The sequence below is a fragment of the Propionibacterium cyclohexanicum genome, assembly GCF_900111365.1.
GTDB classification, from domain to species: Bacteria; Actinomycetota; Actinomycetes; order Propionibacteriales; family Propionibacteriaceae; genus Propionibacterium; species Propionibacterium cyclohexanicum.
In genome coordinates, this window is record NZ_FOGZ01000006.1 from 1 (window position 1) to 56,151 (window position 56,151).

Sequence of the window (56,151 nt, forward strand, 5' to 3'; positions counted from 1 at the left end):
CCCTCGGCTTCCGCAACCTCACCAACTACATCGCCCGCAGCCTGCTCGAGACCGGCGGCTTCAGACCCCACCTACACCCTCATCTGTGAAGAGCCGGATTGCTGCGTGGCCTGCTGGATCGCAGGCGGGCAGGCCGCCTGCGATCGTCCTCGGCGCGGAATTGCCCGTATTTCCACAGAGCCCGCGGCAAACCCCGCCGTTGCATCGATCGTCGCCACGGCGCGGGAGAGCGTCCGGCTCAGTTCTCCGGGTGACCGGGATCCGGCGTCGCGGGCTGGATCCACAGGGCATCCCCCGAGGCATCGCGGATCGTGACGGTCCGGGGGGAATCGAGATCGATATCCACATCCAGGTGGTCGTGGCCATGCCGTGCGCTCACCCGGTAGGCGAAGACCGTGTTCGTCAGGTGCAGCGTCTCGGTGCTGGCAGTGGTGAGCCAGGGGTGGCGCCGTCGCAGGCCGATGAGGTCCTGGTGGACGCGGTGGATCTCCTCGCCCCAGGGCGCAAGCTGGTCGGGGGTCTGGGGGAAGGCGGGGCGGATCGCGTCGTCGCCGCCCAGCCGGTCCTCCTTGACGCCGGTGAAGCCCTGCTCATCGCCGGCATAGATTGAGGGGATGCCTCCCACTGTCATGAGGATGGCCAGGGCCGTGATCGCTCCGTGGGCGCCGAGCCTGCTCGCGATGCGGGTGACGTCGTGGTTGCCGATGAAGGTGTTCGGGATGAAGTGCTCGAGAAAGCCGTTGTGACGGCCAAGGGCCCACTCGAGCTCGAAGAGGTTTCGATCACCGAGACTGGACCAGATGGCCTTCCACAGCTCGTACTGGGTGACCGAGTCGGCCCCGGAGGCGGCGACGAACGCTGGGTAGTCGCCGTGAATGATCTCTCCGAGGAACCAGGCGTCCGGGTGCCTGGCGCGAACCCGGGGAAGCACGCGTGCCCAGAAAGCCGGATCGACCGAATAGGCGGCATCCAGGCGCCATCCGTCGATACCGCGGTCGAGCCAGTGGAGCATCACTTCGGTCACATAGTCCACTGTCTGAGGGGCAGCATGGTTGAGCCGTGCCAGCCCCTCGTGCCCCTCGAAGACCCGGGGGGCCGGTCCGCCATCGGCGTGCCAGTCGATATCGAACAGCGCGGCGGCGTGGCTGTCGGGGCCCTCGTGAAGGGCCCGCAGCAGCTCGGGATGGTCTGCCGAGACATGGCTGAAGACTCCGTCCAGGACTATGCGCAGTCCTCGGGCCTGGCAGGCGGCGAGGAGTTCGTCGAAGTCCTTGTCACCACCCAGACGAGGGTCGATGCGGAACTGGTCGAGGCTGTCGTATCCGTGTGTGCGAGAGGCGAAGATCGGCCCCAGCAGCAGTCCGGAGGCGCCCAGCTCTACGGCATAGTCGAGCCAGTTCAGCAGACGGCGCAGCCGGGGAGCGGAGGAGGGGTGGGGTTCGCGGATCGGGGCGCCGCAGAATCCGAGCGGATAGACGTGCCACCAGATTGCGTGCTCGGTCCAATTCATCCCTGCCTCCTACTGAAGGACGTTCACTACTACTAGTGATGCTAGTTCAGTAACGTTAGGATGGGCAATATGGCACGCATCGACCGCCAGCCACGCACCAGGCTCGATCCCGACGCACGGCGTGCCGCGATCCTGGCCGCGGCTGCCGAGGCTTTCGCTGCGCATCCCTACGCCGAGGTGACGGTCTCGTCCATCGCTCAGCGGGTTGGCACCTCGGATGCCCTGTTATATCGCTACTTCTCGGGCAAGGAGGAGCTCTACGCCGAGATCGTGCGGCTCGCCATCGACAGCCTTCTGGCCCGCCAGGGAGCTGCGCTGGCTAGCCTTGCGCCCGGAGTCCCGGCACGCGATCGACTTCTCGCAGCCACTCGCGTCTATCTCGACCACATCGCCAGCCACCCTTCGGCCTGGGCGATGCCCTTGCGCAACCCGGGCACCGAGCCCTCCGCTGTCGCCGCCATCCGTCTCGAGGCCCGTCACGACTACGTGAATCGGCTGGCAGCCATCCTCGCGCCCAGCACCCTCGCGCGGCACGACTATGCCCTGTGGGGCTACTTCGGGTTCCTCGATGCCGCCTGCCTGCACTGGGTCGAGCGCGACTGCCCCGAGGATGAACGGTCCGCACTCCTCGAGGCTGCGCTCGGGGCGCTGGAGGGTGCCCTGGGCGATTGGTCGGCCTGACCAGCTGGCGCGCCGGCGCGAGGGCCGCTGATCCGACGCCGTCGCGGTGGCGCGCTCGGCATCGCGCGATTTCAGCTGGTCCGTGGCAGCACCGCCTTCGCCAGGCTCGCGAGAGGATCGATCTCGCGGCCCAGCAGAACGTCGCCGACCATCCGCAGCAACGGCAGGTGGTCGAGCAGCCCATGGCCGATCTGATCGGCGAACAGGAGTGCGAGCCTGGTCGAGTCGATGCCCTCGACACTTTGCCCCAGCGCCGCCATCTCCTCGCGCGCCTGAGTCGTGCTTGCGCCCAGCCCGATCCGTCGCCCGAAGCCGTGGTTGCGGCCCGCCTGCCCGGTGACCTCCAGATCGCCCAGCCCCGCGAGCCCGGCTGCCGTCATCGGGTCGCCTCCGAGCTGGCGCCCGAAGACCGCCATCTCGTGCACCGCTTGCACGAACGTCGCGGCGCGCAGATTGTGCGTCGCCGCGCCGTCACGCTCGCTCAGGCCGTCGACAAGGCCCAATGCCATCGCGTAGCTGTTCTTCAGGGGCGCACAGACCTCGACGCCGACCTCGTCGCCGCTCGCCATGATCGAATAGGCCGGGGTCGAGCATTGCCGCGCATAGCGCTGCGCGACCGAAATGTCGTGGCAGGCAAACACCGGGGCAGTGGGACGCGCCGCCGCGCATTCGTCGGCCAGGACCGGCCCGGCCACGGTGACGATCGGTGGCAGCTCGACGTGCGCTTCCTGGGCAATCCTGCGGAGATTCTCCGAGAGCAGCCTCACCCGGCCGTCCTCCACCTGGCTGAAGCCCTTCGAGGTGAGCCACAGGGAATCGGCGTTGGCGAGCGGCTCGAGGATCTCGCGGGCCAGCCGGGGCACCTGGGCGGAGATCACCGCCATCACCACCACTCGGCTGTCTGCCAGCGCCTCGCCCAGCTGACCCGATCGATAGATGTGAACCGAATCGGGCAGTGGCACGCCGGTGCGGGGATGCGGGGCACCCGTGGACAGCAGGTCGAGCAGCTCATCATCGAATCGCGTGCCCCACAGCCGAACGTCCCACCCCGCATCGGCCAGTGGCCGGCACTGTGCCGCCCCCATCGCGCCTGCACCAAGAATCGTGACCGTCGCCATCGTTCCCCCTACTCATGCGAGCCGGGACGCTCGCCGTCGGTGCGTCGATGACACCACGCTACCGTCGGGTCTGCGGCTCAGCCCTGATCGAGGCCCAGCTCGCGGGCGATGACGGCCCCGACGCCACCCTCGGCATTGCTGCCGGCCACCGGGTATCCGGATTCGAGCACGCTGGCATGGGAGTTGGCCATCACATAGGGGTGCCCGACGAGCGCCAGCATCTCCAGGTCGTTGGGCATGTCCCCGAAGGCCATCGCCTCATCGGGCGTCACTGCCTGTTCGTCGAGGATCGCGCTCAGTGCGGAGGCCTTGCTCACGCCGGGCGCGCTGCATTCCACGAAGCCAGCCGAGCGGGCGAACGAGAAGGTGGGGTTGACTCGTCCATCGGACGCCTGCCGGCAGGCCCTGGCCAAGCTCTCGGTGGGCGTGCTCGGCGACAGTGCAATGAGCTTGACGACGGGACCGATGTGCACCAGTGAGCTCAGCGTGTCGACGTGATCCGGCCGCTCGGCTGTCTCGTGACCGGCGAACATCGTGTCGGCGCCCCAACCATCCAGGGCGTACTCGACTGCGAAGCACACATCGGGCACCAGCTCCGCCAGGTCGGCGGCGAAACCGAGTGCCTGGTCGGGGCCCAGGGCATGGAAGTCGAGCACCCGGCGGGCGTGCGGGTCGACGACGACCGCGCCATTGCTCGCGATGAGCGTGTAGGAGATGTCGAGCAGCGGCTCGAGCACGACCGTCCAGCGTCGCGGCCGTCCCGTGGCGAAGACCACCTGGGCACCACGCGATGCAGCCTGCCGCACCGCACTGACGCAGGCGGGGTGCAGCTGCTGATCGGGCGCTAGGAAGGTGCCGTCGAGATCGGTGGCGATGAGCCGGAAGCGCGCTGGCGTGCCCGACGTGGCGGGGGCGTCCGGGCCGGGGATACGCGCCTGGCTCACAGCACCGACTCGTCGCTCGTGGGATTCTGGGTTGCGCTGGCCGTGCCGGACCCCGACACGCCCATCGACGGAGTCCTCGTGGGGGAACCGTGGTCGCCGGGGCTGGACTGGGAACCCGATGGTGTCGGGGAGGCGGGCGTACTGGGCGATTCCGAGCCGCTTTGGCTCGGCGATGCGGACTGGCTGGGTGAGCCCGACTGGGACGCCGATTCGCTCGGGGACGGGGAGCCGGTCGGGCTCTGCGAGGGCGATCCAGACTGGGGGCTGCTCTGTGAACTCGTGGCCGAGCCGGTCACCGGGGCGCTGGGCGACTCGGGCGGCCTGTTCTGGAAGATCAGTACGGCGATGAGCAGCGCGAGTGTGGCGAGCAGGACCATGAGCAGCCAGCTGGCCAGCAAGGGAACCCAGCCGGCGCGGTCCCTGCGTCCTGGCCACGGCAGCGGCCAGGCTCGCCAGGTCCCGGGCCGGGAGTTGCCGACCCATGGCAGGGCGAACGAGGGCCCGGTTGTCCGACCAAGTTGGGGAGTGCTCGACAGGTCGACGGTGCGCAGCAGCCGGTCTGCCTCGGCGAGGGCGTCGCGCGAACCATCCCATGCTAGCGCGACCCAGGGGGCCTCTGGCGTCGGGTCCGGGGATGGGGGGCGCGTGGCATCGTCGCGGTACAGATGCCCCAGCCGCCCGTCGTCCTGCCCCTGACCGCCTCGCGCGACAACCGTGGCGGCATTCATCTTGTTGACCTCGCCGGCCAGGCGGTCGCGGGCGGCAGCGTCCTTCGCCGCGCCGTCGGACAGCATGAGGAGCATCACCTGGGGCTGCCCGTCGGCGTGCGCCAGGAAGGCGACCCCGCTGCTGCGTGCCACGAGGCGGGAATCGAGCCAGAATTCGTCGATCTTGGGAGGATCGGTGGTCAGCAGGGGGTAGGAGTCGACAAGAGGAGCCGCGGGGAGCTGTTCGTTCTCCGGCGGCGTTCCAGTGTTGTCCGGTGCTGACATCGCTCCCCATCTCATCACAACTGCCAAACGACCGAAGCCGGCGACCAGGCTGCAGCCGGTAGCTGTGCGCAGACTGTGAGTAGCTGTCAGCAACGCGTGGCAGGGTAGTTGACACATGGCCGGTCCGGCGCCGCGGGGTAAGGTTGCCTGCGACGCTGACTCCGCGCCCGCCAGGCGTCCCCGAGCTGTCCAGGAGAGTTGAGTTGAGCACACAGAACGAGCAGCCCCTGAGCACCGAGGATGCAGCAAAGCTGCTCGGGACCGCGATCTCCCAGGTGCAGCGGGTCATCGTGGGTCAAGAGCACATGGTCGAGCAGCTCATGGTCGGGCTGCTCGCCAAGGGTCACATCCTTCTCGAGGGGGTGCCTGGCACCGCCAAGACGCTCGCGGTGCGCACCTTCGCCACCGTCGTGGGGGGTTCCTTCGCGCGCATCCAGTTCACCCCCGATCTGGTGCCCTCCGATATCGTCGGGACACGCGTCTACTCGGCCAGCAAGGAGAGCTTCGATGTGGAGCTCGGCCCGGTCTTCACCAATTTCGTGCTCGCCGACGAGATCAACCGTGCCCCCGCCAAGGTGCAGTCGGCCATGCTCGAGCTGATGGCGGAGAAGCAGGTCTCCATCGCCGGTACCTCCCACCCGGTGCCCGATCCGTTCATCGTCATCGCTACCGAGAACCCCATCGAGTCCGAGGGTGTCTATCCATTGCCCGAGGCTCAGCGCGACCGCTTCCTGCTCAAGGTCGACGTGCCCTATCCGAAGGGCAACGAGGAGTTCGAGATCCTGCGGCGCATGTCGGTACGACCGCCCAGCGCCACTGCGGTTCTCGACCCGGCAACGACCAAGCGCCTGCAGGACCAGGCGGCCAATGTATTCGTCCACAACCTGGTGGCCGAGTACATCGTGCGCCTCGTGCTTGCCACTCGCGATCCGGCAGGCTTCAACATGCCCGATCTCGCCAAGGTGATCCAGATCGGCTGCTCGTCGCGCGCGACGCTGGGTCTGGTAGGGGCGGCTCGTGCGCTGGCCCTCATCCACGGACGCGACTACGTGCTTCCCACCGATGTTCAGGCGGTGGCGCCCGATGTCATGTCGCACCGCATTCTGCTGAGCTTCGATGCCATCGCCGACAACGTCAATCCTGCTCAGGTGGTGGAGCGGGTGCTGGCCATGGTGCCGGCGCCTACTCCGGTGTGGAACTCCCAGCAGCGCAGGCAGGCCCAGGGACAGCATCGCTACAGTCCCGAGAATGGCCACCCGGATACCGCAGCTGCCCGCCAGCGTCCCAGCGGGCCGTCTGCCGGTGACGGCGGGGATGGCCAGTCCACGAGCGGGTCCATCGCGTCGTGACTCCCGGCACTCCCGACTTCGAACCACCGCGGCCAGCCAAGGGCACGCGGGAACTGGGAGCCGTGCTCTCGGTGCTGCGTGAACCGGGTGGGCCAACGCTCTCGCTGCGCTCGTTGGCGCCCGAGGCGGCGTTGCGCCGCCTCGAACTGACGATCGTGCGTCGCCTGGAGGGCTTCCTCCAGGGTGATCACCTCGGTCTGCTGCCCGGCGCGGGCTCCGATCTCAACGACGCGCGCGTCTACGTGCCGGGCCAGGACGATGTGCGACGGATGGACTGGGCTGTCACGGCTCGCACCACGGTGCCCCATGTGCGCGACACCGTGGCGGACCGCGAGTTGGAGGTATGGGCCCTGCTGGATGCCACTCCGTCCATGAACTGGGGCACCGGCGGGGTGACCAAACGTGATCTCGGCATCGCCGCCGTGGCCACCTTCGGATTCATCAGCCAGAAGATGGGCGACCGCTTCGGTGGGCTTGTCATGCACTCCGACGCGGTGATGCGCATGCCGGCTCGCTCGGGGCGTACCGCGCTCTACGGGATGCTCGGCAAGATGCTCGAGGACCCCATCGAGCATGACCGGGCCGCCGGCTCCGTCGACCTGAGTCAGGGCATCGAGGCGCTCATCCGTGCCCAGCAGCGCCGTGGCCTGCGCATCGTCGTCTCCGACTTCCTCACCGCGGGCGAGGCCGAGATCAGCGCCGCCCGCCCGCCCGCCTGGGAGCGGCCCCTGCGGCGGCTTGCGGTGCGCAACCAGGTGGTGTGCGTCGAGGTTCTCGATGCCGCCGAGGTGGACTTCCCCGATGTGGGTGAGGTTCTGCTGCGCGATCCCGAGACGGATTTCGCGCGTTTCGTCAATACGAGCGATCGGCGGGCGCGCGAGGCCGTCAGCCGGGCATCTCGCGCTCAGCGGGAACGTACCGCTGCCGCGATCCGGCGCGCCGGTGCCGGTCACGTGGTCTTGCGCACCGATCGTGACTGGGTGGCCGACATCGCCCGCTTCGTGCTGACCTACCGGCGCACGGCCGCCGTGATCTCCCAGCCTCCCAAGGGGGTGAGCCGCTGATGGACTCCGTGACCCGTGTCCTGCTCTGGGAGTTCGAGCGCCCTGCACGGCTGTGGGCCCTGCTCGTCGTGCCGGCCCTCATCATCGCCTATGTGTTGATCCTGCAGCTCGCCCGACGCCGGGGAATCCGCTACACCAACACCGGCGTGGTGGGAGCCGTGCTCCCGCACCAGCGCCAGTGGCGCCGTCACGCGTCGGTGGCGATGGCGCTGTGCTCGATGATCCTCATCGGCGGTGCCTGGGCCAAACCGGTGGCCACCGTCAATGTGCCGCGCGAGCGGGCCACGATCGTGCTCATCATTGACGTGTCGCGCTCGATGGAAGCCACCGATGTCAGCCCGACAAGGCTCGATGCCGCAAAGAAGTCCGCTGCTCAGTTCGTCAACTCATTGCCGGCGCAGTACAACGTGTCACTCGTGACGCTCTCGGGCCATCCCAACATCCTCGTTCCCCCCACCGTCGATCGGGGGGTGCTCAATCAGGCCATCAGCAAGTTGCAGGTGGCGGACGGCACAGCTATCGCGCAGTCCATCACCGAGGGCCTGAGCGCGATCTCCCAGGCGCCCACAGGCGACGACGGCCGTCCGGCCCCCGGCCTCATGGTGCTCATGTCGGACGGCTCGGAGACCGCCGGCGGCGATCCGGTGGCCGCTGCCAGCCAGGCCAAGGAGAAGGGGGTGCCGATCAACACCATCGCCTTCGGCACCCAGAACGGCTATGTCGACGTGAACGACAGGCGATACAACGTGGCACCCGATACCGCAACTCTTGCAAGGATCGCCCAAGTCAGCGGCGGCAAGGCGATGACAGCCTCGAGCGCGGGCCAGCTCGACAGCGTCTACAAAGACCTGCGTTCCGATGTCGGCTACCAGAAAGAGCGCGCCGAGGTGACCGCCCAGTGGGCGCTGTATGCGATGGCCTTCGCGGTCGTGGCGAGCCTGGGCGTGGTGTCGATGGCGGCGAGGTGGCCATGATCATTCCCCTGTTGAGCTTCATGAATCCGGGCCGGCTGTGGTGGCTGCTCGTGCCCGGCGCGCTGGCAGCGTTCTATCTCGTGTTGCTGGCACGCAACCGTGCCGCCGGGCGCGGCAGCTCATTGTTGCGGGCGATTCTGCCGAAGGACGCGAACCTCAAGCGTCACCTTTCGGTGGTCGCCTCGCTGCTGTCGTTGGCGTCGCTCGTGGTGGCCTACGCCCGCCCCCAGGCCCTGGTGAATGTGCCGCGTGATCGCGCCACGATCGTCGTGGCGATCGACGTGTCGCGGTCGATGATGGCCACCGATGTCAGCCCGACCAGGCTGTCCGCGGCCAAGCAGGGCGCCAAGCAGTTCATCGCCACATTGCCGGACACCTTCAATGTCGCTCTCGTCTCCTTCGCCGCCACGGCGGAGATCAAGATGCCCCCGACGACCGATCACTCGGCCGTCGATCGGGCGATCGACGCCCTGAGCCTGCAACCCTCGACGGCGATCGGTGAGGGGATCTACACCTCCTTGCAGGCCCTCACACTTGCCCCCGAGGATCCCAAGCATCCGGATGATCCGGCCCCGGGCGCCATCGTGCTGCTCTCCGACGGGGCAACGAACATGGGCCGTGACTCCGCCGGGGCAGCTGAACAGGCCCGCAAGCAGAATGTGCCGATCTACACGATCGCCTACGGCACGCCCGGAGGCTATGTCTACGAGAACGGGGTCCGCCAGTCGGTGGCCGTCGATCACGCGGAGCTGGCGAACGTGGCCCGTCTGTCGGGCGGGAAACCGTACTCGGCTGATTCTCTGAACAAGCTCCAGTCGGTGTACCAGACGATCTCCCAGCAGATCGGCTACACGAAGCAGGGCCATGAGATCACCGACCGCTACGCAGGCATCGCTCTGGTCCTTGCACTCCTTGCCGGTGTGGGTGTCATATCTTTGGCGGCACGATGGCCATGATCGAGGACAGTGCAGCGAGCGGCGAGACGCCGGGCGGATTGCGGGCGGACGAGCCGGCGCGCACGGCGGCAGGAGCGGACGAGGTGAGGCAGCTCTGGCGCGGCGCCGTAGGCACCGACCTCCCGAGCCGGGTCAGGGACGTGTGGGACCGTGTCGGGCGGGCCTGCGCCGCGGCCGGGCGTCCGCGCAGCAGTGTGCGGCTGCTTCCGGTGAGCAAGACCCACTCCGCAGCCTCGATCCTCGCAGTCGATCGGGTCCTGGACACGCTGGCGACGCGGGAGGAGGTGCCAGCAGGCCCAGCTGGTCGGCGGCTGTTCGGTGAGAACCACGTTCAGGAGATCGTCGCGAAATCTGCGCAGCTCGCCGGGCACGACGTAGGTCTGGCGCTCATCGGGCATCTGCAGTCGAACAAGGTCAATGCGGTCGCCGGACTCGTCGAGGAATTCCAGGCTCTGGATTCCCTCAAGCTGGCGGCAAAGCTCGACCGTCGGCTCAGTGCCCTGGGCGTGTCCCTGCGCGTGCTGGTCGAGGTGAACACCTCCGGTGAGCAGGCAAAACATGGTGTGCCGATGGCCGAGGCGACAGCATTGTGCCGCCGCCTCGGCGACTTCGACTGTCTCGAGGTGGCTGGGCTCATGACAGTCGCCGTGAATTCGCCCGACCGGCACGCGGTGGCAGCCTGCTTCGACCGGCTGGCGGGCCTGCAGACCCAGCTGCGCGATGACGCGGTGCTGGATTCGAGCTGGCCGGAGCTGTCCATGGGCATGAGCGGCGATTTCGAGTTGGCCATCGCGCACGGGGCCACGACGGTTCGGGTCGGTACCGCCCTGTTCGGGCCGCGCGACTACGGACAGGGCGACTGAATCACACCCGCCCGCAGCTCATAGATTCTCTACCTCCACCTCATCCACGCCGGGAGGAACCGCCAGGCCGAACAGCTGGCCCAGGAAGCTCAGCTCGCACTCGAGTACGCGATGACGCGTCGCGGGAAGCCGGAAACCGTGGCCCTCGCCCTCGAAGGTGACCAGTGCCACCGGCAGTCCGCGGGCCCGGACCGCCTGGGCCATCTGCTCGGCCTGCTTCGGCGGCACCACGCGGTCGTCCAAGCCCTGGAAGAGCAGCATCGGCGTTGCCAACCGGTCGAGGTGATTGATGGGGGAGCGCTGCTCGAACAGGGCCCGGGCCGTGGGCCAGGGCCCCACCAGCCCGTCGTTGTAGCGTGCTTCGAACTTGTGCGTGTCGGTCTGCAGGGCCACCAGATCGCCGATGCCGTAGCGGCTGATTCCGGCGGCGAATCTGTCCGAGGAGGTGAGGCAGGCCAGCACCGTGAAGCCGCCGGCGCTGCCCCCTTCGATCGTTATCCGGTCGGGATCGGCCAGCCCCTCGGCGATGAGCGCGTCGACCACATCGATGCAATCGTTGACCTCGGCGACGCCCCACTGTCCGCGCAGCCGTTCGCGGTAAGCACGCCCGAATCCTGCCGATCCTGAGTAGTTCACCTGGACCACGGCGAATCCGCGTGAGGTCCAGAAGGCGATTTCGGGGTCATAGGAGCCGGTTGCGATACCGGTCGGGCCGCCGTGCACAGTGAGGATGACCGGCGGGAGCTCATCTTCAGGTGCACTCACCGCATCGTTGTGCGGCGCGAAGTACCAGCTGTGCACCACGCCCTGCCGTCCGGTGACGGTGAGTGGACGGGCGATCGATGTGATGGCTGGGTCGGGCGGCAAGCTGGGGCAGCGCACCACCCGGATATGCGCCTCGCCGTACCGATCAGCGTCATCCACCTCGACGATGGCCGTCGGCGCGTCGGCCCGGCCGACCAGCGCAAAGACACTGTCTTTGGCGCTCACCACGGCATCGACCGAGGCGAAGCGCTCGATGCGCTCGACGGCACCGCCGGCGAGCGGCGTCCTGGCGAGCCAGCACACTCCCTGGTCGCGCAGCTCGTGATAGACCCAGCCACCACTGACAGCCAGCGCCTGGCGACCGAGCTGCCACATCGGCTGGTCCTCCTCGCCATCCTGCTGGCTCAGCCGGTAGGGAGCCTGACCGGAGCGGGGCCACCAGCGGTACAGCGTCCACCAGCCCGAGGCGTCAGCGGTGAACACCAGCGAGCCGTCGGGTGCCCAGTGAGGGTGCTGCACCGAGACGCCCTCTCGGGGCGCTGCGATACGGCCGGCAACAGTGAGCGGGGAACTCACCCGGAGGCCGCTCCCCGCGGTGGAGTCGTCAGCTGTGGTCAGCTCGGCCACCACAAGCCGGGTGGCGTCCCACGGCATCGCCGGCTGGTCCCACTCGATCCACGCAAGGAGGTCATCGCCGTTCCACGCCGGGTCGGCGTAGAAGTCCGCGCCGCTCGCAATCACCAGCCCTGAGGTGGGCGCAGCCCCGGGGCTGGGCAGCGGCAGGGCCACGAGGGTCGTAGTGATCGCGAAGTCGCTGTGCTCCTCGCGCACCGCAATGACGATTCCGAGCTGTGGGCACAGCTCGAGAGCGCCATAGCGATACCGCTCGCTGGGTGCGCTCACAGCCGATGGCTCCTGATCGCCGGTACGGGCAAGGACCTGGCCGGTCGTGTCGTCGCACCACACGACGGTGGTGCTCCGGGCCGCCCAGGCTCCGCCGCCGTATTCATTCACTCGGCTCCGCACCGATGAGGGCGCCGGGCTCACCTCGACCGCTGCGCGGTCGCGCAAGGTCATGAGGGTGAGCCTGGCCTGCGCGTCGGGGGTGGACTCCACCCAGAACGGCTGGTGGCCGTCGCTGCCCAGTTCGCGCACGGTGACTCCGGCGCTCACCGCCTCGTCGATCGACATGGGCGAGGGCCAGCTTCCGTAGCCGACCCGGAGCCGCTCGCGTGGAGCGCCATCCTGGCCTGCCCGGGTGGGGTCCGGGTGGCCGGGTCCCTCGGTGCGTGAGTTCGCAGGGGCGCCGCGAGCGTCGGTGCTCGGGGCAGGCCCCGTCTCCGGTGATGCCATGACGATCACCCTAGCGACAGATCCCCCTGCCGCGTCGCGGCCGGTGCATCGGGTGGGACCGATTGGGGCTTCGCTCCCTATCGAATTCGCTTGGTCAATCGGGCCGATGTGGTGCAAACTCAACAGCACAACCGAATATCTGCTGGCCACTCGCGCGCAGGCTGCTGGGGAAGGCACACCTGAACAACGAGAGGAACCGGCATGGTGGAATGCACTCGCGGCATGATCTACATTCACTCGGCCGCAGCAGCGCTGTGTCCGCACGTCGAGTGGGCAATCGGCGGGGCGCTGGGGCGTACGGTGCACTGCAACTGGGCGCGTCAGGGCGCTCAGCCCGGTACGCTGCGCACCGAGCTGGGCTGGGACGGCTCCCAGGACAGCTGCGCAGCGCTGGTCTCTGCTCTGATGCGCTGCCGTGAGCTGCGCTTCGAGGTGACCTGCGATGCAGGAGCCGGGATGGGGGAGCGCTACAGCTACACGCCCCGACTCGGTGTCTTCCACGCACTCACCGATGAGAGCGGCGACATCATGGTCGGGGAGAACCGGCTGCGTGCCGCGGTGGCGCGAGAGGCCCTTGGCGGGCGCAGCCTCACCGAGGCCATCGCCGATCTGCTGGGCACACCGTGGGACGAGGAGCTGGAGATCTTCCGGCGGGCCGATGACGGCGACTCGGTGCGTTGGCTCAGCCGCGCCGTCTGAGTTCGCCGGGGTGCGCAGGTACCAGCAGGACACGACAATCGGACGAGCGAGGGAGCACAGCACCATGGCAGGCGAGGAGGTGACCTGGCGGCTGCAATGCCCGGACCGGGAATCGCTTCTCGTCAGGTCGTGGCTGCCCAGGGGGGCGCCGAAGGCGGTGCTGCTCGTGAGCCATGGGATGGCGGAGCATTCCCTGCGCTATCGGCAGCTCGGACGGGCGCTCGCCGAGGGCGGCTGGGCGGTGTACGCCCATGATCATCGCGGGCATGGCGGGACTGCCCTGCACCCCGGACGCGCCGGTCGCCTTCCCGCTGAGGACGGCTGGAATGTCCTCGTGGAGGATCAGCACCGAGTGTTCGAGGCGGTGACCCGGCGGCATCCCGGGCTTCCTTGTTTTCTGCTCGGCCATTCGATGGGTTCGCTGGTGGCCCGGGACTTCGCGATCCGCTGGTCCTCCCAGATCGATGGGCTGGTGCTCAGTGGCACCCTGGCGCCGCTCGGTATCCGGCGCCGACCCAGCGAGATCATTGCCGGTCTCGTCGTTGCTTGGGGAGGCGCTGCGCGTCCCTCGGTGCTGCTCGACGCCATGAGCGTCGGTCGTTACGCACGGGCAGTGCCCGGTGCCCGAACCGACGCCGACTGGCTCAGCCGCGACCCCGATGAGGTCGATTCCTACCGCGCCGATCCGTGGTGCGGTTTCACCTGTTCTGCGGGCCTGTTCCGTGCGGTCCTCACCGGCCAGGTACGGGTGGAGGACGACGGGCTGGTGGGTCTGGTACGTCCCGGCCTACCAGTCCTGCTCATCGCTGGCGGGGACGATCCGGCGGGCGCCGGACGGCGCGCGACAGATGCGACAGCCGTCCAGTATCGGGATGCGGGAGTGCGCAATGTGAGGGCCCGGATCTGGCCCGGCGCCCGTCACGAGCTGCTCCACGAGGTGGATCGCCAGGAGACTATCAGCTTCGTGCGCGACTGGCTGGACAAGCACCTGATGTCCTGAGTTCCCGCTCTGGCAGGAGCTCAGGACCATCGCACAGCCGCGCGCTTGGCCCGTGGCCCTCAGTCGGTGGCGTTCTCGTTGGTGATCGCGACGGCCACATTGTGGCCGCCGAACCCGAACGAGTTGTTGATCGCTGCGAGCGGTCCCTCGGCCGGAAGCGGCCGGGCCTGCTTGGCGGCAATGTCGATGCGCAGATCGTCCTCGGGATCATCCAGGTTGATGGTCGGAGGCACGAGCCGCTCGCGCAAGGCGAGCAATGTGGCTACCGACTCGAGGGCGCCGGCGGCCCCCAGCAAGTGCCCGGTCATGGACTTCGTGCTCGTGACCACCACGTGATCGGCCTCGTCACCGAGCAGTTCGCGGATGCCGTGGGCCTCGGCGAGGTCACCGGCCGGGGTGGAGGTGGCGTGGGCATTGATGTGGTTCAGATCGCTTGCACTGATCTGCGCGCTCTCCAGGGCCTTGCGCATGGCCGCCATCTGGCCATGCGGTGAGGGCTTCACCATGTCGAAGGCATCGGCGCTGATTCCCGCGCCAGCGATGGTTCCGTATATCTTCGCGCCCCGGGCCTTCGCCGATTCGAGGCTCTCGAGGACGAGGGTCACCGCGCCCTCGCCGAGCACGAAACCATCGCGCCCCTTGTCCCAGGGCCGCGAGGCGCCGGCCGGTTCGTCATTGCGCTTGGAGAGCGCCTGCATCTGGGCGAACGCCACGATAGGCAGTGGGTGGATGAGTGCCTCCGTGCCGCCAACGAGCATGATGTCGGCCCGCCCGAGCTGGATGGTGTCCACCCCGAGCGCGATCGCCTCGTTGCTCGACGCGCATGCCGAAACCGTGGTGTGGGCGCCGGCGCGTGCGCCGATCTTGAGCTCGACGTGGGCTGCCGGCGCATTGGACATGAGCATGGGCACGGTGAAGGGGCTGACGCGGCGCAGTCCCTTCGTGCGTAGGAGCTCCCACTGGCTGATGGTGGTCTGGAGACCACCGATGCCGGTGCCCAGGGCCACGCCCAGACGCTCGGGATCTGTCTCGTTGTCGGGCGCGAAGGTGAATCCGGCGTCCTCCCAGGCCTGCTGGGCGGACGCGACGGCGAGGACGCTGCACCGGTCCATGCGCCGTGCCTCGACGCGCGGGACGGCATCGCTGAGATCGGCATCCACCTGCCCGGCGAACCGCACCGACAGCTGGGTGGCCCACTCCTCATCGATTGTGCTCACTCCACTACGGCCATTGCGCAGACCATCCCAGGTCTGCGTGACATCCGCTCCGAGTGGGGTGATGGCACCCAGTCCGGTGACGACGACGGTTGTCATGCAGCTTCCTCCAAATGCGGGGTGGCGATGGGCGCCGGCCCCCGGTCGAAACTTCGATGAATGCCGACCTCGCGGCCGGTGTCGTGCAGGCGCTGGGCTCTCAGGCCTGCTTGTTCTCCTGAACCTTCTCGACATAGGCGATGGCGTCGCCCACGGTGCGCAGGCCCTTCACGTCCTCGTCGGGGATCTCGACGTTGTACGCCTCTTGCAGGGCATAGACGATCTCGACCATCGACAGCGAGTCGATGTCCAAGTCGTCCACGAAGTTCTTCTCGTCGGTGATGTCCTCCACCGGGACGCCGGCGACGTCATTGACGATTTCGGCGAGCTTGGTGCGGATCTCTTCGGTGCTGGCCATGGTGTTGCCTTTCGTGTTGTGGCTTGTCGAGCCGGATTGGCTCGCGTTGGGTTCGATGGGCGCGGACTGCGTGAGTGCTCTCAGGGCAGGACGACGACCTGGCCTGCGAAGACCAGTCCCGCTCCGAAGCCGATGATGAGCGCATTGTCCCCGCTCTTGGCCTCTCCCGATTCAAGCAGAGCGTCCATCGCAAGGGGAATCGATGCCGCCGATACGTTGCCCATGTGCCGGATGTCGCGGCTGACCGTCACGGTCTCGGGCAGGTGCAGGCGGCGCAGCAGGGCGTCGGTGATGCGGTTATTGGCCTGGTGGGGGATGAACACATCGAGTTGCTCGGGGGCCAGACCTGCCTTGTCGAGTGCCTCGACGGCCTTCTCCGCAATGAAGGTGGTTCCCCACAGGTAGACGGCGCGCCCGTTCATGTGGACGACCGGCGGGCGCCCGGTGCCCAGGGCATCGAACCAGTCCTCGGTCCAGATGGCGTCGTCCTGGGAGGGGTCGGAACCCCATACGGCGGGCCCGATGGCCGGGGTCTCGCTGGGTCCGACGACGGCTGCCCCGGCGCCGTCACCGAACAGGAAGGCGGTGCCGCGGTCGGTGAGGTCAATCTGCTTGGACAGCAGCTCCATGCCGATGATCAGGACGTGATGGGCCGAACCGGTGCGGATCAATCCGTCGGCCTGGGACAGTGCGTAACAGAATCCTGCGCAAGCGGCGCGGATGTCGTAGGCGGCCGGCGCGGGAATCCCCAGGGCTCGCGCGACCTCGCAGGCGAGCGAGGGGTATTGGCGGAAGTTGCTCACCGTGGAGACGATGACGGCATCGATATCGCTGGCGCCCAGCCCCGCTCGCTCGATGGCCTTGGTGGCTGCCTGGACGCACATGAACGCCGGTGTCTCTTCCTCGGTCGCCCAGCGGCGCTCGGCGATGCCGGTGCGCTGCTGGATCCACTCGTCAGAGGAGTCGATGTAGGTGCACATCTCGGCGTTGTCCACGACCCGGCTACCCCGATATCCCGCGACGCTCATGAGGCGGGCGTACTTGGCTCCGGTCGAGACCTTGATGGGTGCACTCATTGATCAGGCTCCTTGCGTTGCACGGTCAGACGACGTCGTGGCAGGCGACGTGGTGTCAGGTGAGGTGGTGTCAGGTGAGGTGATGCGACGGCCGGCGTGGGCGTGGCAGAAGGCCAGCGCATCGTCCAATTGGGTCGGCTCGTTGAGGTTGAACAGTTCGACGCCCTTGAGATTGCGCTTGGCGATACCGGTGAGGGTCTTGGCCGGCGGCAGTTCGAGCATGCCGGTGACACCGAGCTGGCGCATGGTGTCCATGCACAGGTCCCAGCGGACGGGCACCGTGACCTGCGCGACGAGACGCTGCAGGAAGTCCGCACCCAGGGAGACGATGGCGCCGTCGGCGTTCGACAGCAGCGCGGTGATCGGGTCGTGCGTGGTCATCGTCCGCGCCAGGTCCGCCAGGGGCGGCTGGGCAGCTGCCATGTGCTGGGTGTGGAAGGCCCCGGCCACTTTGAGCGGGACGACACGCGCCCGGGCCGGCGGAGCGGCGCGCAGCGCCTCTATCTGTTCGAGAGTGCCTGCCGCGACGATCTGTCCGCTGCCGTTGAAGTTGGCGGCGGTGAGCCCGCACTCGGCGATCCGGGCGAGCACTTCCTCGGGTTGACCGGCGATCACGGCCGCCATCCCGGTCGGCGAGGACGCCGAGGCCCGGGCCATCCCGCGGCCACGCTCACGGATGAACAGGGCAGCCTGGGCCGGCTCCAGCACGCCTGTGCCCGCCGCGGCGGTGATCTCGCCGACGCTGTGCCCCGCGACAACATCGGCCAGCGCGAAACCGCCATTGCTCGCAGCCTGATCAAGGGCCAGGCCGGCGTACAGCCCGGCTCCGAACAGGAGCGGCTGGGCGACCGCGGTGTCCTTGATCGCCGCCTCGTCGGCCTCGGTGCCGAGGTGGATCAGGTCGAGGCCGGTCACCTCGGACAGCTCGGTCAGACCCTTGCGGAAGGAGTCGATCTCGAGCCAGGGAGTGAGGAATCCTGGATTCTGGGCGCCCTGTCCGGGTGCGACAATCGCGAGCACCCTCCCATCTTGCTCCGTCGGGTGGCGCACAGCCGAACTGGAACAGACGAAAATCACTCCGATGTCTTTGTAGGAATCCCACAAAACCGGCCGATGGGGCACGGTCAGTTCGCGGTGTCTGTTGTTGGTTCCCCAATAGCTTTGTCGTCGGCGCGGGCGCCGTGAGCGCCGGCCCGGCGCTCACGGGGCGTCGGTGTGCCCAGGGCTGGCGGCTCGGCCCGGAGCGTCGCGGTCGAAGTGGTGGGCAGGCTCGTCCTCGCTGAGCCTGCCCAGGGTGATCGCCAGGTGCAGGACATAGGCCTGGCGGGGCTGGGCAGGGGAGTATCCGCTCAGCTCGGCGATCCGACGGATTCGGTAGCGCACCGTGTTGGGGTGCACGAACAAGGCTCTGGCGGTGGTCTCCACCGAACAGCCGTGGTCGAGATAGCTCACACAGGTGCGCATCAGCTCGGTTGCTCGTGACAGCGGGCGGTAGATCTCCTCCACTAGGGCGCGCCGGGCCTCGTCGTCCCCGGCGATGGCGCGTTCGGGAAGCAGGGCGCGGCTGGCGACCACGCGCGGGCTGGCAGGCCAGGCATGCGCGGTGCGGGCTGCCGAATGGGCTGCCCGCGCCGATCCGGTCGCTGCGATGAGGTCGGCGACCAGCGGGCCGACCACGATGGTGCCCGGTCCGAAGTGGTCGGCGAGCGAGGTGAGCGCCCCGACCACCGCGTTCTCCTCGGTGAGCTGCCTGCCGCTGACGATGACGACGAGACGTCCACCCTGCACCGAGGCGAGGATCCCCAGGTCCTGTGTCTCGGCGTCGTGGCGCAGGGCGTCGAGATCGGGCTGGGCCGGGGCCGGTCCGACGGCCACCGACACCTGCCCCCTGTCCAGCCAACCCAGCGCGGACGCTCGTGACAGCACCATCTCGTCCGCCTCGCCGCGCACCACCGCATCGACGATGAGAGCCTCCATTCGCTCGTCCCAGCCGCCACGCAGCTCCGCTGCGCGGGCGTAGACCTCGGCCGCTGCGAAGGCGACATCACGCGAGAAGTGCAAGATGGCGATCTCCAGGGCCTGCTGATTGCGAGGAGGAACCAGCTCGCCGACCTGCTGCGCGACGACATCGATAGTGGTGCGCACCAGGTCGACCGTCTGGTGCAGCGAGATCTTGCGGGTCAGCACGCGGGGGGCCACATTGAACAGCAGGCCGGGATCGCCCGACATGCTCGAGTTGTCGCCGAACCAGGTGATGAAGTTGTCGATTCCGGCCCGGGCCACCAGGGTGACCCAGCTGCGCTCTTCGGCGCCCAGGCGCAGGAACCAGGGATGGCTCGATTCCATCGCGGCGACGATCATGCTCGTGAGCTCGCCGGTCCGGGCCGCAAGCCGCCGCGCCAGGGCGCTGCGCTCGGCGGGATCGGGGATCAGTGCGGGTCCGGTGCCGATCAAGGGGTGCGTCACGCGCGGGAGCCGGCGTGGGCGGCCCTCACTCGCATCGGCCATCACAGCCTCCCGCCCGCCAACTGCCGGCGGGCGGGAGCAGGGAGCGTCACGCCGCGGAGCGCACAGCCGCGATCGCCGTGGCCACGTAATCGACATTGCCCGGATTGAGCGCGGCCACGCACAGCCGGCCCGCGTCGGTGCCATAGACGTGGTGCTCGGTGCGCAGCAACTCCATCTGTTCCTTGCTGAGCCCGCAGTAGCTGAACATGCCCGCCTGGGTGTTGATGAATTCCATGTCGTGGACGCCAGCCGCATTGAGGCCGTCCACCAGAGCCCTGCGCATCGACTTGATGCGTTCGCGCATCGCCGTGACCTCCTCGACCCACTGGGCGCGCAACTGCTCGTCGGAAAGGATCGTCGTGACGATCCGGGCACCGTGCAGTGGCGGGGTGGAGTAGTTCTCGCGTGCGGCAGTCTTGACCCGGCTGCGCACCCGCTCGGCCTCGTCGGCGTCTGCGCAGACGAAATGGACCGCACCGATGCGCTCGCCGTACAACGAGAAGTTCTTCGAGAATGAGCTGCCCACAACGAAGGTGAGACCATCTGCCACGAGCCGGCGAATGGTTTCGGCGTCCTCGTCGAGGCCCTCTGAGAAGCCCTGGTAGGCCATGTCGATGAAGAGCGTGAGCCTCCTGTCGCGCGCCAGCTGCGCCACCGCGTCCCACTGCTCGCGGGTGAGGTCGTAGCCGGTGGGATTGTGGCAGCACTCGTGCAGGACGATCACCGTGCCGGCCTCGGCCGCCGACAGATCGGCGAGCAGACCGTCGACGTCGACACCGTGGCGTTGCGCGTCGTAGTAGCGGTAGGTGCCGACCGTGTAGCCGGCCCGCTGGAGGATGGCGATGTGATTTGCCCAGGTGGGTGAGCTCACCAGCGCGGCATGGTTGGGGGAGGCGGCCGAGTAGACATCGGCGGCGACGGTGAGCGCACCGGTGCCCCCCAGGGACTGCGCGGTGACGATGCGCCCTGCGGCAATGGCCGGGGAATCGGCGCCGAAGACCAGCTTCTGCGCCTCGCGGTTGTAGTCGGCCAGGCCGTCCATCGGCGGGTAGGGGCGGGGCAGGCCCTGGGCGTCGAGGCCGTTCTCGACCTTGAGCACCGTCTTGAGCAGGGGGACCGCGCCATGGGCGTCCTGGTACATGCCGACCCCGAGATTCACCTTGTTCGGATCCGTGTCCTTGTTGAACCTGTCGGTGAGACCGAATATCGGATCGTTGGGAGTGGCGCGCAGACCGGCGAACAATGACATGGTGGTGAATCCCCTTTCGTCCGCTCGATGGTAGCGGTCCGCGAGGGCTCGGCGCCTGGGTAGTCTCGCGATGGAGTGGCGGGGCTGACCGGGGACCTCGGCGAGTGCCGTGATTTCGCTCTTGGCTCGCCCCGTGCATGCGACAAAAGCCCTGGCGAGGATGGAAGATGGACGTCATGGGCCAGCAATGACGGCTGGTCGCATCTCATTTGAAAGGATGACACGTGATCCCTCGTGAGCAGCCGGGTCCGATCCTCAACGGGGTACCGACCAACCTTCCCGACACCGACCAGGAGGAGACCCAGGAGTGGGTCGATTCGCTGGACCAGATGATCGATGCAGACGGTCGCAATCGGGCGCGGTACCTCATGCTGAAGCTCAACGAGCGTGCTCGGGAGCGTCAGATCGGCGTGCCTTCGTTCACTTCGACGGACTACGTCAACACGATTCCCCATGACCGCGAGTTGGCATACCCCGGCGATGAGGCCCTCGAGGAGCGGTTCCGTCATCTGCTCCGCTGGAACGCGGCAGTGACGGTGCACCGCCAGCAGCGTCCCGGGATCGGAGTGGGCGGGCACATCGCCACCTATGCCAGCGCGGTGCAGCTCTACGAGGTGGGCATGAACCACTTCTGGCACGGCAAGGACCATCCGAGCGGCGGCGACCAGATCTTCTTCCAGGGCCACGCCAGCCCGGGGATGTACGCCCGTGCCTATCTGGAGGGGCGTCTCACCGAGGCGGATCTCGACGGATTCCGCCAGGAGTACTCGAGGCCGAAGGGCGGACGGGGCCTGCCCAGCTACCCGCACCCGCGCCGGATGCCCGACTTCTGGGAGTTCCCCACCGTCTCGATGGGCATCGGGCCGCTCAACGCGATCTACCAGGCGCAGTTCAACCGCTATCTGGAGAATCGCGGGATCAAGGACACCAGCGGTCAGCACGTGTGGGCCTTCCTCGGCGATGGCGAGATGGACGAGCCGGAATCCCGCGGAGCCCTGCAATTCGCGGCGAACGAGGGCCTGAACAATCTGACGTTCGTCATCAACTGCAATCTGCAGCGCCTCGACGGCCCGGTGCGTGGCAATGGCAAGATCATCCAGGAGCTGGAGTCGTTCTTCCGGGGTGCCGGTTGGAATGTCATCAAGCTGATCTGGGGGTCGAACTGGGATCCTCTGCTGGATGCCGATCGCGATGGCGCCTTGGTCAATCTCATGAATTCCACCAGCGATGGCGATTACCAGACATTCAAGGCCAATGACGGGGCCTATGTGCGCAAGCACTTCTTCGACAAGGACCCGCGCACCTCGGCGATGGTGCGTGACTGGACCGACGACCAGATCTGGGCGTTGCGCCGTGGTGGACACGACTACCGCAAGATCTACAACGCCTATCGGGCCGCCACCGAGTTCAATGGTGGTCCGACCGTTATCTTGGCCCACACCATCAAGGGCTATTTCCTCGGCAGCCACTTCGCGGGCCGCAACGCCACCCACCAGATGAAGAAGATGGCACTGGACGACCTCAAGGGCCTGCGCGACCGTTGCGATATCCCGATCAGCGACGCCCAGCTGGAGTCCGATCCCTATCAGCCTCCCTATTACCGCGATCCGGAGAACTCCGAGGCGATGCAGTACATGTTCGAGCACCGCCGCGCCCTGGGCGGGTTCCTTCCCGAGCGGCGCACCACCGGTAAGAAGCTCGAATTGCCGGCGGATTCCGCCTATCGGGGGGCACGCAAGGGTTCGGGAAATCAGAAGATCGCCACCACTATGGCATTCGTGCGGCTCCTCAAGGACCTCATGAGGGACAAGAACTTCGGGCCCTATGTGGTGCCGATCATCCCCGATGAGGCCCGAACGTTCGGCATGGACTCGTTCTTCCCGACGATCAAGATCTACAACCCGAATGGCCAGAACTACACGCCGGTCGACCATGACCTCATGCTCAGTTACCGCGAGGCGCGCAATGGCCAGATCTTGCACATGGGCATCAACGAGACCGGATCGGTGGGAGCCTTCACTGCAGCCGGCACGAGCTATGCGACCCACGGGCGTCCCATGGTGCCGATCTACATCTTCTACTCGATGTTCGGCTTCCAACGCACCGGCGATTTCATGTGGGCGGCGGCCGATCAACTCGCCAAGGGCTTCTTCCTGGGCGCCACGGCGGGACGCACCACGCTGACGGGCGAGGGCACCCAGCACATGGACGGGCACTCGCCCATTCTGGCCAGCACCAATACCGCGGTGGTGAGCTATGACCCGGCGTACGGCTATGAGATCAGCCATATCGTCCAGGACGGGCTGAGGAGGATGTACGGCGACGAGCCCGAGGACCTCATGTACTACCTGACCGTGTACAACGAGCCGATGGTGCAGCCCCGTGAGCCCGAGAATGTCGATGTCGAGGGCATCCTCAAGGGCTTCTACCTGCTCAAGGAGGGCAGCATGGCGGGCGTCAATCCAGATGCCCGCCGGGCCCAGCTGCTGGCCTCTGGTGTCGCGGTCCCGTGGGCGTTGGAGGCCCAGCGGCTGCTCAAGGAGGATTGGGGCGTCGTGGCCGATGTGTGGAGCGTGACGAGCTGGGGGGAATTGCGCCGCGATGGCCTGGAGAGCGATGAGCAGGCCTTCCTGCATCCCGAGCGGGAGGAGCGGGTGCCGTACGTCACCGCGCGGCTCCAGGATCGTCCTGGACCGGTGCTCGCCACGAGCGACTACATGCGGGCCGTGCCCGACCAGATTCGCGAATGGGTGCCTACCGACTACGTGACACTGGGCGCCGATGGATTCGGCTTCTCCGACACCCGTCCGGCAGCTCGCAGGCATCTGCACATCGACGCGGTGTCCCTCGTCGTGCGCACCCTCCAGGTGCTGGCGCGCCGCGGCGAACTGCCCGTTGACTGGTCCCGCAAGGCCGCTGACCGCTATGGGCTGCTCGATGTCCATGCCACCGAGGTCGACACGGCTGGTGGGGAGTCCTAGTCGAGGTCGCTGGGGGGCTGGGTGCCGGATCTCCGGAGCGGGGCCCAGCCTCCCCGGACCTGCCATGTCTGCCCGTTTCTCGCTGTTGGTCCATTCAAGTGGTGCCCGGCCGAGCGAATGTGGTGAAGTAGGTGCATGGTAGGTACGACAGGCAGGTCATCTGCCTCAGTGGGGGGAGTAGAGCAACTCAAACTGGAACCGGGTGAGATCGTCCAGGAGCTCGGCTGGGATGAGGACGTCGACGAGGAACTCCGGTCCAACATCATGGACGCCATCGACGGGGACCTCGTCGAAGACGTGGTGGAGGCCGTCGATGTGGTGTTGCTGTGGCAGCGCAACGACACAGACGTTGCCGATTCACTTGTTGACGCGCTGCGGGATCTGAGCGCAGGCGGACGCATCTGGCTGCTCACGCCGAAGATCGGGCGGCCCGGGTATGTCGCCCCGGCGGATATCGCCGAGGGTGCGGAGGTCGCCGGCTTGGCCCTGACAAGCGCTGTCGAGGTTTCGGCGGACTGGCAGGCGTGTAAGGTCGTCCGCCCCCATGCCCACGGGAACCGCCGTTGAGCGCCCGAATCATGGCCCCGGGCTCCCCATCGCCCAGATGAGGCATCGCGTGTTCCAGGAGCGGTTCACGAGCTGATCCGCGACTGCGTCCACTGATCATGTGACCCCCCACCGCGAGTGTGACGCTCGCGATGGGGGGTCTTGTCCTGTCTGGGACCGGCTCGTAGAGACATCGGCACAAAGAGTTGAGTCTGCAAGACTCATGGTGGAATAATCAGAGTTGAGCCTTGGTTGCTCAGGGTGTACGCGGAGCCATCCAGGATCCGCGAGAACAACTGAACGATGACATGCGTGACCGCAAGGGCGGTCACTGAGCACGATTCGAGGAGCAGACAATGAGCACCATCATGTACAACCCCTTCCGGGATCTGGATCGACTCTTCGACCAGGTGACCAGGACGGCCACTGGTGAGACGAGGCTGATGCCGCTCGATCTGTATCGCGACGGCGACAACTTCGTCGCCAAGGTCGATCTTCCGGGAGTCGACCCGAAGAGCATCGACATCGATGTGGACGATCGCACGCTGAGTATCAGGGCGGAGCGCAAGTCCGACGAGATCCGCCGTGACGACCAGAGCCACTGGGTGAGCCGTGAGCGCAGCTATGGTGCGTACGCCCGCCAGCTGACCCTGGGACCGGGCCTCAACCTGGCCGACATCCATGCCGACTATGCCGATGGGGTCCTTACGCTGACCATTCCGGTTGCCGAGGAAGCCAAGCCGCGCAAGATCTCGGTCACGGCGAGCAACAAGCACGAGACGATCGAGCAGGGATCCGAGGGCGAGGCCGGCGGTGCACCGCAGGTTACCGAGAACCAGCCTCAGCACGTCGCGGGGTGATGTCCCCTCGCCGCTCGTAAGGACTCCCAGCGCCTGACGAGGCCGATACCCGACGCCCGCCACCAGTCACCCGGTGGCGGGCGTCGCCATGCCCGGGGCTCAAGACCGGGGTTTCACGTCCGGGGGAGCGGCGGCGCAGTCAGGCGGGGCGAGAGCCAGACCGGCAGGGGGGATGGATGTCGGAGATGACCGGGACGGCATGACTCGGCTAAACTCGATCTGCCCCGGGCGCATAGCTCAGTCGGTTAGAGCGCGTGCCTTACAAGCACGATGTCGGCGGTTCGAGCCCGTCTGCGCCCACCCACAGTTCGATGTCCACAAGCGCGACGCCTGCAGGTCTGACCTCGCGCCCCACGCGCACGCCCGCCTCGCAGGTCAGCGGTGGGATGCGACGAGGGGTTCAGCGCCGTGTCGAAGGGCTTGCGCGAGTCCGCATCCGGGATGCCCGCGCTGATGAGTTCGTCACATGGCAGGCCACGCCAGTTCGCTGGACGTCGAGGATTCGCTGAGCGCCTGCACCGCCACCGTGGGAGGCGGCGGCACAGGGTCGGCGACCCGGCTCACGAAGCCGCGAGTTCCTCGAGCCGCTCGGGATCGAGGAGGTCGATCGTGCTGCCCTGGACGCGGATCGTGGCCATATGTGCGAGATGCGCGAGCGCGCGACTCAAGGACTCAGGCGTCGTGACGAGCCAGGAAGCCACGTCCTTCTTCGCCATCGGCAGGTGAACGCGCTCCGGATGCGCGGGATCTGTCGCCGGCAGGTCCAGCAGATAGTTCGCCAGCCGGGTGGTGACATCGGTGGCTCCCAGCGTGAGGCGCCGCTGCGCGTCGACGAGCTGATCACTCACCGAGCGGAGCAGCCCCATGGCGATGCTCGGATAGTCGCCGATGAGCTGGACCAGGTCGGCATGGCGGAACACACATACCACCGTCCTCTCGGTCGTTTCGGCGATGTATTCGGGCCGCTGACCGGTGAGAAAGGCGTGCTCGCCAATGACCTCACCCGGGCCCGCCAGGTGCAGCAGCTGATGACGGCCGCTCGGCGCGATGTGGACCACCTGGATACGGCCGCTGTGGATGGCGAAGAGTTCACCCAGCGGATGTCCCATGTCGTGGAGCAGAGCGCCCCCGGGAAGTGTGGCGGGCCCGGCCAATGAGGCGACGACCTGCTGTTGTTCCACGGTGAGGCCGCGGAAGATGGGCACCTGGCTGACGCAGCTGTCGTGGTGTTCCTCACGAGGGGACGACTGACGCATGCACCCAGCCTGCCACTGGGCAGACGAAGGCGCCGGGGTCCGGGAACCACGTGGATTCCCCGACCCCGGCGGCCGTCGTGGGCTGCTCAGCACAGTGGCCCGCGAGGGCCACTGCTCAGAATGCGGCAGGTGCGGCTCGATAGCCAGCCTTCGCGACGGCGGCCACGAGGGCGTCGGTGCTCAGGCGGGGATCGTGGTCGATCTCAATGCGCGAGGATGCGAAGTGCACCTGCACGTCCTTGACACCGTCGAGGCGACGCAGCTGCTTGTCGATCTTGGAAACGCAGGACGGGCAGCTGAAGCCCTCTGCGCGCAGGATCGTGTGCTGGATGGTCGGGGCCTGCTCGGTGATGTTCTGGGTGCTCATGATCTGTGACCTTTCGGAGGATTGGTTTCCTGCTGACGAATACGAGGCTAGGGATGGCGGCTCTCCGCGTCCTTGACGCTTGTCAAGCTGCCGGGGATCAGCGGGCATGGACGACGGTGGTGCGTGCATCGGCCTGCTCGACATCGCCAGCCGCAGTCAGGCCAGCTCGGCCGGCGGGACGTGCCCGGTGCCGAGCTGAGCGGCCCAGGGGGTCGGGCGTGGGATGTGCATGGCGCAGGGCCGCTGTGTCAGTCCAGGTGTCATTGGCCTTCCGGCGCAGCAGACGCATCGCGTTGATGATGACGACAAGCACAGACGCCTCATGGACGAGCATCCCGACCGCCATCGTCACCCCGCCCACGAGCACACCGGTCAACAGGACCGCCACGGTGACCAGAGCGATGAGGATGTTCTGGTGCATCACCGAGACAGTGCGCCGAGCCAGGCGGATGGCACGGGGCAGCTTGAGCAGGTCATCGGCCATGAGGGCGATGTCGGCAGTTTCGATTGCCACGCCGGTTCCGGCAGCTCCCATGGCCACCCCGATGTTCGCTGTGGCCAGGGCAGGAGCGTCGTTGACGCCGTCGCCGACCATGGCGACCACCTCGCCCTCGCGCTGCAAGTGCACGACGGCGTTCAGCTTGTCCTCCGGGAGGAGACCGGCATGAACCTCGTCTACCCCCACCGCGGCCCCCACGGCTCGGGCCACACGCTCGTCGTCACCGGTGAGCATGACGACTTTGTGCACTCCGGCGCTGTGCAGACGGCGCACCATCTCGGCGGCGTCATCGCGCACCCGGTCGGCCACCGCCACGACCCCGAGGAGAGTCGTGTCCGCCGCAACCAGCATGGCGGTGCGGCCCTCGGCGCTGAGCCTATCGAGAGTCGCGGTGGCCTCGCCGATCTGCACGCCCTCGGCCTCCATGAGACGGCGGTTGCCGACGGCGACCCGCTGCCCATCGAGGACCGCGAGGACACCCTTCCCGGCAACAGGCTCGGTCAGGGCGGCCAGCCGGCCGGAGACGTCCATGCCGCGCTGGGCGGCCGCTTCCACCAGGGGCCGCGCCAGCGGGTGCTCGGATCCGGCCTCGGCCCGCGCGGCGAGGCCGAGCAACTCGTCGGCCGTCCAACCCCCGTGGAGCACCTCGACATCGGTGAGCTCAGGACGACCCTCGGTGAGCGTCCCGGTCTTGTCCACAGCGACGGCGCTGATGCGCGCCGAGGTCTCCAGGAACTCCCCGCCCTTGATGAGAATCCCGTCGCGGGCGCCGCGACCGATCCCGGCCACGACGGAGACCGGGATCGAGATCACCAGGGCACCGGGGCACCCGATGACGAGCAAGGTCAATGCGAGTTCAGTGTCCTTGGTGAGCAGCCCGACGGCGAGGGACAGGGCGATGATGCCCGGTGTGTACCAGGCCGAGAACCTGTCCATGAAGCGCGCCGTCTTCGCCTTGGCGTCCTGAGCATCCTCGACGCGGTGGATGATGCGCGCCAGCGTGGTGTCGGCGCCGACATCGGTGGCGCGGACCTGCAAGAATCCGCCGGTGGCGATCGTGCCGGCGAACACCTGGTCGCCCCCGAGCTTCTCGACGGGCAGGGATTCCCCGGTGATAGCGGCTTCGTCGATGGTGCCGGTGCCTTCGAGCACTGTGCCATCGACGGGGACCTTCGCGCCGTTCTTCACCAGTACGGTCTCGCCGGTGCGCACCCCAGATGCCGCCACTTCCTCCTGCCGGCCCTCACGCAGGACCACGGCGACCTCGGGTGCGACCCTCACGAGTTCCCGCAGCGCCGATCGGGTCCTGTTCAAGGTCGCGTTCTCCAGCGCCCCGCCCACCGCGAAAAGGAAGGTGACCGCTGCAGCCTCCCAGAATTCCCCGACGATGACCGCTCCGATCGAGGCCACCGAGACCAGCAGGTCGATGCCGATGACCCGGCTCCGCAACGCTTTGATGGCCGCGAGGACAATCGGTAGACCTGCCACCAGGGCGGCCGCAATCATGAGCGCGTCACCGGCGAGCGGATTGGCGGACCTATTGCCGGCGAGTCCGTGTACCGCGAACGAGGCCGCGATGAGAGCCCCCGATACGATGGGGACCGCCCAGCGGCCCCGTAGCCAGCTTCCCGCCCGAGTCCTGGTCATGTCCATTCCCCTCTCTCGTCACCGTCCGGTGATGTGTGACAGTGACGCTAGGGGGGTGCTGATTCGTGCTCCTTGACAGACGTCAAGTGCTGCGAGGCCCGCCACGAGAGACAGGAGCGGCTTGCCGCTGGACCGGGCGTTGGGTCCGGCACGACCGTGCGACCAGATATGCCGGAATGACCGCAGTGACCGGAATGACCGCAGTGACCGGAATGACCGCAGTGACCGGAATGACCGCAGTGACCGGAATGACCGCAGTCACCGGAATGAACTGGGTGCGAATCTGTTCGGCGATGCTCAGACAATTCCCAACGCAAGCATGGCATCGGCGACCTTGATGAATCCGGCGATGTTGGCGCCAGCGACATAGTCGCCAGGCTGGCCATATTCCTCGGCGGTCGTCAGGCATTCGCGGTGCAGGGCGCGCATGATCGTCGACAGGCGTTCTTCGGTGTAGTCGAAGGTCCAGGAGTCACGTGAGGCGTTCTGCTGCATCTCCAGCGCGCTGGTGGCCACTCCGCCGGCATTTGCCGCCTTACCGGGTGCGAAGAGCACACCGGCCTCGGTCAAGAGGCTGATGGCCTCCGGAGTCGTAGGCATGTTCGCGCCCTCGGCGACCACGATGCAGCCATTCTTGACCAGCGATCTGGCTCCCTCAGCACCCAATTCGTTCTGCGTGGCACAGGGAAGAGCAATTTGAGTGGGAACATCCCAGATCGAACCGTCCGACACATACGTGGCGTCGGCCCCGCGGGCCTGTGCGTACTCGCTGACGCGACCTCGGTGCCCGTTCTTGATCTCCTTGAGAAGCTCGAGATCGATGCCCGACTCGTCGACCACGTAACCGTCCGAATCGGAGCAGGCCACGACCCGCCCGCCCAGCTGGTGCACCTTGTCGATCGCGTGGATCGCCACATTGCCCGAACCCGAGACCACAACGCGTTTGCCGTCGAGCGACTGGCCCTTGTGCTTGAGCATCTCGTCAACGAAATACACGGTGCCGTAGCCGGTCGCCTCGGTACGCACCTGGGAGCCACCCCAGCCGAGGCCCTTGCCGGTCAGTACACCGGATTCGTAGCGGTTGGTGAGCCGCTTGTACTGGCCGAACAGATAACCGATCTCGCGGCCGCCCACGCCAATGTCTCCGGCCGGCACGTCCGTGTGCTCACCGATGTGGCGGTACAGCTCGGTCATGAATGACTGGCAGAACCGCATCACCTCGCGATCGGACTTTCCCTTCGGATCGAAGTCAGAACCTCCCTTGCCACCGCCGATCGGCAGGCCGGTGAGGGAGTTCTTGAAGATCTGCTCGAAGCCGAGGAACTTGATGATGCCCAGATAGACACTCGGGTGGAAGCGCAGCCCGCCCTTGTAGGGCCCCAGCGCCGAATTGAACTGCACGCGGAAGCCACGGTTGAGCTGGACGTGGCCGGAATCGTCGATCCACGGAACACGGAAGATGATCTGGCGCTCCGGTTCGCACAAGCGACGGATGACTTCGGCGTCGGCGTATTCGGGGTGCTTGTCGACCACCGGTGCCAGACTCTCGAGGACCTCCCTGACGGCCTGGTGGAACTCGGTCTCCCCGGGATTTCGCTGGATGACTTCGTTGAAGACTGGGACGAGGCTCTCCGCGAGTGCTGGCACAACTGCTCCGTTCGTTCGAACCCGCGCAGACGCGGCCCGGCGCCGCATCTCGACACCGACGTTAGGCTACCCTCCACCGTTCCGGATCCCCGGGCACCCGATCTGCGCTGGTGCCTGCGACGGCTCAGCCGGCCAGTGCCTTCTTCACCAGCGCCGCGACCTCGCGTCCCTCGGCACGTCCCTTCACCCGCTCATTCACTGCCCGAACGATCGAGCCCATCTGCTTCATCGTGGGCTTCTCGTCCTGTCCCGCGGCGGCCACCTCGGCATCCACGATCTCCTGCAGCTCGTCGGCGCTCAGCGGCGCGGGTAGATAGCGTTGCAGGATCGTGGCCTCAGACCTCTCCTTGGCCGCCAGCTCGTCGCGGCCGGCCTGGGCATAGGTCTGGGCCGATTCCTCGCGAGTGCGCACCTCACGCGTGATGATGGCAAGCTCCTCGGTGTCGCTGAGCTCGTGGGCTTCGCCCGCCACCTCGGCATTCATGATCGCCGCGATCGCCATCCGCAGGGTCGACTTCGACTGCGCATCCTGCGCCTTCATCGCCTTCACGAGATCCGACTTGAGTTGGTCCTTCAGCGTTGCCATCGATGGCTCCTTCCGTGCCGCACCAAGGACGAAGACTACCGGTCCGCTCCGGTGCCAGCAGGACGCGGCCTTGTGAGAGCTCACCCACTCGGGCACACCCGGTAGAGTTGCACAGCGTGGCACTCGATGAACTCTCCGAACGAATCGCTCAGCTCGACCAGTCCCTGACCTCGATCGAGGCGGTCATTGACGTGCCTGGCAAGCAGAAGCAGATCGCGAACCTCGAGGAAGAGGCCGCCGCACCGGATCTGTGGAGCGACCAGGAGCACGCCCAGGCTGTGACGAGCAGGCTGTCGCGTCTGCAATCCGATGTCGAGCGCGTCCAGGGCCTGCGCTCACGGCTCAGCGACGTCGCCGTGCTGCTCGAGCTCGCCGCCGAGGAGGACGACCCGGACAGCGTCAAGGAGGCCTCCAAGGAACTGGATGGCCTGGGGGAAGAGATCGACGCGCTGGAGGTGCGCACCCTCCTTTCGGGCGAGTACGACGAGCGCGACGCCCTGGTGACCATCCGATCGGAGGCCGGGGGAGTGGATGCCGCGGACTTCGCTGCCATGCTGCTGCGCATGTATGAGCGCTGGTGCGAGCGCCACGGCTACAACTACGAGGTCTACGACATCAGCTATGCCGAGGAGGCCGGCATCAAGTCCGCCACCTTCACGGTGAAGAGTCCCTACGCGTATGGCACCCTGTCTGTCGAACAGGGAACGCACCGGCTCGTGCGGATCAGCCCCTTCGACAACCAGGGGCGTCGCCAGACGAGCTTCGCGGGAGTCGAGGTCCTTCCCGTCGTGGAGGAAACTGACCACATCGACATTCCAGAACAGGACATCCGTACCGATGTCTTCCACGCCTCGGGCCCCGGCGGGCAGGGCGTCAACACCACCGACTCAGCCGTCCGCGTCACCCATCTGCCCACCGGCATCGTGGTGAGCTGCCAGAACGAGCGCTCCCAGATTCAGAACAAGGCCGCCTGTCTTCGGGTGTTGCAGGCAAAGCTGCTGGAGCGCGCCCGCCAGGAACGCGCGGCCGAGATGAACGCGCTGAAATCAGATGGGAATTCCTGGGGTAGCCAGATGCGCTCCTATGTTCTGCACCCCTACCAGATGGTCAAGGACCTGCGCACCGGCTACGAGAGTGGCAATCCCGACGCGGTCTTCGACGGCGACATCGACGCCTTCGTCGACCGGGGCATCCGCTGGCGCCGGCAGGAGGAGCAGGCTGCGGCGGTCTGAGCGAATCTGTGAATCGTCTCGTCCCGCGCGTCCAGCGGGCGCTCGAGAGGGCGTTCGCCTAGACTCACACTGTCCGGGCTGAGATTTCTCAGCAACCTTCCCCATCATCATCCCGGTCAGGACTGCTGTGATCACATTCGACGATGTCTCGAAGCTATACCCGCGTCAGCTTCGTCCCGCCCTCAGCCACGTCAGCGTCGACATCGACGAGGGCGAGTTCGTCTTCCTCGTGGGCATCTCTGGCTCCGGCAAGTCCACCTTCCTCCGGTTGATCCTGCGGGAGTACCGCCCCACGAGCGGCACCGTGACCATCGATGGCAAGAACGTGGGCACGATGCGCAACGGCCGGGTGCCCAGGCTGCGCCGTCAGATCGGCACTGTCTTCCAGGATTTTCGGCTGCTGCCGGGCAAGTCGGTATACGACAATGTCGCCTTCGCGCTCCAGGTCCTCGGACGCCCGACCCGTGAGATCCGGGAGCGGGTGCCGGCCACGCTGGACCTCGTGGGTCTGGGGACGAAGGGTCAGCGACTTCCCGAGGAACTGTCGGGCGGCGAACAGCAGCGCGTCGCCATTGCGCGCGCCGTGGTGAACGATCCGAAGATCCTCATCGCCGATGAGCCCACCGGAAACCTCGATCCGGCCACCAGCGTCGGCATCATGAAGCTTCTCGACCGGATCAACCGTCGCGACACCACAGTCATCATGGCCACCCACGATTCGACGATCGTCGACCAGATGCGCCGTCGTGTCATCGAACTGGACAAGGGGCTGGTCGTCCGCGACCAGCGCCAGGGTGCCTACGGGAACCTCTGAACAGGCGGCGGGACCATCATGAGACGAGAGGAAGTGCGCTAGTGCGTCACACGTTCCGTGAGACCTGGTCGGGCCTGAGGCGCAATGCCTCGATGACCGTAGCCGTCATTGTGACGATGTGGGTCTCGCTGGCGCTGTTCGGGGCGAGCCTTATGACGATGCAGCAGGTCGAGGCGATGAAAGGTCAGTGGTACGACAAGATCGAGGTTTCGGTCTTCCTGTGCACTGCCGACAATGCCACCGATGGCGAGGGTGGGAATTGTGAGTCCGCCCAGGGCGTGACCGATGCCCAACGCGATGCCATCCGTGCGCTGCTGGAGAATCACCCGGACGTACAGACCGTGTATTACGAGTCGAAACAGGATGCCTTCCGAGAGTTCCAGACAACCTATGCCGACAATCCGATCAAGAACTCGTTGACCGCCGACCAAATGCAGGACTCCTTCCGGGTGAAGCTGAAGGATCCACAGAACTACCAAGACGTCGTTTCCGCTGTCGAGGGTCTACCCGGAGTCCAGGCGGTGCAGGATCTGCACACCGTGCTCGACCCCTTCTTCCGGGTCCTCAACGTCCTCAAGTGGGGGACGATGGGCATCGCAGCGATGCTGCTGCTCGCAGGTGCCCTCCAGATCGGCAACTCGATCAGGATGTCGGCGTACACCCGGCGCCGCGAGATCGCCATCATGAGGCTGGTCGGTGCATCCAATCTCTACATCATGCTTCCCTTCCTGCTCGAAGCACTTTTCGCGGGGGTCGTCGGCATCCTGCTCGCCGGCGCATCGATGGCCGCGCTGCAGTACTTCGTGGTGGACCGGGTGAAGTCTCAACTCTCAATTCAGAGTCTTGGCTGGATCACAGGTTCGAGTACCGCGCTGGCCATCGGGGGGGTTGCGGTGGTGGGCGTCATTCTCTCTATCATTCCCACGGTACTGGCGACCAGAAGATATCTGAGGGTGTGACGTGAGCCCATGGGAAAGCACAGGAGGAGCCTCGTGACCCGAGCAGCATTGTCCAAGGGCACACCGGCCAATTCCGCGGCCTCGGTATTCGGGAGATGTGGGCGGGTCGTGGTCAGTGGCTTGCTGCTCGGCTCATTGGCCCTGACCTTCGCACCCGGGATCGCACGCGCGGACGACCTCGATGACCAGCAGGTCTCCCTGGCCCAGCAGGTCTCGGCATCCGATGACGAGGTCACTGCCGAGGACCAGGCCCTGGCCACCGCCCAGGATGCTCTCGCCAGCTCCCGCCAGCAGCTCGCGTCCGCTCAGACAGCACTTGCCAGCGCCCAATCCGATCGCGATGCCGCGGCGAAGAAGGATTCCGATGCGCAGGCTGGGCTCGATGCTGCCACCGCGGCGCTTGCCAAGGCCAACGATGACCTGGCTGCCGCGCAGGAAGCTGTCGCAGCCCAGAAGAAGTCGGTGGGCTCCGATGCCCGGGCCAGTGTCCAGCAGAGCACCTCGTTGGTGACCATCGGGCTGCTCATCAGCGGCGCCTCCACCTCCGATCTGTCCGATCGGGTGCAGTGGACCGACCAGGCTCTGCGTGCCCAGCAGACCAAACTCGATCAGCTGAATTCGGCGCAGCTGAGGTTCGAGCAGGCCCAGCAGCGTCAACAGGCTGCTCAGGCACAAGCCGATCGGCAGCGCGCCGCCGCCGCCCAGACACTGGCTGCCAAGCAGCAGGCCGCCGAGGCGGCCGAGAAGGCCAAGCAGCAGGTCGACGCGCTGGTCACCCAGCGCAATGATGACGAGGCCGCCGCCCAGCGGGCGCTGGCTGCGGCACAATCCAAGAACGCCCAGCTCAAGGCGCAGCAGCAAGAGCTCGTCCAGCAGATCCAGCGACGTAACGAGGAGCGCGCGGCCGAAGCGGCCCGTCAGGCCGCCGCCGCCCAGCTAGCGGCCCAGCAGGCGGCCGCCGCCCAGAAACAGCAGGCGGATGAGGCTGCGGCTGCCGCTACCGCCCAAGCCGCGGCGGCTTCCAGTGCCGCCGCCGGGAGGTCCACCCCCAGCTCGACCGCCGCGGTGCTGACCGATCCGGTGCCCGGAGCGCCCGTCACCTCTCCCTATGGATACCGCATCAACCCGGTACGTGGCACCTCTGAGCTGCACGATGGCGTCGATCTGGGCGGGGCCTGCGGAGCCCCCATCTATGCTGCCGGCGCCGGCACCGTTTCCCAGATCCTCACCCCGGACCAGTCGGGCGGCTATGGCAACCGGCTGGTCATCGACCATGGCCTCGTCAATGGCGTCTATCTGTCGACCGGATACAACCACGCCGAGAGTTATGTGGTGGGCGTGGGGGCACAGGTGTCCCAAGGCCAGCTCATCGGCTACGTCGGGACGACCGGACTGTCCACCGGCTGCCACCTGCACTTCCATGTCTACGTCAATGGCGCCCCCATCGATCCGCTCACCTGGATTACCCTGAGCTGACCCCCAGCCCATCCCGGGACGCCACCCCAATCCTGAGTCCACCGGAGGCTCCGCGAGCGGTGTCGGGCGTTGTGGCAGTCGTCCCCTGTAGGGTTGTCTCACGGCGACGAAAGAGTGTCGTCGTTCCCGGCCAGTGACCGGAGGTGCGCCATGCCACGGGAGAAGGGCGAAAAGATGATCGCCCGCAACAAGAAGGCACTGCACGACTACTCGATCGGCGACAAGATCGAGGCAGGTCTCGTGCTCGTCGGAACCGAGGTCAAGTCGTTGCGGGACGGGCGCGCTTCGCTCGTCGACGCCTTTGCCACGATCGACGACGGCGAGGTCTGGCTGCGCAACGCCAACATCCCCGAGTACTCCCACGGCACCTGGCGCAATCACACGGCGCTGCGCAAGCGCAAGCTCCTTTTGCACAAGACCGAGATCAGCCGCCTGGAGCGGGCCCTGGGGGACAGCGGACGCACTCTGGTCCCCCTGGCGCTGTACTTCCGCGACGGGAACGCCAAGGTTGAGCTGGCTGTCGGCACCGGCAAGAAGGAATGGGACAAGCGGCAAACCATCAGGGAGCGAGATATGCGGCGCGAGGCGGAACGCGATCTCGCTGATCGCTCGAGGAGGCGACGATGAGAAGACGTGTCATGGCGGCGCTTGCCGCGCTGGTGCTCGCCGTGGCGGCGTGGCTCCAGCCGGTCCGCGCCTCGGCCCAGACCAATGATCAAGTGGACTCCCTCAAGCAGGACTACACGGTCAGCGCCGATGGCACGGTGCACGTCAACGAAACCTGGGTCTACCGATTCGGTGACAACTCAGGGCGACACGGCATCACGCGCACACTGCTGACGCGCGAGCCCAATGGGAAGAACTCCGATGAGGATGTCGTGTACACCATCGACAACCTCAAGGTGTCCAGCCCCGATGCCTCCGCGAAATTCACCACACAGGAGGCCGCCACCTCGGGGGATCCCAGGGAGCGCTACCTCACGATCACCATTGGTGACCGCAATCGGACGATCACCTCCGACACGGCCACCTACCAATTGAGCTATGACATCACGGGCGCCCTGCGCAGTCCCGACGACAAGCCGGAGTTCGCCTGGGACATGCTCAATGACCTCACCCCGGACGTGCATAACATCTCGGTGACGATCAACGTCCCGGGCGGAGCGCAGGCTGCCAAGTGCGTGTCCGGCCCGGTCGGGTCCCAGGACAGCTGCACCTCGACGAGCGTTGACAACGGCGTTGCCAGCTTTACCCAGGCCCTCAAGCCAAGGGGCGAGATCATGACCGCCGCGGTCCAGATCACGCCCGGTCTGGTGAGCAACGCCACCCCCCATCTCGTACCAAAGGCGAAGAGCCCGGTCGAGCAGGGCTTGCAGACCGCCGGTGTGAGCGCAGGCGTCACAACGCTGGCCGGCGCCCTCTACCTCATCGTTCTCGGGCGCAAACGCCGTGACGAGCGATTTGCCGGCCTGCCGCCAGGCACAGTGCCGACGTCCGGACAGGCAGAGGCAGCCCCGGTGGCCGCCGCCTCGCGTCAGGACGTGATCCCCGTGCGTTTCTCGCCACCAGAGGTTCCGGTGGCCTTGGGCGGCCTGCTCATCGACGGGGCGATCGGTGCCCGGGAGACGAGCGCCACACTGGTCGATCTGGCAGTGCGCGGTGCCCTTCAGCTCAGCAGCGATCCGAGCTCGACGAAGAGCAACCCGAAGCTGACGGCCAGGCTGGTCGATCCGAGCAAGGCAACCGAGCCATTCGAGCGAACGATGCTCGTCGACGTGTTCGGCCCGGGCGAGGTGAGCAGGCCCAGCGGCGCGGAGGTCAACCTGTCCAAGCCGGGCGTTCTCACCAAGGCCAGCGACGAGCTGTCGTACCGCGTGAGCCGGATCGCGCTGGGCGAAGGGCTCATGAAGCATGTCGGTCCGGTCGGGGGCACGGCTGCCGGTGCCTCGCCTGCCAGCATCGCGAAGCTGGCCTGGATTGGCGTGGTGCTCGCGGTGCTGTTGTTGCCCACCTCGGTCGGGATTGCCTCGCTCTTCGCCTCGCCCCTTGTCGCGGTCGGGATCGGGATCGTCCTGCCCCTGCTCGGCATCCTGGTCGTGCGTCACCTCATTACCCGACGCGGCCAGCGCACCGCAGTGGGGCGGGCCCTCACCGACCAGGTCGATGGCTTCTACAAGTATCTGAACACGGCCGAGGCCGATCAGATCCGGTTCGAAGAGGGTGAGGACATCTTCAGCCGCTACCTGCCATGGGCCATCGCATTCGGCATCGCCGATCGGTGGGCCAAGGTGTGCCAGCAATTGGTCGACATGGGCCGCCTGCCAGCCACCGCGCCGACGTGGTACTACGGCGATCCCTATGCCTTCAGCTACGGTTTCTTCGCCGGCAGCGCGTTGAATTCGATGCAGACCGGTGTGATGCCGCAACCGCCTGCTGCGTCCTCCGGCAGTGGATTCGATTCCGGGTCCAGCTTCTTCAGCGGCGGCGGGGGCTTCGCCGGTGGTGGTGGCGGTGGTGGCGGCGTCGGCAGCTGGTGAGTTCAGGGGCAGAACAGGGTCGGCTCCGGTTCGCTGATGATGGTCCTTCGCGAGCCGGGGCGGCACACTTGGAGCCATGTCCGCCAGCCCCTCGTCCGATCCATTCCGATACGTCCAGCAGCACATCGGATCTGCTTGGTCGAATGATCCTCAGCTCGATCTGAGAATCACCCAGGCCCAGCGAGACCGTTCCGAGCGCTATCTGCAGGACTGTTACGCCCAAGGGAAGCTGTCGCGAGAAGAGTTCGACGCACGTATCGGAAAGGTGCTGACAGCACGAACCCGGCGTGAGCTGAATGCGGCATTCGAGGGCTTCGTCCGGGTTCCGCTTGCCGAGCAGGCGGTCGGTCTCCATCCCGTGTACCGGCCGTTGGTGAACCAGGACCGGGATGGGGAGGCTGGACGCTGGATGGGTGCCCTGGCACACTGGTCGGGGCCATTCACCTGGATCCTCGGGCCCGCGGTGATGTATGCGTTGGCTCGACGGGGCAGCTATGCACGCTCCGAGGCCGCCAAGGCCTTCAATACCCAGATCGGTGTCGCGGCGGTATGGGTGGTGCTGGCAATCATCACGCACGTGCTGGGCTTCGGCTGGCTGATCAGCGTGTGGTGGGTTGTGGCCGCGGTCATCGCGGCAGTCAGCGGTATGCGGGCTCGCGATGGCGAGCGGTGGCGCAATCCGATCCAGCGTGTCGTGCCGATCCGTCTGGTCAGCGAGGAGATGGGCAACAGGCCGCCGCTCACGGGCTGATCGCGCGCGCGATGGCGTGCGAGGCGGTGGCGCGGAATAAGTGCGCGGGGAGTAAGGTTGTGGAGAAGCTCGTTTGCTGGTGGCGGTGTGGTGCTCCAGCAGGGGGGTCGTGACAACTGAACAGGGGGGTGATTGGTTTCGACTGGGGTGGTAGTCCCAGGAGAAGCGGGCCGAGAATCCAGAGTCAACTCGTGATGTCCTCTGGGAACCAATAAGTGCCAATTCACAGCGCACTGACTTCGCTCTCGCTGCCTGAGCAGTGATCGAAGGGTCAGCCTGGATGTGCCTTCCGTCCAGATCCTGGCCTCGTTCAGAAGGCTTACTCGATGGTCCTCGTCCGAGGGATCACCGGGGAAATTCATCGGACTGGGCTTGGCTGCAACTTGCTGACGTGAGTGCAGGAGCCGAGTAGACCGACTAGCCAGCTGCGCCCGGAGAAAACCTGGTTCGCCAGTTCAGGACGCGGGTTCAATTCCCGCCACCTCCACCAGATGTTCGTTGTTCAAACTGGCAACGAATGAAGTTTGATTTCCCGACTCGCTCTCCGCCTTGCGGCGGAGGGCGAGTTTTTGTATTTCAGGGTCGAAGAGGATATTGAACGGCTCCCCCAATCGCCCCTCGACACGACTGTCGTCCCGCACCCACAGCTTCTCGAAGAACGCCTGATTGCAGGTCCGTCGCAGCGCATCATCCTGACTCATATACAGCTTGTAGCAATTGCCCGCCAAAGTCAGGCAGTCGTCCAGGTGGGCCTTGGCCTGGTCGTATTCCATGTCCCCGGCCTCGATCTGCACCTCCAGGAACGCCAGGCGCCGGCTGATGCGCTCCTGCTCGCTCTTGAGCAGGTCGATGGGGATGGCTCCCGCGTAGTGGGCCTGGAGCAGCTTGCCTCGCTCGTCCAGCAGGTCGCTTCGCTCGGCTTCGTAGGCGTGGCGCTCCCGGCGGGCGATGTCATGCAATTGGTCGAACTCAGAGACGACCAGTTCGCGCAAGGCGACGACGACGTGCTCGGGTATCTCGATGCGCCGGTAGTAGTCCTCGACGGCGGCCTCGATGTCGGGCACGTACATGGAATGCCGCTCGCATTTGGTGCGCTTGGAATGCCGGCCCGAGCACAGGAAATACGGATAGATGATGCCCTGGCTGCCCCTCGCATTGCTCAAGATAAGCCGGGAATCACACTCACCGCAATAAATGCTGCCTTTCAGATAATGGTCGTGGGCCTGCGTCTTCTCCCCGGAGAGGTGATGATCGGTCAGGATCGCCTGGACACGGTACCAGATTTCTTTGGACACCAAGGGCTCGTGCAGGCCGTCGTAGGCCGCGCCCCTGAACGTGACCTGCCCTTTGTAGTAGGGATTGGACAGGATGCGGTGCACCGACGACAGCGCCGGAGCCTTGGCCGGGCGCTTGGGTGTCGGAACGCTGGTCAGGCCCCGGTCGATCAGCTCCTCGCGCAGCGTGATGGTCGAATACCGTCCGGTCGCGTACGCCTCGAACGCCCACTTGATCAGCGGCGCCCGCTCCGGGTCGAGCTCGACCCCGCGTATCTCGCGTCCCAGCTCGTCGCGCTTGCGCACGTTGAGATAGCCGACCGGGGCCTTGCCCGAGGTGCCGCCGGTGACCGCCTTCTGCGTCATGCCCTTGGACACCTCAGTAGCCAGATTGCGGCTGTAGAACTCGGCGATCGAGGACATGATGCCGTGCACCAACAGCCCCGAGGGCGTCTCATCGATGTTCTCGGTCACCGACACCAGCGTGACCCCGGCCTCCTTCAACGCAAGATGGATGGTCACGTCGTCGGCCCGGTTGCGGGCCAGCCGGTCGATCTTGTGCACGATGCAGTACGTGACATCGTTGGCCTTGACGTATTCGATCATGCGCAGCAGCTCGGGCCGGTCGGCCTTGCGCGCCGACTCGCCGGCGTCCACGAACTCCTCGACGATGATGGCGTCCAGCTCGCGGGCCTTGCGCAGGTTCGCCTGCCGCTGCGCCGGGATCGAGAAGCCCTCCTGTCGGCCGCCGCGCTCGGCCTGCTCCTTGGTCGAGACGCGCAGATACGAGACCGCCAACGCCGTGGTCTGGCGCGAGGGGGCTTCGGTCGCGGGGTTCTGTGTGATGGTCATGATCGTGTTTCCTTACCCAACGATGGGGCCGACGCAGGCGGCGGCAACCGCTCGCGCGGTGCGACTCGTTAGGAAACATGACCCGGAACCCGTCCCGCAGGAGGGGTTCCTTCGTAATGCCCGAAGGCTCAACATGACTGCGCACCGCGGTCGCACTCGAAAGCACGACCGCTGGCTTGTATGTTCTCCTATTCTACCGGGTCATCCGGACGCGCACCAGCGTTCGGATGACCCGGTTCCTGCGCGTCGCGTTCGGCCTTGGCCCGTTGCATGGCCAGGCCGATGATGACCTGGGCGAGCTTGTGCAGGTCCGGTTCCTCGCGCAGCTGCGCCTCAATCCGGTAGTCGCGCATCCGCGCCGGCGGGGTCCTGCGTCCTTTGCTGCGTTTGCGGCTCATTGCACTTCTCCCGTCTCCGGGTCCGCTCCCGCGTAGAACCGGTCCTCGGCGGCCTGACGTTTGGCGACCTCGTCGATGATGAAGTCCACGAAGTCCTGGTCGCGGTTGACGATGGTGGTCTCCTCGACCGGCGGGGCGGGCCGTTCTCCGGGCCAGCTGGTCTGGCGGGTCGGCCGGTCCCGGTCCAGCCGGGTGCCGCTGGTGGCGACCCACTCGCGCAGCCGGGTGCGCGCGTCGGCGAAGTCACGGTGCCAACCCAAGGGGGCGGCGGCGTTCTGCTCGGGGTCGTAGGCGGCCAGCCAGCTCAGATGGAGGGCGGAGAGCTCCCAGAGCAGTTCGGGGTGCCGGTGCCACATCGGCGGGATCACGCTGGCGGGAAGCCCGTAGGTGTGGCGCAGCCAGTCCACCCACCGGTTCAGCTCCAGCAGCTCCGCCTCCAGGTCGGTGGCGGACAGCAGGTTCCAGTTGATGGGGTGCGGGGGCTCGGGCAGGTCGGGACGGGCGTCGAAGGTGGAGGGCTCGGGGCTGTCCGCGTAGTCCTGCCCGTCGGCTTCTTCGGGGTTGGTGTCGGGCGTGTAGTCGTCCTCGCTCATGATGCGCCCCCTCACAGTCCGATGGCCGGGCTTGGGTGCTCGGCGCGCTGGGAGGGCGCGTCACGAGCAACGCCCTGCTGGGCGACGGTGTTCTGTCGGGGTGTGCGGTCGACTTCGTAGCGGGTGCGGGCCATGTCGTGGCCGATGCGGGTGGCGACGAACTCCTCTCCGGCGAAGCGCTGGCCGTCGCGTTCGTAGGAGTAGTCGCGCACCCGACCGTTGGCGATGATGCTGTCGCCCTTGGCCAGCCGGTCGTGGCCCTGTTCGGCGGTGGCCTTGAACGCCACCAGGTCGTGGAACGTGGTCTCCAGCTTCGTGAACGTCTGGTCGTCCTCGCGCCGGTAGTGCTCGATGCCGAGCTTGAAGTAGAGCCGGGCGTCGCCCTTCTCCGTGTAGGACAGCTGCGGGTCGGAGGCCACGAAACCGGCCACCGCCTGCTGGGTCTGAATCCTTGCCATGAGCGTTGCTCCCTATCTGGTCATGCAGCCCGTTCTTCGGGCTGCTGTGCCAGACAGGTAGGTCGATGCGACCCGGACGCTCAGCCCTGCCGCAGGAGCGCTTCTATTGCGGTCCGGTCGACGGTCAGCTGTCGCGCGTCGGGGCGTGTGTGCCATGCCCGCAGGTCGGTGATGATGGGCGGGGCGGAACGCAGCAGCACGATGCCGGTGCCGAAGGGCAGGCGGCGGATGCGGTCGGGCGGCAGGATCGGCACCCGACGTATCGAGCGCTGGTTCGACCTAGAGCCGTGGTCGCCCAGGGTCACGGAATCGGTGGTTTCGTCGCGTTCCCCGATGAGATTCGAGATGTCCTGGAGGTCGCGCGAGCCGGATGCGCCGCCCAGGATGACCTTGACGATGGCCGCGTCCCAGATCGCGCTGGCCTGGTGCTCGTTCCACCGGTCCCTGGCCTGCGAGAGGGACTGCAAGACGGGCATGGTCGTGATCCCGGAACCGCCGCCCTCCGCCATCAATGTGGGCAGGGACGGCAAGGGGCTGAGGTTGGCGATCTCGTCCAAGGCGAGCAGCAGGGGCGGGTCGAGCCGGGCGCCGGGCAAACGCGCCGCCATGCGCCGTGCCGTCTCGATCAAATCCTCCACCAGGGCGGCCACGAGGGCGGCGGAGGCCCCGGCCCCGCTGCCGGTCGCCAGCAGGAACAGGGTGCCGCGTTCCCGGATGAAGGTCTCGGGATCAAAGCTCTCGCCCGGCCCGGGCGACACGGCATTAAGGACTCTGGGGTCGGCCAGTGAGCCGAGGGCGAGGGAGACGCCTTGCCAGATGGAATCCCTTGTTCTGGGGTCGGAGTCGATCATGGCCTGCAAGGACTCCGCCCACCCCGTCGCCGCGCCCGGTGCTGCGTTCAGGATCGCCACGGCGTCGGCGGCCGCCACCGGGTCCAGGGTCCAGCGGAACAGTTCGGCCGGGCTGCGCTGGTCGATGGCCGCCGCATGCAATAGGGCTTGCAAGGCGGTGCGAGTCTTGCCTTCCCAGAAGCCGCCGGAGTCTACGCCGCCCGAGGAGAGTCCTGTTCCTGCGGCCAGGCCGGTGGCGCGGATCATCGCGGTCTGCGGGCTCTCGCATCCCCGGATGGGCGACCAGCGCATCCCGGAGGGTAGGCCCTTGGCCAGATGCTGGGGGTCGAAGATCGCCACCGGCCCGATCCTGGCTCTGGCGCGCATGGTGGCGGTGAGATTGTCGGGGCGGGTCGAAGTGCACACCACTGCGCCCGGCGCGTCCAATATCGCCGGGATCACGAGGTGGAGTCCTTTGCCGGAGCGGGGCGGGCCGATGACCATGATCGAGTCCTCCACACTCGCCCACACGCCCGCGCCCCTCGACCTGCCCAGCAGATAGCCCACATCCCGTGGCTTCGGCGAGTCCAGGCTCGGGCGCAGGCTGGCGGCGCGTTTCAGCAACGCCCTCGTGGAGGCGGTGGCGGTGATGTCACCTCGGGTGGCGACGCCGGCCATGCGCCGCGGATCGGCCTCCACCGCACTGGTGAACCGGCGCACCCGCAGCCAGATGAATATCGCCGCAGTGCCGATGAGGGTCAGCATGAGACCCGTGACCACCCAGTAGACGACCGCGTTCAGCTCGGCTGCGCCGAGGGCGGTGCCGGGGTCCGTGGGATGAAGCAGCACCCGGATGCCGGAGGCGGGCCCGCCAGTCGGCTGCGGAATGCGAGTAATCCATGCCGCGGCGGAGCCGGCCCCGCGCAGGACAAGCGCGAAACCCGCGAGGGCGAGCAGGCCGATGATGGCCGCGTTGGTCAGTTCGTCGCCCATCGACCCCGAACGCTGCGGCTGGCTCACCGGAGCCGCCTGACCGCCAGCGTGCCCGACACCCGGCCCACCAGCACCACCTCGGTGACCCCGGGATGCTCCGTCGGGTCGATGAGCGCCTGCACGGTCCCGTCCTTGCCGGCGTCAATATGCCCGGTGATGGGGGCGATGGCGATGTCTTCGCCGGGAACGAACCCCTCCGCGCGCATCTCAGTGAGCTGCGGGTCGGGTGCGGCGTGCCGCGGCTTCGGCGTTGCGGCCGGCTCGTGGTGGCGGGGCTCTGGTTGGGCTGGGAACAGGTCGGTGAACGAGGTGCCGTCGGTCTCGTGCACCTCCACCCACACCGGGACCGTCCGCCGCTCGGAAGCAGCCTCGATGATCTCGGGCAGCGAGGAGCGCCGCCACGTCGAGTGCGCGGGCGGCGGCAGCACGGTCCCGTCCCGGGTGACGGTGATCGTGCCGTTGCGATGGACGGTCAGGACGACGAGGGGAATCGTGACGGGCGTGGATGATGCAGGCTGGTTCTTCATACCCGGCAGGTACGCGAGCGACTGCCAGAGCGCTGGGTTACGGGCCGGTCGGTGCGTGCGCAGGTGGTCGGGTCTGGTTCGACATCTAGAATTTGAGCATGCTCGACTGGGACCATAACGCCTACTACCACAGCCTGCTGCTGCGGTATTTGCCGGCGGGTTCCAGGCGGGTGCTGGACGTGGGGTGAGGCGCGGGCATGTTCGCTGGAGAGCTGGCGGAACGAGTGCAGACGGTCGACGCCATTGACCGTTCGCCTGAGATGATCGAGCGTGCGCAAGCCAGCACACCAGGCAACGTCCGCTGCATTCTCGGCGACGTGGCATCTGTCCAGCTGCCTGCCGACGAATACGATGCGGTGTTCTCCATCAGCGCGCTGCACCATATGGACTTGGAGATCGTCCTGCCCAGGATTGCAGCATGTCTGCGCCCGGGCGGAGTGCTTGCCGCGATCGCCCTGCCGCGCAGGGATCTCACTCATGAGCTTCCCGCCGAAATAGCCGCAGCCATCGGCCACCGACTGCTGGGGGCCATGTTTACGATCCGCAGACGACTCGGCTTGGAGCGCGGCTTCCCGAAAGGCACAGAATCGGAGGCCATGCCCGTTGTCATGGACCCGCCGTTGACCACGCGGCAGGTCGCGTCGCTGGCGGGCAGAGTTCTGCCCGGCTCGCAGGTGAAACGCCTTGTCTACTGGCGCTATCTGATGGTCTGGCGCAAACCCGTCAACGAGCACCCGTAGTTCTAGCCCATGCGGCTGGTGGTGTCGAAGAGGGCGAGTTCGTTGGGGTGCATCTGGTGCTGGACGACGAAGGACCTGTCTTTGATGCGCCACAGGCCCTGCCCGGTCGAGAGGGTGGGCAGGAGCTTCTGTTCGGTGCCAGTCAGGCCGAGGGTGGTGGCGGTGATGCCGAGCTGGTCGGATTCCTGCCGGTAGATGATGCGCGTCTCCGCGTTCGCCAAGAGACTCGTGGCCAGCGCCCGGTTGGCGGAGCCCAGGTCGCCGACGGTGTCCAGGTCGGTGAGCTTGTGGAAGACGAGCATGTTCGCGATCCCGTAATGGCGTGCCAATCGCCATTGGGCGTCCATGCGGCGCAGCAAAGCGGGGTGGCTCATGAGCCGCCAGGCTTCGTCGTAGATCATCCACCGCTGCCCGCCGTCCGGGTCGAGCAATGCGGCTTCCATCCACGCGGACGCGCAGGTCATGAGCACCGACAACAAGGCGGTGTTCTCCGCGACCTGCGACAAATCCAGGGAGATCATGGGCAGTGAGGGGTCGAACGCGATGGTGGAGGGCCCGTCGAACAGTCCCGCCAGGTCGCCGGCGACGAGGCGGCGCAGGGCGTGCGCGACGAAGCGCCCGTCTTCGGCGAGGCGTCCGTCGTCGCCGTGGGGGTCGGGGGTGAAGAGCCGGTCGACGACCATGGGCAGGATCGGCACCGTGTTCTCCCGGACGGTGGCGGTCAGGGCCGCGTCCAGGGCGGTGTGTTCCAACGGGGTGAGGGGCCTGCCGAGGACGGTTTCGGCGAGGGCTCCGAGGAGGTCGCGGCGCCGGGAGGCGACGGTGGACGCCCACGCCTCATCACTCAATCCTGCGGGCCGGTGGCCCTCGTCCAAGGGGTTGAGTCTGGTGGTGAGGCCGTGGCCGAGGATGATGGCCCGCCCTCCCACGGCCTGGGCGACGGGGGTGTGCTCGCCTTTGGGGTCGCAGGGAATGTAGACGCGCCGTCCGAACGGCAGCGACCTCGTGTAGAGGCTTTTGGCGAGGGAGGATTTGCCGGAGCCGACGATGCCGGCGACGATGAGGTTGGGCGCGGTGATGACGCCCTGCTTGTACAGCTGCCACGGGTCGTACACGAACGAGCCGCCCGAGTAGAGGTCGGCGCCGACGAACACGCCGTCCGCGCCCAATCCTCCTTCGGCGAGGAACGGGTACTGGCCCGCCAGCACGGCCGAGGTGTCCTGATGGCGGGGCAGGCGGAAACGGCCCGGGCTGCGCAGCATCGCGGGCCCGGGCTCGCCGGCCTTGGGCAGGTAGCGGGTGGCGTTGCGTTCGGCCCGCTCCGCCTCACGACGTTCCCGCGTGGCGTCCTGTTCGGCGCGGCGCTGCTGGGCTTGCAGGTTCGCGGCGGCTTGGCGGCGCTGCTTGCGCAGTTTGCGCTTCTCGTGTGCGGGCGAGACGAGGACGGTGGTGTGCAGCTTCTCCTCGCTCATAGCCCCAGCCCCCGAGGAGTGTCGGACGCCGGCCGGCGCGTCGGCTCATAGGGAGTGACGGCCCGTGTCCGGCGGGGCGGCGGCTCCGGCTGGGGTTCGGGCGGAGATGCCGTCTCCTCGGCCGCATCAATTTCGGGGTGGCGGTGGAGGGCGACGTGGCCCATGAACGGGTTATACGTCAGCGTGTACTCGCCGGATTCGGCGGTCCTGTCGAGCACCCCAGCCGGGATCGCATCCCGGACATCCCCGTTGACGATGGCGGCGCTGTCGGTCTCCTGTCCATAGTCCCAATGCGCCAGATGCTCCACCGCCGCATCGACGCCATCAGTCTGGATGATGTCGAGCACCTGGTCGGCCTCTTCGCCTTGCAGGAAGACGACGGTGACCCACCGCCGCTCCAGCACCACGCTGGAATCGGTGTCTGGCGCGGGCTCGCGGTGCCAGGCGACGCGGCCGGCCGCGCTGAATCCCTCGGCCAGCCGGTCATACGACTGGTCGAGCAGCCGGGCCGCCCGGCGCAATTGCTCGGCGGCGTCCAGCGCGTAGCGGACGCCGGTCTCGTGGCTGCCCGCATCGTCAAACGCGAACGACACGCGGGTTTCGTGGTTGGCGGCGACCTGCTCGACGATCTGGTGGAGGTGGCGGATACTGGCGGACAGCTCGCCCAGCACCCGGTACATGTCCGCCGGCCGAGCGAACACGCCGCTGGCGCGCGCGAGGCCGCGCAGGGCTTCGGACGCCTCCGCGGCATCGGCAATGGGGTCGTGGAACGTAGGCATGATGTCTCCCTAGATGGTTCTGGCGAGTGGGAGGGCTGCGGCGGTGAACGCCTGGGCCTGCTGGCCCACCAGCCGCCGGGTCTCGCAGCTCGCTTGGATGGCGGCCTGCTCGATCGCCGCAACCGCAGACTCCAGCTCGCTCTCGCTGGGTGCGCTGATGGAGATGAGACCGGAGTATCGGAGTACGCCGTGGCCGGCGGTGAGCTCGGATTCCTGTTGGAGCACGTCGTGGTATTCGGCCGTCTGGGAGGCGTCCTCTATCTGGCCGATCCTGGCCCTTTGGGTGGCGTCGGAGATGTACTCGACCTTCTTCTTCCTGATGTCCCGCGCCGCGATGTCCGAGCGCAGGGGCGTGTAGAGCAGGCTGAGGGAGCGCTGGATGCCGCTCGACAGCGCCACGGGCGCCAGGAACCCGGGATAGACGAGGGAGCGCGGCCATTCGCTGATCCACAGCACGCAATGGTGGGCGGAGTCGGTGCGCAGACCGCCCCAGGTCTCGGTGACGGCGACCGGGCCGGCCGTGGCCAGCTCGCGCCCGATGGACCCGTGGCGCTCCAGGGCGGCGGCGATGGCGGGGTCGTAGGAGGAGCGCAGGATCACCGCCACGTCCCCGGCGGTCAGCCATCCCGACGGGTTCAAGTCCGCGGACCTGAGTGCGGTGGTCAGCGTCCCCATCTCCTGACGCAGCACGGCCGCGGCGCCTTTGATGCCACCGCCGGCGGTCCTGATCTGCCGGGCCGCCGCCCGCATGTTCAACGCCAGGCTGATCGTCGTGGCGTGGCGTTCCCCGGCGGGGCCAGCCCGCTCGATCAGCTCCGCGTAGGTGGTGGAGGCCCAGGACTGGTCGTGGGTGCCGTGCTGGGCCCACCATTCGGCCAGCCCGGTCCCCGAATCCGGCAAAGTGCGCTCCAAGATTTGCACGGTGGCGATGCGCCCGGAGCGGCACGCGGTCGCGAGCACCCGGCCCCAGGTGGTGACGCGGCGTTCCTGCTCGCCCGGGTCGAGCAAAATGAACGCGGGATGCGACACCTCGCAGATGGCGGTCAGCGTGGTCCCGTGGGGGTCGTGGATCATGCACGCCCCGCTCGCGGGGTCGGTGTACTCGCGCAGTCGGGCCATGTCGCCCGGCAGGGCCAGCGTGCCCTCGGGGCGCGGCGTGACGATCCGGCGCCGGTAGAGCAGCTGCCCGCCGGTGGTCTTCCACAACCACCAGAAGCCGACCGGCAGCCACTCCACCAGGGGCCGGCCCGCGACGGGTATCCAGGTCAGGGCGACGCAGGCCGCCCAGATGGGCGCGGTGTAGGCCAGCATCATGCCCCCGCCCGCGTACACCGCGGTCACGATCGTCGCCACCGCCACAGCCAGCACCGTCAGCTGGGATGCCGAGAGGCCCAGGAGGATGCCTCTGCGGGTCAGGCGGGAGAACTTCACCGGCACCAGCTCGGTGGACGGCGTGCTGTCGCTGCTGCTCATGGTCTTACTCCTTCGAGGGCGGGGTGCGTGGGACGGGCGGTGTGGGTGGCGGCGGCTCGCTGCCACGCGACGCACTCGGACTGCCCGATGAAGACGGAGGCGTCGATGGGGCCGACGGTGGGGCGGACGATGACGGTGCCGCTGAGGGTGCGCGTGTGGGCGCGTTCGACGGCGGCGACGCAGGTGGCGGCGTGCTGCCGGTCTGGTTGGCGGCATCGGCGGTCTGCTCGGCCTGTCCGGCGAGCTTGCCGGCGGCCTTGGGCCCGGCGGTGGCGGCCTCCTTCGCCACGACCACCGCCCCCGCCACCGGGGCCGCAACCGCAGCGCCACCCGCAGCCGCGCCACTGGATGCGCCCGCTCCACTCCCGGTTGCCGCAGCACCTCCGGACGCTCCTGCGCCAGAAGATGCGGCACCGCTCGATGCGCCGGTCCCGGCAGAGGCTCCTGCGCCACCGGATGCGGCAGCACCTTGGCCGCCCGACGAGGGGGCGCTTGGTGCGGGAGCGGCCGGCGACGAACCGCCGTTGCCGCCGTCTCCGCTGTTGCTGGCGCTGCCGTCGAGGATTTTCTTGGGCCCGTCGCCCGATCCCGTGGCGGGGATGGGCAGCGGCCGGTTCAGGGCGCTCTTGGCGTCCTGTTCGGCGCCCATCTGGTTGTACAAATCCACGCCCACGAAGGAGAGGAACCGGTAGACCATGTACGGGCTGAAGCCGGCCAGGGCCATGAGCACGATGCCGGCCAGCGGGTCCGAGACCGACGCCAGGTCGGTGGAGATGGGGGCGGAGACCTGGGTGACGGCGACCAGGAAGATGACCACCAGCACCAATTTCGACAGGATCAGGGCGAGGACGAACATCGCCCACTTGCCGATCCAGCCTTTCGCGGCGTCCCAGGAGGACCCGGAGAACGCCAAGGGGGCCAGCACGACCGCCACCAGCAGCAGCGCCTTGCGGATCAATAGAGACAGCCAGACGATGGCGGACGAGGCGATGGCCAGCCCGGCCAGGAAGATGATCAATATGGCGCCGACGCCGGGCGAGGCCATGGTCAGCCCGCCCAGCCCGGCCACGAGCGCGGCGATCTTGTCGCCCATGCTCGCCGTGGTTTCGCCGGCGGCCTGGATGATGCCGGTGGACAGCTGGTCGGTGATCTGCAACGCCAAACCCACCAGCGTGATGACCAGGAACGAGCACAACACGCTGCGCGCCAGACCGAGGGCGGCGCGGGTCAGGGCGCCGGGGTCGCGGTGGATCAGTCCGGTGATGAGCTGGAGGAGGAAGAACAGGAGCATGAGGGTGGCGCCGATGCCGAAGATGAGGTTGTACACCTTCACGTACTCGGGACGCGCCACGTCCACCAACGTGGTCGTATCGAACACCGTCCAGACGGCTTTGAACAGCCAGCTGGCGGCCTCGCCCATCGCGGCGGCCAGCCACTCGAACGGCGCCGACACCAGCGTGGCTGCGGCTTCTCCGGCCACGTCGCACACATTGGAGATGACGGGGACATCGCACACGCCCATCACCAGCCTCCCTTCGGATCGAAGTGCTGGCTCATACGGCCTGACCGACGTTCCAGAAGAAGTTGATGAGCGTGACCGCGGCCCCGCAGATCACCGCCGCCCCGCAGGAGACGAGCACGCCGACCTTGCCCCGGCTGGTCAGGTGCGGGTTGGAGCTGTTGGCGCCGAAGCCCCACACGATCGCCGAAATGATCAGGGCGAGCACGGACAGGATGAGGCCGACGGTCATGACCGCGCCCACGATCGTGCGCAGCTGGGCGATGCCGGGCAGGCCGTCCGTGTTCGGGGTGATGTTGATGTCCAACGCCACGATGCCCACACTCCGGGCGAAAGCAGTGGTGATGAGGTCGTGCATGACGGGCTCCAATCCAAGAGGGGCCGCCCACCGGAATGCGGGCGGCAGCGTTATGTCCCCAGACAGGTGCGCCCCCACACCCCGAGCCCCAGACATGGAAAGCGCCCGCCCTCCGAGTTGGAGGACGGGCAGCAAGAAAGAGCTGAGAAGCGAGATGAGCCGCTGGCTAGAGTTGCTGGCCGACGCCGATCAGCCAGTTCAGCAATGCGCCGCCGCCGCCGGTCATGACCGCGACGCCCAGGGCGACGAGCACGCCGGTGCGCCCGCGCGAGGCGAGCTGGTAGTTGCCATTCGAGGCGCCGAACGCCCACACCACCCCCGAGGCGATGAGCGCGGCGACGGCGGCGACCAGGGTGATGGTCAGCAGCGCGCCCACGACATCGCGCAGGCTGTCGATGCCAGTCAGGCCGCTGAAATCAGGAAACACATTCATTGTTGCCACCTCGCTAGGTTTGGCGGCAGCGTCGATTCCTTGATGCGGTGCTGCGGCCGGGTATGGGCTCTGCTGGCAGGTGCGCACCGGCCGCCCCGCCGGATGGCGCGGCTGAGATGGTTTCCTTTGGCGGTCAGGCGACACTCTCATGAATGGTCATCGTTTGCTGTATGGTCAGCGGTTGATGTATGGTCATTGTATGCTGACTATTGCTTCGAGGGTTGATGCGATGAACCGGTTGGGCCGCGCTATGGCGGACCCGACGAGATCGCGTATTCTGCTGGCGCTCCTGGAGGCGCCGAGCTATCCGGCGGTGCTGGCGCGCGAGCTCGGGCTTTCGCGCACGAACGTGTCGAACCACCTGTCGTGTCTGCGCGGCTGCGGCATCGTCGTGGCCGAGCCGGAGGGGCGGCGCACGCGCTACGAGATCGCCGACCCCCATCTGACGGCCGCGCTGACCGCGCTGGTGGATGTGACGCTGGCCGTCGACGAGAACGAGGTGTGCCTGGATCCCGAGTGCGCCACGCCCGGCTGCGGGGCCAAGGCCCCGCAGGACAGCGGCGAGGCGGTGGCGATCCATGAGTGACGAGTGCTGCGGGGCCGAGAGGTCCGCTAGCGCGAAGAGTCCCGTGTCGCTGACCCGGGTGCCGCGTCAGTCCGCGGCCCCTTCATGCGGCTGCTGCGACCACGACGAACCATCGGCGGCAGGACTCGACGAGTCGCGGGAGTGTGCTCGGCCCGTGGCTGATGATGGCGACGCATGCTGCGGCCCGAATCCCGCGCCGCTGTTCGGCGCGTCGAAGGACGACGATGAGGAGGCGGTGCGCCCGCCGTGGTGGCGTGACCTGGCGTTGCTGCCCTCTGCGATCTCCGGCGCGGCACTGGTCGCGGGCTACGGCCTGCAATGGTCTGGCCTGGGCACGGCGGCAACCGTGCTGCACTGGGTCGCGCTGCTCTCCGGCGCATACACGTTCGTGCCCGGCACGCTGCTGCGCCTGATCCACGGCCGCATCGGTGTGGGTCTGCTGATGACCATCGCCGCGGTGGGCGCGGTGATCCTGGGCCATGTCGGCGAGGCCGCCGCCCTGGCATTCCTGTTCTCTCTGTCCGAGGCCCTGGAGGACCGGGCGATGGACCGGGCCAAGGAAGGGCTGCGCGCCCTGCTGTCGCTCATCCCGGACACCGCACGAGTCGAGCGGAACGGGGCCGAGGAGACGATCCCGGTCGCCCGGATACGCGAACTCGATCTGCTCGTGGTCGGTGCCGGCGACCGGGTCGCCACCGACGGCGTCGTCGCCCAGGGCCGTTCCAGCCTGGACACCTCGGCGGTGACCGGCGAATCGATTCCCGTTTCCGTCGAGCCTGGCGACCAGGTGCTGGCCGGATCGGTCAACGGCTCGGGCACGCTGCTCATCGAGGCGACCGCCGACGGACGCGACAACTCGTTGACCCAGATCGTGGCCCTGGTCGAGCAGGCCCACGCGAAGAAGGGCGAACGGGCCCGGCTCGCCGACCGCATCGCCCGCCCCCTCGTGCCCGCCGTGCTGATCATCGCCGCGCTGATCGCCGTGTTCGGGTTCATCGTGGGCGACCCGGGACTGTGGATCGAACGCGCCCTGGTTGTGCTGGTCGCCGCCTCGCCGTGCGCCATGGCCATCGCGGTACCGGTCACCGTCATCAGCGCCATCGGCTCGGCCTCTAAGTACGGCGTGGTCATCAAGTCCGGCCAGGCCTTCGAGCAACTCGGCACCATCAGCACCGTAGCCCTGGACAAGACCGGCACCCTCACCCGCGGCGAGCCCCAGGTCGTCGAAGTCGCCTCCAACCAATACCCGGAGCAGGAGCTCTTGGCCTTCGCCGCGGCACTGGAGACCTCCAGCAGCCATCCGCTCGCCGCCGCGATCACGGCCGCATCCCCAGAGGCTCCGGCCGGCCGCGACATCGAGGAGGACGCCGGACACGGGCTGAGCGGCACCGCCGGGATCACCAAGGTCCGGGTGGGCAACACCCGCTGGCTGGACCCCGGCGAATACGGGGAGGCGGCCGAACGCATGGCCGCCCAGGGCATCACCGTCGTCGCCGTCGAGACCGACGGTGCCATCGCCGGTCTGATCGGCGTGCGCGACGAGCTGCGGCCCGAATCCGCCCAGACCATCGCCATGCTGGACGCCATGGGCATCGCCACGGTCATGCTCACCGGCGACAACCCACGCACCGCGCACGCCCTCGCCGCCCAGGCGGGCATCAGCGACGTGAAAGCCGGACAGCTGCCCCGCGACAAGGCCGAGGCCGTCGCTTCCCTCGCGAGCAAAGGGCCGACGGCCATGGTCGGCGACGGCATCAACGACACACCCGCGCTGGCTACCGCCACCGTCGGCATCGCCATGGGCGCCAAGGGATCGGCCGCCGCCATCGAGTCCGCCGACGTGGCCTTCACCGGCGACGACCTGCGGCTCATCCCGGCCGCCCTTGCCCACGCACGCCGCGGCCGGCGGATCATGACCGTGAACATCGGACTCGCCTTGGCGATCATCGTCACCCTCTTCCCGCTCGCGCTCTTCGGCGTGCTCGGACTGGCCGGGGTCGTCCTCGTCCACGAGGTCGCCGAAGTGCTCGTGATCCTCAACGGCATCCGCGCCGCCCAGCGACCCGCTGCCCAGACCGCACCCGAGCCCGACAAGACGGCATGACGGCGCGACCGTTTCCGCTGGGCTCCGAAGCAAGGACCTATTCTTTGACGGTGATGTGCAGGTGGTCCCAGTGGCCGCCGGTAACGTCGGTGGGGTCGTGCATGCCTCCGCCGTTGTACGATCGCCAGCCCTCTGAGTCGCGGCCGAGGGACCAGATTCTGCCCTGCCAGATCAGATACTCGACGCCTAGGGTCTCGGCGTTGTCCTTGAGCCAGTTCGTCGTCCGCCAGCCCGCCTCCAGCTGGCTGCTGGTGGGTCGGGTGCCGATGGGGTTGCCGAAGGTCACGTCGCACGCCCGCCCGAGGGGGTGCTCGGACTTTTGGCCGGGGCGCGGCGACCAGCACGCCCACGCCGTGTCCGGGAACGCCGTCTTGGCCTGGTCCATGATCTGGGCACTGCGTGCGGTGATCCGCCCCTCGCTGGTCGGGTCATCCACCAGCCGGCCCCCGTCCCCGCCGATCGGGGTGGCGGTCCCGCCGGGAGCGTTGGAGGAGCATCCGCTGCTGCTGCCCGCGTCCGTGTCGCTGCCGGTCTGGCTGGTGGCGCCGTGGGCTGTGAGCCACTGGTCCGGGTCGATGGGCTCGCGCCCGCCGGGCCGGACCTCGAAGTGCAGGTGGGGCCCGGTGGAACGGCCCGAGGAGCCGACGTCGCCGATGCGCTGCCCGGCGGTGACCTTCTGGCCGACCGTGACGTGGATGCCGGTCTTCCACATGTGGATGTACCCGGTCGAGACCGGCTTGCCGTCTACCGTGTGATCGATGACGATATGCCCGCCCCACGCATCCGAGTAGTCGGCGACCGCCACGATGCCGTCGGCGGCCGCGTAGATGGGGGTGCCGTCGGGGGCGGCGTAGTCGGTGCCCTCGTGCAGGCTCCGCTCGCCCGTGATCGGATGGGTCCGGTAGCCGAACGGCGAGGTCAGCACCCAGCTGCCCTGCGGCAGCGGGAACACGACCCGCGGCGTCTCGGGGATCGCCGCGTTCGGCTTGTCGTCGCTGCTGGCCGCTGGCGTGGTGAGCGTGTCGAGGATCGTCTTGGCCGTCGGCTCGTAGTTCTGGTAGCGGTCCGGATAGGCGGAGACTTCGACGGCCTGCGCGGCTTGGCCCTTGTCCATCGTCTGCCAGCCGGGGATGTCTAGGAGTCCGCGCGGCGAGGGATAGTTCGGGCCGGTGGGCCCGCCGAAGAACGCCCGCAACTGATACGCCGGGTCCATCAACTCTTTGACGCTGCCCCAGCCGGATTGGGGGCGCATCTGGAACAGGCCCAGCGAATCGTGGTCCCCGCCGTCCCCGTCGTTCGGGTAATTGGCGCTCTCGGGGTAGGTGCCGGTGTTCGACAGCATCCGCAGGGTCGATTCGGTCAGGGCGGCCATGAGCGCGATCTGCACCCCGTCACGCGTCACCCCCTGAATCTTCGAGCCCACCGCGATGATCGTCGCCGCATGGGTGAGCTGCGCCTTGTTGAGGGTGAAGGTGGAGCCGTCCCGAGTGGTCACGGTCAGGGAGCCGGGCACGGGGCCGACGTTCAGACCACCCGGCGCGGTGCAGGCGGCGCCGGCCGCCGGGCTGGCCAGCAGGCCCACACCCACCAGCAGCAGGAACGGGCCGAGCAGGAGCAGCGCCAACGCGGCGAGAGCGAGCTTCTTCACCATGACAGCCACCGGCTACTTCAGGGGATTGTCGAGCTGGGACAGGCGCAGCGCATGACACGAGCCGCCTGTCGGGCAGGCGAGGAACACGGTGAACGACACCGCGAAGTCCTCGCCCACCGGCCGGCCGTTCCACTCGCCGTTTCGGTGCCGGGTGCCGTGGATGGTGACGGCCGTCGCCCCG

General features: G+C 67.4%; 51 protein-coding genes, 1 tRNA gene and 1 other RNA gene (1 of these 53 only partly in view). 23 read left to right on the plus strand and 30 right to left on the minus strand.

Annotated features, from left to right (window positions below; all coding sequences use genetic code 11):
• Positions 1 to 238: 238 nt before the first annotated feature.
• Complete coding sequence (locus BMX93_RS04035; RefSeq protein ID WP_091968358.1) at positions 239 to 1,510, minus strand: alpha-amylase family protein; 1,272 nt, start codon at positions 1,508 to 1,510, stop codon at positions 239 to 241.
• Between the two features lie 69 nt (positions 1,511 to 1,579).
• Here BMX93_RS04035 and BMX93_RS04040 point away from each other — a divergent pair, with 69 nt between their 5' ends.
• Complete coding sequence (locus BMX93_RS04040; protein ID WP_091968360.1) at positions 1,580 to 2,191, plus strand: TetR/AcrR family transcriptional regulator; 612 nt, start codon at positions 1,580 to 1,582, stop codon at positions 2,189 to 2,191.
• A 71-nt stretch (positions 2,192 to 2,262) separates the two neighbouring features.
• Here the strand turns inward: BMX93_RS04040 and BMX93_RS04045 are convergent, their stop codons facing one another.
• From BMX93_RS04045 to BMX93_RS04055, 3 genes are all read right to left on the minus strand, one after another.
• A complete protein-coding gene (locus BMX93_RS04045; protein ID WP_091968362.1) occupies positions 2,263 to 3,309 on the minus strand; it encodes an NAD(P)H-dependent glycerol-3-phosphate dehydrogenase in 1,047 nt (348 codons plus the stop codon).
• 77 nt (positions 3,310 to 3,386) lie between these two features.
• Positions 3,387 to 4,253 carry an HAD family hydrolase gene (locus BMX93_RS04050; protein WP_177170061.1) on the minus strand — a complete coding sequence of 289 codons (867 nt, stop codon included), beginning with the start codon at positions 4,251 to 4,253 and terminating at the stop codon, positions 3,387 to 3,389.
• Entirely contained in the window at positions 4,250 to 5,245 is a 996-nt protein-coding gene (locus BMX93_RS04055) for a hypothetical protein (protein ID WP_425438751.1), read from the minus strand. The genes BMX93_RS04050 and BMX93_RS04055 overlap by 4 nt, the downstream gene beginning before the upstream one ends.
• A 203-nt stretch (positions 5,246 to 5,448) precedes the next feature.
• Between BMX93_RS04055 and BMX93_RS04060 the strand changes: the two genes are divergently transcribed.
• From BMX93_RS04060 to BMX93_RS04080, 5 genes are all read left to right on the plus strand, one after another.
• Positions 5,449 to 6,594 (plus strand): AAA family ATPase, encoded by a 1,146-nt coding sequence (locus tag BMX93_RS04060; RefSeq protein ID WP_091968366.1) that lies wholly within the window; start codon positions 5,449 to 5,451, stop codon positions 6,592 to 6,594.
• 62 nt (positions 6,595 to 6,656) lie between these two features.
• On the plus strand, positions 6,657 to 7,658 hold the full coding sequence (locus BMX93_RS04065; protein ID WP_425438754.1) for a DUF58 domain-containing protein: 1,002 nt from the start codon (positions 6,657 to 6,659) through the stop codon (positions 7,656 to 7,658).
• On the plus strand, positions 7,658 to 8,632 hold the full coding sequence (locus BMX93_RS04070) for a VWA domain-containing protein (RefSeq protein ID WP_091968368.1): 975 nt from the start codon (positions 7,658 to 7,660) through the stop codon (positions 8,630 to 8,632). The genes BMX93_RS04065 and BMX93_RS04070 overlap by 1 nt, the downstream gene beginning before the upstream one ends.
• On the plus strand, positions 8,629 to 9,588 hold the full coding sequence (locus tag BMX93_RS04075) for a VWA domain-containing protein (protein WP_091968464.1): 960 nt from the start codon (positions 8,629 to 8,631) through the stop codon (positions 9,586 to 9,588). Before BMX93_RS04070 ends, BMX93_RS04075 begins: the two co-directional genes overlap by 4 nt.
• Positions 9,585 to 10,451, plus strand: a complete 867-nt coding sequence (locus BMX93_RS04080; RefSeq protein WP_091968370.1) for a YggS family pyridoxal phosphate-dependent enzyme — start codon at positions 9,585 to 9,587, stop codon at positions 10,449 to 10,451. Before BMX93_RS04075 ends, BMX93_RS04080 begins: the two co-directional genes overlap by 4 nt.
• 18 nt (positions 10,452 to 10,469) lie before the next feature.
• Here BMX93_RS04080 and BMX93_RS04085 read toward each other — a convergent pair whose 3' ends face one another.
• Positions 10,470 to 12,569, minus strand: a complete 2,100-nt coding sequence (locus tag BMX93_RS04085; RefSeq protein WP_143052807.1) for a prolyl oligopeptidase family serine peptidase — start codon at positions 12,567 to 12,569, stop codon at positions 10,470 to 10,472.
• Positions 12,570 to 12,770: 201 nt separating this feature from the next.
• Here BMX93_RS04085 and BMX93_RS04090 point away from each other — a divergent pair, with 201 nt between their 5' ends.
• Positions 12,771 to 13,268, plus strand: a complete 498-nt coding sequence (locus BMX93_RS04090; protein ID WP_091968374.1) for a DUF3145 domain-containing protein — start codon at positions 12,771 to 12,773, stop codon at positions 13,266 to 13,268.
• Between the two features lie 64 nt (positions 13,269 to 13,332).
• A complete protein-coding gene (locus BMX93_RS04095) occupies positions 13,333 to 14,268 on the plus strand; it encodes an alpha/beta hydrolase (protein WP_177170063.1) in 936 nt (311 codons plus the stop codon).
• 59 nt (positions 14,269 to 14,327) lie between these two features.
• Here the strand turns inward: BMX93_RS04095 and fabF are convergent, their stop codons facing one another.
• The 6 genes from fabF to BMX93_RS04125 all read right to left on the minus strand — a co-directional run bounded on the left by fabF (position 14,328) and on the right by BMX93_RS04125 (position 20,772).
• Positions 14,328 to 15,581, minus strand: a complete 1,254-nt coding sequence (fabF, locus tag BMX93_RS04100) for a beta-ketoacyl-ACP synthase II (protein ID WP_091968378.1) — start codon at positions 15,579 to 15,581, stop codon at positions 14,328 to 14,330.
• 100 nt (positions 15,582 to 15,681) lie between these two features.
• Positions 15,682 to 15,939, minus strand: coding sequence for an acyl carrier protein (locus BMX93_RS04105; RefSeq protein WP_091968380.1), 258 nt, complete (start codon positions 15,937 to 15,939; stop codon positions 15,682 to 15,684).
• Between the two features lie 80 nt (positions 15,940 to 16,019).
• Complete coding sequence (locus BMX93_RS04110; RefSeq protein ID WP_091968382.1) at positions 16,020 to 17,015, minus strand: beta-ketoacyl-ACP synthase III; 996 nt, start codon at positions 17,013 to 17,015, stop codon at positions 16,020 to 16,022.
• 3 nt (positions 17,016 to 17,018) lie between these two features.
• The gene (locus tag BMX93_RS04115) at positions 17,019 to 18,035 is read right to left on the minus strand and encodes an ACP S-malonyltransferase (protein WP_091968384.1); all 1,017 of its coding nucleotides are present in this window, start codon (positions 18,033 to 18,035) and stop codon (positions 17,019 to 17,021) included.
• A gap of 180 nt (positions 18,036 to 18,215) precedes the next feature.
• Positions 18,216 to 19,376 carry a PucR family transcriptional regulator gene (locus BMX93_RS04120; protein WP_091968466.1) on the minus strand — a complete coding sequence of 387 codons (1,161 nt, stop codon included), beginning with the start codon at positions 19,374 to 19,376 and terminating at the stop codon, positions 18,216 to 18,218.
• 193 nt (positions 19,377 to 19,569) lie between these two features.
• Positions 19,570 to 20,772, minus strand: a complete 1,203-nt coding sequence (locus BMX93_RS04125) for an amino acid aminotransferase (RefSeq protein ID WP_091968386.1) — start codon at positions 20,770 to 20,772, stop codon at positions 19,570 to 19,572.
• A gap of 224 nt (positions 20,773 to 20,996) precedes the next feature.
• Between BMX93_RS04125 and aceE the strand changes: the two genes are divergently transcribed.
• From aceE to BMX93_RS04145, 4 genes are all read left to right on the plus strand, one after another.
• Positions 20,997 to 23,753 carry a pyruvate dehydrogenase (acetyl-transferring), homodimeric type gene (gene aceE, locus BMX93_RS04130; RefSeq protein WP_091968387.1) on the plus strand — a complete coding sequence of 919 codons (2,757 nt, stop codon included), beginning with the start codon at positions 20,997 to 20,999 and terminating at the stop codon, positions 23,751 to 23,753.
• A 135-nt stretch (positions 23,754 to 23,888) separates the two neighbouring features.
• Complete coding sequence (locus BMX93_RS04135; RefSeq protein WP_091968389.1) at positions 23,889 to 24,320, plus strand: DUF3052 domain-containing protein; 432 nt, start codon at positions 23,889 to 23,891, stop codon at positions 24,318 to 24,320.
• A gap of 335 nt (positions 24,321 to 24,655) precedes the next feature.
• Complete coding sequence (locus tag BMX93_RS04140) at positions 24,656 to 25,159, plus strand: Hsp20/alpha crystallin family protein (RefSeq protein ID WP_091968391.1); 504 nt, start codon at positions 24,656 to 24,658, stop codon at positions 25,157 to 25,159.
• A 226-nt stretch (positions 25,160 to 25,385) separates the two neighbouring features.
• Positions 25,386 to 25,459, plus strand: a tRNA-Val gene (locus tag BMX93_RS04145).
• Between the two features lie 260 nt (positions 25,460 to 25,719).
• Here the strand turns inward: BMX93_RS04145 and BMX93_RS04150 are convergent.
• The 5 genes from BMX93_RS04150 to BMX93_RS04175 form a co-directional block, all read right to left on the minus strand.
• Positions 25,720 to 26,415: a Crp/Fnr family transcriptional regulator gene (locus BMX93_RS04150; protein WP_091968393.1), complete on the minus strand. Its 696-nt coding sequence runs from the start codon at positions 26,413 to 26,415 to the stop codon at positions 25,720 to 25,722.
• 115 nt (positions 26,416 to 26,530) lie between these two features.
• Positions 26,531 to 26,782, minus strand: coding sequence for a heavy-metal-associated domain-containing protein (locus tag BMX93_RS04155; RefSeq protein WP_091968394.1), 252 nt, complete (start codon positions 26,780 to 26,782; stop codon positions 26,531 to 26,533).
• Between the two features lie 97 nt (positions 26,783 to 26,879).
• Positions 26,880 to 28,928: a heavy metal translocating P-type ATPase gene (locus BMX93_RS04160; RefSeq protein ID WP_091968468.1), complete on the minus strand. Its 2,049-nt coding sequence runs from the start codon at positions 28,926 to 28,928 to the stop codon at positions 26,880 to 26,882.
• Between the two features lie 297 nt (positions 28,929 to 29,225).
• The gene (gdhA, locus tag BMX93_RS04170; RefSeq protein ID WP_245725727.1) at positions 29,226 to 30,575 is read right to left on the minus strand and encodes an NADP-specific glutamate dehydrogenase; all 1,350 of its coding nucleotides are present in this window, start codon (positions 30,573 to 30,575) and stop codon (positions 29,226 to 29,228) included.
• Positions 30,576 to 30,699: 124 nt separating this feature from the next.
• Positions 30,700 to 31,161: a GatB/YqeY domain-containing protein gene (locus tag BMX93_RS04175; RefSeq protein ID WP_091968400.1), complete on the minus strand. Its 462-nt coding sequence runs from the start codon at positions 31,159 to 31,161 to the stop codon at positions 30,700 to 30,702.
• A 116-nt stretch (positions 31,162 to 31,277) separates the two neighbouring features.
• Between BMX93_RS04175 and prfB the strand changes: the two genes are divergently transcribed.
• The 8 genes from prfB (at position 31,278) to ssrA (ending at position 39,420) form a co-directional block, all read left to right on the plus strand.
• Entirely contained in the window at positions 31,278 to 32,393 is a 1,116-nt protein-coding gene (gene prfB / locus BMX93_RS04180) for a peptide chain release factor 2 (protein ID WP_177170064.1), read from the plus strand.
• A gap of 127 nt (positions 32,394 to 32,520) precedes the next feature.
• Complete coding sequence (ftsE, locus tag BMX93_RS04185; protein WP_091968403.1) at positions 32,521 to 33,207, plus strand: cell division ATP-binding protein FtsE; 687 nt, start codon at positions 32,521 to 32,523, stop codon at positions 33,205 to 33,207.
• A 41-nt stretch (positions 33,208 to 33,248) separates the two neighbouring features.
• Positions 33,249 to 34,166, plus strand: a complete 918-nt coding sequence (ftsX, locus tag BMX93_RS04190) for a permease-like cell division protein FtsX (protein WP_218139212.1) — start codon at positions 33,249 to 33,251, stop codon at positions 34,164 to 34,166.
• A gap of 33 nt (positions 34,167 to 34,199) precedes the next feature.
• Positions 34,200 to 35,642, plus strand: coding sequence for a M23 family metallopeptidase (locus BMX93_RS04195; RefSeq protein WP_177170065.1), 1,443 nt, complete (start codon positions 34,200 to 34,202; stop codon positions 35,640 to 35,642).
• Positions 35,643 to 35,792: 150 nt separating this feature from the next.
• Positions 35,793 to 36,269 (plus strand): SsrA-binding protein SmpB, encoded by a 477-nt coding sequence (smpB, locus tag BMX93_RS04200; protein ID WP_091968406.1) that lies wholly within the window; start codon positions 35,793 to 35,795, stop codon positions 36,267 to 36,269.
• Positions 36,266 to 38,179, plus strand: coding sequence for a DUF2207 domain-containing protein (locus BMX93_RS04205; protein WP_091968408.1), 1,914 nt, complete (start codon positions 36,266 to 36,268; stop codon positions 38,177 to 38,179). The genes smpB and BMX93_RS04205 overlap by 4 nt, the downstream gene beginning before the upstream one ends.
• A gap of 76 nt (positions 38,180 to 38,255) precedes the next feature.
• Positions 38,256 to 38,930 (plus strand): DUF1707 and DUF4870 domain-containing protein, encoded by a 675-nt coding sequence (locus BMX93_RS04210; protein ID WP_091968409.1) that lies wholly within the window; start codon positions 38,256 to 38,258, stop codon positions 38,928 to 38,930.
• A gap of 124 nt (positions 38,931 to 39,054) precedes the next feature.
• Positions 39,055 to 39,420, plus strand: a transfer-messenger RNA (tmRNA) gene (gene ssrA, locus BMX93_RS04215).
• Here ssrA and BMX93_RS04220 read toward each other — a convergent pair.
• The 6 genes from BMX93_RS04220 to BMX93_RS04240 form a co-directional block, all read right to left on the minus strand.
• A complete protein-coding gene (locus BMX93_RS04220) occupies positions 39,386 to 41,056 on the minus strand; it encodes a recombinase family protein (protein ID WP_218139213.1) in 1,671 nt (556 codons plus the stop codon). The two genes, ssrA and BMX93_RS04220, sit on opposite strands and share 35 nt — an antisense overlap.
• Before the next feature lie 188 nt (positions 41,057 to 41,244).
• A complete protein-coding gene (locus BMX93_RS12675; protein WP_033502970.1) occupies positions 41,245 to 41,454 on the minus strand; it encodes a hypothetical protein in 210 nt (69 codons plus the stop codon).
• On the minus strand, positions 41,451 to 42,047 hold the full coding sequence (locus BMX93_RS04225; protein WP_024463527.1) for a hypothetical protein: 597 nt from the start codon (positions 42,045 to 42,047) through the stop codon (positions 41,451 to 41,453). The genes BMX93_RS12675 and BMX93_RS04225 overlap by 4 nt, the downstream gene beginning before the upstream one ends.
• Before the next feature lie 11 nt (positions 42,048 to 42,058).
• Positions 42,059 to 42,505 (minus strand): single-stranded DNA-binding protein, encoded by a 447-nt coding sequence (locus tag BMX93_RS04230; RefSeq protein WP_033502969.1) that lies wholly within the window; start codon positions 42,503 to 42,505, stop codon positions 42,059 to 42,061.
• 80 nt (positions 42,506 to 42,585) lie between these two features.
• Positions 42,586 to 44,355, minus strand: coding sequence for a type IV secretory system conjugative DNA transfer family protein (locus BMX93_RS04235; protein ID WP_024463529.1), 1,770 nt, complete (start codon positions 44,353 to 44,355; stop codon positions 42,586 to 42,588).
• Positions 44,352 to 44,855 (minus strand): hypothetical protein, encoded by a 504-nt coding sequence (locus tag BMX93_RS04240; protein ID WP_033502968.1) that lies wholly within the window; start codon positions 44,853 to 44,855, stop codon positions 44,352 to 44,354. The genes BMX93_RS04235 and BMX93_RS04240 overlap by 4 nt, the downstream gene beginning before the upstream one ends.
• 197 nt (positions 44,856 to 45,052) lie before the next feature.
• Between BMX93_RS04240 and BMX93_RS04245 the strand changes: the two genes are divergently transcribed.
• Positions 45,053 to 45,595 (plus strand): class I SAM-dependent methyltransferase, encoded by a 543-nt coding sequence (locus BMX93_RS04245; protein ID WP_202805587.1) that lies wholly within the window; start codon positions 45,053 to 45,055, stop codon positions 45,593 to 45,595.
• A gap of 2 nt (positions 45,596 to 45,597) precedes the next feature.
• Here BMX93_RS04245 and BMX93_RS04250 read toward each other — a convergent pair whose 3' ends face one another.
• From BMX93_RS04250 to BMX93_RS04275, 6 genes are all read right to left on the minus strand, one after another.
• A complete protein-coding gene (locus BMX93_RS04250; RefSeq protein WP_024463531.1) occupies positions 45,598 to 47,067 on the minus strand; it encodes an ATP-binding protein in 1,470 nt (489 codons plus the stop codon).
• Positions 47,064 to 47,846 carry a hypothetical protein gene (locus BMX93_RS04255; RefSeq protein ID WP_024463532.1) on the minus strand — a complete coding sequence of 261 codons (783 nt, stop codon included), beginning with the start codon at positions 47,844 to 47,846 and terminating at the stop codon, positions 47,064 to 47,066. The genes BMX93_RS04250 and BMX93_RS04255 overlap by 4 nt, the downstream gene beginning before the upstream one ends.
• Before the next feature lie 9 nt (positions 47,847 to 47,855).
• On the minus strand, positions 47,856 to 49,319 hold the full coding sequence (locus BMX93_RS04260; protein WP_024463533.1) for an SCO6880 family protein: 1,464 nt from the start codon (positions 49,317 to 49,319) through the stop codon (positions 47,856 to 47,858).
• A 4-nt stretch (positions 49,320 to 49,323) separates the two neighbouring features.
• Complete coding sequence (locus BMX93_RS04265; protein WP_024463534.1) at positions 49,324 to 50,841, minus strand: hypothetical protein; 1,518 nt, start codon at positions 50,839 to 50,841, stop codon at positions 49,324 to 49,326.
• Between the two features lie 31 nt (positions 50,842 to 50,872).
• Positions 50,873 to 51,196 carry a DUF6112 family protein gene (locus BMX93_RS04270; RefSeq protein WP_024463535.1) on the minus strand — a complete coding sequence of 108 codons (324 nt, stop codon included), beginning with the start codon at positions 51,194 to 51,196 and terminating at the stop codon, positions 50,873 to 50,875.
• A gap of 166 nt (positions 51,197 to 51,362) precedes the next feature.
• The gene (locus BMX93_RS04275; RefSeq protein ID WP_024463536.1) at positions 51,363 to 51,629 is read right to left on the minus strand and encodes a DUF6112 family protein; all 267 of its coding nucleotides are present in this window, start codon (positions 51,627 to 51,629) and stop codon (positions 51,363 to 51,365) included.
• A gap of 199 nt (positions 51,630 to 51,828) precedes the next feature.
• On the opposite strand from BMX93_RS04275, the gene cmtR reads away from it, so the two are divergent.
• Both cmtR and BMX93_RS04285 read left to right on the plus strand, forming a co-directional pair.
• Positions 51,829 to 52,215: a Cd(II)/Pb(II)-sensing metalloregulatory transcriptional regulator CmtR gene (cmtR, locus tag BMX93_RS04280; RefSeq protein ID WP_024463537.1), complete on the plus strand. Its 387-nt coding sequence runs from the start codon at positions 51,829 to 51,831 to the stop codon at positions 52,213 to 52,215.
• Positions 52,216 to 52,414: 199 nt separating this feature from the next.
• A complete protein-coding gene (locus BMX93_RS04285; protein WP_274967678.1) occupies positions 52,415 to 54,319 on the plus strand; it encodes a heavy metal translocating P-type ATPase in 1,905 nt (634 codons plus the stop codon).
• A 37-nt stretch (positions 54,320 to 54,356) separates the two neighbouring features.
• On the opposite strand, the gene BMX93_RS04290 is transcribed toward BMX93_RS04285, so the two are convergent.
• Positions 54,357 to 55,970, minus strand: a complete 1,614-nt coding sequence (locus BMX93_RS04290; protein WP_024463539.1) for a M23 family metallopeptidase — start codon at positions 55,968 to 55,970, stop codon at positions 54,357 to 54,359.
• A gap of 12 nt (positions 55,971 to 55,982) precedes the next feature.
• On the minus strand, positions 55,983 to 56,151 hold the final stretch of the coding sequence (locus BMX93_RS04295; protein ID WP_024463540.1) for a hypothetical protein. The gene runs 509 nt beyond the window's last position; only the last 169 of its 678 coding nucleotides appear in the window; its start codon lies off the right edge, out of view; it ends in the stop codon at positions 55,983 to 55,985.

What these genes read in the sequence shown, in the direction of transcription:
- BMX93_RS04155 (WP_091968394.1), bottom strand. Translation starts at nt 26,782, where the DNA reads ATGAGCACCCAGAACATCACCGAGCAGGCCCCGACCATCCAGCACACG.
- BMX93_RS04175 (WP_091968400.1), bottom strand. Translation starts at nt 31,161, where the DNA reads ATGGCAACGCTGAAGGACCAACTCAAGTCGGATCTCGTGAAGGCGATG.
- BMX93_RS04070 (WP_091968368.1), top strand. Translation starts at nt 7,658, where the DNA reads ATGGACTCCGTGACCCGTGTCCTGCTCTGGGAGTTCGAGCGCCCTGCA.
- BMX93_RS04225 (WP_024463527.1), bottom strand. Translation starts at nt 42,047, where the DNA reads ATGAGCGAGGACGACTACACGCCCGACACCAACCCCGAAGAAGCCGAC.
- BMX93_RS04205 (WP_091968408.1), top strand. Translation starts at nt 36,266, where the DNA reads ATGAGAAGACGTGTCATGGCGGCGCTTGCCGCGCTGGTGCTCGCCGTG.
- BMX93_RS04250 (WP_024463531.1), bottom strand. Translation starts at nt 47,067, where the DNA reads ATGAGCGAGGAGAAGCTGCACACCACCGTCCTCGTCTCGCCCGCACAC.
- BMX93_RS04290 (WP_024463539.1), bottom strand. Translation starts at nt 55,970, where the DNA reads ATGGTGAAGAAGCTCGCTCTCGCCGCGTTGGCGCTGCTCCTGCTCGGC.
- BMX93_RS04055 (WP_425438751.1), bottom strand. Translation starts at nt 5,245, where the DNA reads ATGTCAGCACCGGACAACACTGGAACGCCGCCGGAGAACGAACAGCTC.
- BMX93_RS04120 (WP_091968466.1), bottom strand. Translation starts at nt 19,376, where the DNA reads ATGATCGTCGCCGCGATGGAATCGAGCCATCCCTGGTTCCTGCGCCTG.
- BMX93_RS04040 (WP_091968360.1), top strand. Translation starts at nt 1,580, where the DNA reads ATGGCACGCATCGACCGCCAGCCACGCACCAGGCTCGATCCCGACGCA.
- BMX93_RS04230 (WP_033502969.1), bottom strand. Translation starts at nt 42,505, where the DNA reads ATGGCAAGGATTCAGACCCAGCAGGCGGTGGCCGGTTTCGTGGCCTCC.
- BMX93_RS04105 (WP_091968380.1), bottom strand. Translation starts at nt 15,939, where the DNA reads ATGGCCAGCACCGAAGAGATCCGCACCAAGCTCGCCGAAATCGTCAAT.
- BMX93_RS04035 (WP_091968358.1), bottom strand. Translation starts at nt 1,510, where the DNA reads ATGAATTGGACCGAGCACGCAATCTGGTGGCACGTCTATCCGCTCGGA.
- cmtR (WP_024463537.1), top strand. Translation starts at nt 51,829, where the DNA reads ATGCTGACTATTGCTTCGAGGGTTGATGCGATGAACCGGTTGGGCCGC.
- BMX93_RS04140 (WP_091968391.1), top strand. Translation starts at nt 24,656, where the DNA reads ATGAGCACCATCATGTACAACCCCTTCCGGGATCTGGATCGACTCTTC.
- BMX93_RS04090 (WP_091968374.1), top strand. Translation starts at nt 12,771, where the DNA reads ATGGTGGAATGCACTCGCGGCATGATCTACATTCACTCGGCCGCAGCA.
- BMX93_RS04080 (WP_091968370.1), top strand. Translation starts at nt 9,585, where the DNA reads ATGATCGAGGACAGTGCAGCGAGCGGCGAGACGCCGGGCGGATTGCGG.
- BMX93_RS04255 (WP_024463532.1), bottom strand. Translation starts at nt 47,846, where the DNA reads ATGCCTACGTTCCACGACCCCATTGCCGATGCCGCGGAGGCGTCCGAA.
- BMX93_RS04220 (WP_218139213.1), bottom strand. Translation starts at nt 41,056, where the DNA reads ATGACCATCACACAGAACCCCGCGACCGAAGCCCCCTCGCGCCAGACC.
- BMX93_RS04095 (WP_177170063.1), top strand. Translation starts at nt 13,333, where the DNA reads ATGGCAGGCGAGGAGGTGACCTGGCGGCTGCAATGCCCGGACCGGGAA.
- fabF (WP_091968378.1), bottom strand. Translation starts at nt 15,581, where the DNA reads ATGACAACCGTCGTCGTCACCGGACTGGGTGCCATCACCCCACTCGGA.
- BMX93_RS04160 (WP_091968468.1), bottom strand. Translation starts at nt 28,928, where the DNA reads ATGACCAGGACTCGGGCGGGAAGCTGGCTACGGGGCCGCTGGGCGGTC.
- BMX93_RS04265 (WP_024463534.1), bottom strand. Translation starts at nt 50,841, where the DNA reads ATGGGCGTGTGCGATGTCCCCGTCATCTCCAATGTGTGCGACGTGGCC.
- BMX93_RS04075 (WP_091968464.1), top strand. Translation starts at nt 8,629, where the DNA reads ATGATCATTCCCCTGTTGAGCTTCATGAATCCGGGCCGGCTGTGGTGG.
- BMX93_RS04135 (WP_091968389.1), top strand. Translation starts at nt 23,889, where the DNA reads ATGGTAGGTACGACAGGCAGGTCATCTGCCTCAGTGGGGGGAGTAGAG.
- BMX93_RS04260 (WP_024463533.1), bottom strand. Translation starts at nt 49,319, where the DNA reads ATGAGCAGCAGCGACAGCACGCCGTCCACCGAGCTGGTGCCGGTGAAG.
- BMX93_RS04240 (WP_033502968.1), bottom strand. Translation starts at nt 44,855, where the DNA reads ATGAAGAACCAGCCTGCATCATCCACGCCCGTCACGATTCCCCTCGTC.
- BMX93_RS04270 (WP_024463535.1), bottom strand. Translation starts at nt 51,196, where the DNA reads ATGCACGACCTCATCACCACTGCTTTCGCCCGGAGTGTGGGCATCGTG.
- BMX93_RS04275 (WP_024463536.1), bottom strand. Translation starts at nt 51,629, where the DNA reads ATGAATGTGTTTCCTGATTTCAGCGGCCTGACTGGCATCGACAGCCTG.
- BMX93_RS04125 (WP_091968386.1), bottom strand. Translation starts at nt 20,772, where the DNA reads ATGTCATTGTTCGCCGGTCTGCGCGCCACTCCCAACGATCCGATATTC.
- BMX93_RS04245 (WP_202805587.1), top strand. Translation starts at nt 45,053, where the DNA reads ATGTTCGCTGGAGAGCTGGCGGAACGAGTGCAGACGGTCGACGCCATT.
- BMX93_RS04085 (WP_143052807.1), bottom strand. Translation starts at nt 12,569, where the DNA reads ATGGCATCACCGGAGACGGGGCCTGCCCCGAGCACCGACGCTCGCGGC.
- BMX93_RS04045 (WP_091968362.1), bottom strand. Translation starts at nt 3,309, where the DNA reads ATGGCGACGGTCACGATTCTTGGTGCAGGCGCGATGGGGGCGGCACAG.
- BMX93_RS04110 (WP_091968382.1), bottom strand. Translation starts at nt 17,015, where the DNA reads ATGAGTGCACCCATCAAGGTCTCGACCGGAGCCAAGTACGCCCGCCTC.
- BMX93_RS12675 (WP_033502970.1), bottom strand. Translation starts at nt 41,454, where the DNA reads ATGAGCCGCAAACGCAGCAAAGGACGCAGGACCCCGCCGGCGCGGATG.
- BMX93_RS04150 (WP_091968393.1), bottom strand. Translation starts at nt 26,415, where the DNA reads ATGCGTCAGTCGTCCCCTCGTGAGGAACACCACGACAGCTGCGTCAGC.
- smpB (WP_091968406.1), top strand. Translation starts at nt 35,793, where the DNA reads ATGCCACGGGAGAAGGGCGAAAAGATGATCGCCCGCAACAAGAAGGCA.
- BMX93_RS04210 (WP_091968409.1), top strand. Translation starts at nt 38,256, where the DNA reads ATGTCCGCCAGCCCCTCGTCCGATCCATTCCGATACGTCCAGCAGCAC.